50 protein-coding genes, 4 tRNA genes, 1 other RNA gene and 1 pseudogene (2 of these 56 only partly in view) are annotated in these 56229 nt (G+C 61.2%); 29 read left to right on the top strand and 27 right to left on the bottom strand.

Annotation, left to right across the window (positions count from 1 at the left end):
• Positions 1-635, bottom strand: the 5' portion of a protein-coding gene (locus HMPREF2757_RS12170) for an NlpC/P60 family protein (protein ID WP_083304042.1). 457 nt of this gene lie to the left of the window's left edge; only the first 635 of its 1092 coding nucleotides appear in the window; its start codon is at positions 633-635; the stop codon falls past the left edge of the window.
• A gap of 356 nt (positions 636-991) precedes the next feature.
• Between HMPREF2757_RS12170 and HMPREF2757_RS02130 the strand changes: the two genes are divergently transcribed.
• The 5 genes from HMPREF2757_RS02130 (at position 992) to HMPREF2757_RS02110 (ending at position 6123) form a co-directional block, all read left to right on the top strand.
• Positions 992-1064 (top strand) — tRNA-Asn (locus HMPREF2757_RS02130).
• 105 nt (positions 1065-1169) lie between these two features.
• Entirely contained in the window at positions 1170-2063 is an 894-nt protein-coding gene (locus HMPREF2757_RS02125) for a DUF2070 family protein (protein ID WP_226829155.1), read from the top strand.
• A 2-nt stretch (positions 2064-2065) separates the two neighbouring features.
• Positions 2066-3235, top strand: coding sequence for a glycosyltransferase (locus HMPREF2757_RS02120; protein WP_070572890.1), 1170 nt, complete (start codon positions 2066-2068; stop codon positions 3233-3235).
• A 63-nt stretch (positions 3236-3298) separates the two neighbouring features.
• Complete coding sequence (locus HMPREF2757_RS02115; RefSeq protein WP_070572889.1) at positions 3299-4777, top strand: MFS transporter; 1479 nt, start codon at positions 3299-3301, stop codon at positions 4775-4777.
• Between the two features lie 101 nt (positions 4778-4878).
• On the top strand, positions 4879-6123 hold the full coding sequence (locus HMPREF2757_RS02110) for an EAL domain-containing protein (protein WP_070572887.1): 1245 nt from the start codon (positions 4879-4881) through the stop codon (positions 6121-6123).
• A gap of 84 nt (positions 6124-6207) precedes the next feature.
• Here the strand turns inward: HMPREF2757_RS02110 and HMPREF2757_RS02105 are convergent, their stop codons facing one another.
• Positions 6208-6705 carry a DUF3145 domain-containing protein gene (locus HMPREF2757_RS02105; protein ID WP_070572885.1) on the bottom strand — a complete coding sequence of 166 codons (498 nt, stop codon included), beginning with the start codon at positions 6703-6705 and terminating at the stop codon, positions 6208-6210.
• Positions 6706-6842: 137 nt separating this feature from the next.
• Between HMPREF2757_RS02105 and HMPREF2757_RS02100 the strand changes: the two genes are divergently transcribed.
• Positions 6843-6916: transfer RNA gene (locus HMPREF2757_RS02100), tRNA-Ile, on the top strand.
• Positions 6917-7027: 111 nt separating this feature from the next.
• On the opposite strand, the gene fabF is transcribed toward HMPREF2757_RS02100, so the two are convergent.
• From fabF to aceE, 6 genes are all read right to left on the bottom strand, one after another.
• On the bottom strand, positions 7028-8281 hold the full coding sequence (gene fabF / locus HMPREF2757_RS02095) for a beta-ketoacyl-ACP synthase II (protein WP_070572883.1): 1254 nt from the start codon (positions 8279-8281) through the stop codon (positions 7028-7030).
• 65 nt (positions 8282-8346) lie between these two features.
• Complete coding sequence (locus tag HMPREF2757_RS02090) at positions 8347-8598, bottom strand: acyl carrier protein (RefSeq protein ID WP_019175348.1); 252 nt, start codon at positions 8596-8598, stop codon at positions 8347-8349.
• Positions 8599-8715: 117 nt separating this feature from the next.
• Positions 8716-9723, bottom strand: a complete 1008-nt coding sequence (locus HMPREF2757_RS02085; protein ID WP_070572881.1) for a beta-ketoacyl-ACP synthase III — start codon at positions 9721-9723, stop codon at positions 8716-8718.
• Positions 9724-9730: 7 nt separating this feature from the next.
• Complete coding sequence (locus tag HMPREF2757_RS02080; protein WP_070572879.1) at positions 9731-10642, bottom strand: ACP S-malonyltransferase; 912 nt, start codon at positions 10640-10642, stop codon at positions 9731-9733.
• Between the two features lie 53 nt (positions 10643-10695).
• On the bottom strand, positions 10696-11904 hold the full coding sequence (locus HMPREF2757_RS02075) for a PucR family transcriptional regulator (protein WP_226829157.1): 1209 nt from the start codon (positions 11902-11904) through the stop codon (positions 10696-10698).
• 120 nt (positions 11905-12024) lie between these two features.
• The gene (aceE, locus tag HMPREF2757_RS02070; protein ID WP_070572875.1) at positions 12025-14784 is read right to left on the bottom strand and encodes a pyruvate dehydrogenase (acetyl-transferring), homodimeric type; all 2760 of its coding nucleotides are present in this window, start codon (positions 14782-14784) and stop codon (positions 12025-12027) included.
• Between the two features lie 197 nt (positions 14785-14981).
• Between aceE and HMPREF2757_RS02065 the strand changes: the two genes are divergently transcribed.
• From HMPREF2757_RS02065 to HMPREF2757_RS02050, 4 genes are all read left to right on the top strand, one after another.
• Complete coding sequence (locus HMPREF2757_RS02065; RefSeq protein WP_070572873.1) at positions 14982-15422, top strand: DUF3052 domain-containing protein; 441 nt, start codon at positions 14982-14984, stop codon at positions 15420-15422.
• Entirely contained in the window at positions 15422-15910 is a 489-nt protein-coding gene (locus HMPREF2757_RS02060; RefSeq protein ID WP_070572871.1) for a redoxin domain-containing protein, read from the top strand. The genes HMPREF2757_RS02065 and HMPREF2757_RS02060 overlap by 1 nt, the downstream gene beginning before the upstream one ends.
• A 66-nt stretch (positions 15911-15976) precedes the next feature.
• Positions 15977-16372 carry an HIT family protein gene (locus HMPREF2757_RS02055; protein ID WP_070572869.1) on the top strand — a complete coding sequence of 132 codons (396 nt, stop codon included), beginning with the start codon at positions 15977-15979 and terminating at the stop codon, positions 16370-16372.
• Positions 16365-17276 (top strand): Fpg/Nei family DNA glycosylase, encoded by a 912-nt coding sequence (locus HMPREF2757_RS02050; RefSeq protein ID WP_070572868.1) that lies wholly within the window; start codon positions 16365-16367, stop codon positions 17274-17276. The genes HMPREF2757_RS02055 and HMPREF2757_RS02050 overlap by 8 nt, the downstream gene beginning before the upstream one ends.
• A 54-nt stretch (positions 17277-17330) precedes the next feature.
• On the opposite strand, the gene HMPREF2757_RS02045 is transcribed toward HMPREF2757_RS02050, so the two are convergent.
• From HMPREF2757_RS02045 to HMPREF2757_RS02035, 3 genes are all read right to left on the bottom strand, one after another.
• Entirely contained in the window at positions 17331-18584 is a 1254-nt protein-coding gene (locus tag HMPREF2757_RS02045) for an Nramp family divalent metal transporter (protein ID WP_070572866.1), read from the bottom strand.
• Between the two features lie 212 nt (positions 18585-18796).
• A tRNA-Val gene (locus HMPREF2757_RS02040) sits at positions 18797-18873 on the bottom strand.
• Positions 18874-18893: 20 nt separating this feature from the next.
• Positions 18894-19469 (bottom strand): TetR family transcriptional regulator, encoded by a 576-nt coding sequence (locus tag HMPREF2757_RS02035; protein WP_083304041.1) that lies wholly within the window; start codon positions 19467-19469, stop codon positions 18894-18896.
• Between the two features lie 3 nt (positions 19470-19472).
• Between HMPREF2757_RS02035 and HMPREF2757_RS02030 the strand changes: the two genes are divergently transcribed.
• From HMPREF2757_RS02030 to HMPREF2757_RS02015, 4 genes are all read left to right on the top strand, one after another.
• A tRNA-Pro gene (locus tag HMPREF2757_RS02030) sits at positions 19473-19546 on the top strand.
• Between the two features lie 51 nt (positions 19547-19597).
• Positions 19598-20551 carry an ABC transporter substrate-binding protein gene (locus tag HMPREF2757_RS02025; protein WP_070572864.1) on the top strand — a complete coding sequence of 318 codons (954 nt, stop codon included), beginning with the start codon at positions 19598-19600 and terminating at the stop codon, positions 20549-20551.
• Positions 20551-21528 carry an amino acid ABC transporter permease gene (locus HMPREF2757_RS02020; RefSeq protein WP_070572862.1) on the top strand — a complete coding sequence of 326 codons (978 nt, stop codon included), beginning with the start codon at positions 20551-20553 and terminating at the stop codon, positions 21526-21528. The genes HMPREF2757_RS02025 and HMPREF2757_RS02020 overlap by 1 nt, the downstream gene beginning before the upstream one ends.
• Positions 21518-22294, top strand: coding sequence for an amino acid ABC transporter ATP-binding protein (locus HMPREF2757_RS02015; RefSeq protein WP_305366932.1), 777 nt, complete (start codon positions 21518-21520; stop codon positions 22292-22294). The genes HMPREF2757_RS02020 and HMPREF2757_RS02015 overlap by 11 nt, the downstream gene beginning before the upstream one ends.
• Positions 22295-22407: 113 nt before the next feature.
• On the opposite strand, the gene HMPREF2757_RS02010 is transcribed toward HMPREF2757_RS02015, so the two are convergent.
• Positions 22408-23937, bottom strand: a complete 1530-nt coding sequence (locus HMPREF2757_RS02010; RefSeq protein ID WP_070572860.1) for a fatty acyl-CoA synthetase — start codon at positions 23935-23937, stop codon at positions 22408-22410.
• Between the two features lie 83 nt (positions 23938-24020).
• Here HMPREF2757_RS02010 and HMPREF2757_RS02005 point away from each other — a divergent pair, with 83 nt between their 5' ends.
• The gene (locus tag HMPREF2757_RS02005) at positions 24021-24878 is read left to right on the top strand and encodes a Nif3-like dinuclear metal center hexameric protein (protein WP_070572858.1); all 858 of its coding nucleotides are present in this window, start codon (positions 24021-24023) and stop codon (positions 24876-24878) included.
• Positions 24869-25576, top strand: coding sequence for a CT398-like coiled coil hairpin domain-containing protein (locus HMPREF2757_RS02000; protein WP_070572856.1), 708 nt, complete (start codon positions 24869-24871; stop codon positions 25574-25576). The genes HMPREF2757_RS02005 and HMPREF2757_RS02000 overlap by 10 nt, the downstream gene beginning before the upstream one ends.
• 48 nt (positions 25577-25624) lie before the next feature.
• On the opposite strand, the gene HMPREF2757_RS01995 is transcribed toward HMPREF2757_RS02000, so the two are convergent.
• Complete coding sequence (locus HMPREF2757_RS01995; RefSeq protein ID WP_070572854.1) at positions 25625-26389, bottom strand: YaaA family protein; 765 nt, start codon at positions 26387-26389, stop codon at positions 25625-25627.
• Positions 26390-26431: 42 nt separating this feature from the next.
• Here HMPREF2757_RS01995 and rnpB point away from each other — a divergent pair.
• Positions 26432-26791: RNase P RNA component class A (gene rnpB / locus HMPREF2757_RS01990), an RNA gene on the top strand.
• Between the two features lie 20 nt (positions 26792-26811).
• Here rnpB and ppgK read toward each other — a convergent pair.
• Both ppgK and map read right to left on the bottom strand, forming a co-directional pair.
• Positions 26812-27666, bottom strand: coding sequence for a polyphosphate--glucose phosphotransferase (gene ppgK / locus HMPREF2757_RS01985; protein ID WP_256278246.1), 855 nt, complete (start codon positions 27664-27666; stop codon positions 26812-26814).
• Positions 27659-28555, bottom strand: coding sequence for a type I methionyl aminopeptidase (gene map, locus HMPREF2757_RS01980; protein ID WP_070572852.1), 897 nt, complete (start codon positions 28553-28555; stop codon positions 27659-27661). Before map ends, ppgK begins: the two co-directional genes overlap by 8 nt.
• A gap of 47 nt (positions 28556-28602) precedes the next feature.
• Here map and HMPREF2757_RS01975 point away from each other — a divergent pair, with 47 nt between their 5' ends.
• Genes HMPREF2757_RS01975 through HMPREF2757_RS01965 form a run of 3 tightly spaced genes read left to right on the top strand, consistent with a single transcriptional unit; the run spans position 28603 to position 33136 of the window.
• On the top strand, positions 28603-28785 hold the full coding sequence (locus HMPREF2757_RS01975; RefSeq protein WP_070572850.1) for a hypothetical protein: 183 nt from the start codon (positions 28603-28605) through the stop codon (positions 28783-28785).
• Positions 28785-30125, top strand: coding sequence for a glutamine synthetase family protein (locus HMPREF2757_RS01970; RefSeq protein WP_070572848.1), 1341 nt, complete (start codon positions 28785-28787; stop codon positions 30123-30125). The genes HMPREF2757_RS01975 and HMPREF2757_RS01970 overlap by 1 nt, the downstream gene beginning before the upstream one ends.
• On the top strand, positions 30122-33136 hold the full coding sequence (locus tag HMPREF2757_RS01965) for a bifunctional [glutamine synthetase] adenylyltransferase/[glutamine synthetase]-adenylyl-L-tyrosine phosphorylase (protein WP_070572846.1): 3015 nt from the start codon (positions 30122-30124) through the stop codon (positions 33134-33136). Before HMPREF2757_RS01970 ends, HMPREF2757_RS01965 begins: the two co-directional genes overlap by 4 nt.
• 69 nt (positions 33137-33205) lie before the next feature.
• On the opposite strand, the gene glnA is transcribed toward HMPREF2757_RS01965, so the two are convergent.
• A complete protein-coding gene (gene glnA, locus HMPREF2757_RS01960) occupies positions 33206-34630 on the bottom strand; it encodes a type I glutamate--ammonia ligase (protein ID WP_070572845.1) in 1425 nt (474 codons plus the stop codon).
• A gap of 205 nt (positions 34631-34835) precedes the next feature.
• Between glnA and HMPREF2757_RS01955 the strand changes: the two genes are divergently transcribed.
• Positions 34836-35144, top strand: coding sequence for an RDD family protein (locus tag HMPREF2757_RS01955; protein ID WP_226829162.1), 309 nt, complete (start codon positions 34836-34838; stop codon positions 35142-35144).
• A 159-nt stretch (positions 35145-35303) separates the two neighbouring features.
• Here HMPREF2757_RS01955 and HMPREF2757_RS01950 read toward each other — a convergent pair whose 3' ends face one another.
• From HMPREF2757_RS01950 to lipB, 3 genes are read right to left on the bottom strand one after another with little or no spacing between them, the layout of a single operon-like run.
• Positions 35304-36044 (bottom strand): DUF4191 domain-containing protein, encoded by a 741-nt coding sequence (locus tag HMPREF2757_RS01950; RefSeq protein WP_070572843.1) that lies wholly within the window; start codon positions 36042-36044, stop codon positions 35304-35306.
• Positions 36045-36089: 45 nt separating this feature from the next.
• Entirely contained in the window at positions 36090-37133 is a 1044-nt protein-coding gene (gene lipA / locus HMPREF2757_RS01945; RefSeq protein ID WP_070572841.1) for a lipoyl synthase, read from the bottom strand.
• A gap of 20 nt (positions 37134-37153) precedes the next feature.
• Entirely contained in the window at positions 37154-37789 is a 636-nt protein-coding gene (gene lipB, locus HMPREF2757_RS01940; protein WP_070572839.1) for a lipoyl(octanoyl) transferase LipB, read from the bottom strand.
• Between the two features lie 94 nt (positions 37790-37883).
• On the opposite strand from lipB, the gene HMPREF2757_RS01935 reads away from it, so the two are divergent.
• Entirely contained in the window at positions 37884-39371 is a 1488-nt protein-coding gene (locus HMPREF2757_RS01935; protein WP_141750126.1) for a hypothetical protein, read from the top strand.
• Between the two features lie 85 nt (positions 39372-39456).
• Here the strand turns inward: HMPREF2757_RS01935 and sucB are convergent, their stop codons facing one another.
• From sucB to HMPREF2757_RS01920, 3 genes are all read right to left on the bottom strand, one after another.
• Complete coding sequence (gene sucB, locus HMPREF2757_RS01930) at positions 39457-41319, bottom strand: 2-oxoglutarate dehydrogenase, E2 component, dihydrolipoamide succinyltransferase (protein ID WP_070572835.1); 1863 nt, start codon at positions 41317-41319, stop codon at positions 39457-39459.
• 24 nt (positions 41320-41343) lie between these two features.
• A complete protein-coding gene (gene lpdA / locus HMPREF2757_RS01925) occupies positions 41344-42732 on the bottom strand; it encodes a dihydrolipoyl dehydrogenase (RefSeq protein ID WP_070572833.1) in 1389 nt (462 codons plus the stop codon).
• A 130-nt stretch (positions 42733-42862) separates the two neighbouring features.
• Positions 42863-44356 carry a leucyl aminopeptidase gene (locus HMPREF2757_RS01920; RefSeq protein ID WP_070572831.1) on the bottom strand — a complete coding sequence of 498 codons (1494 nt, stop codon included), beginning with the start codon at positions 44354-44356 and terminating at the stop codon, positions 42863-42865.
• A gap of 60 nt (positions 44357-44416) precedes the next feature.
• Between HMPREF2757_RS01920 and HMPREF2757_RS01915 the strand changes: the two genes are divergently transcribed.
• Complete coding sequence (locus HMPREF2757_RS01915; protein WP_070572829.1) at positions 44417-45481, top strand: quinone-dependent dihydroorotate dehydrogenase; 1065 nt, start codon at positions 44417-44419, stop codon at positions 45479-45481.
• Positions 45482-45530: 49 nt separating this feature from the next.
• Here HMPREF2757_RS01915 and HMPREF2757_RS01910 read toward each other — a convergent pair whose 3' ends face one another.
• The gene (locus HMPREF2757_RS01910; protein WP_070572827.1) at positions 45531-46094 is read right to left on the bottom strand and encodes a DUF3043 domain-containing protein; all 564 of its coding nucleotides are present in this window, start codon (positions 46092-46094) and stop codon (positions 45531-45533) included.
• A gap of 87 nt (positions 46095-46181) precedes the next feature.
• Between HMPREF2757_RS01910 and HMPREF2757_RS01905 the strand changes: the two genes are divergently transcribed.
• The 6 genes from HMPREF2757_RS01905 (at position 46182) to HMPREF2757_RS01880 (ending at position 51803) form a co-directional block, all read left to right on the top strand.
• Positions 46182-47573, top strand: coding sequence for a dipeptidase (locus tag HMPREF2757_RS01905; RefSeq protein ID WP_070572825.1), 1392 nt, complete (start codon positions 46182-46184; stop codon positions 47571-47573).
• Positions 47574-47663: 90 nt separating this feature from the next.
• Positions 47664-48011, top strand: a complete 348-nt coding sequence (locus HMPREF2757_RS01900; RefSeq protein ID WP_070572824.1) for a HesB/IscA family protein — start codon at positions 47664-47666, stop codon at positions 48009-48011.
• Positions 48012-48030: 19 nt separating this feature from the next.
• Positions 48031-48633 carry a leucyl/phenylalanyl-tRNA--protein transferase gene (gene aat / locus HMPREF2757_RS01895; protein WP_070573030.1) on the top strand — a complete coding sequence of 201 codons (603 nt, stop codon included), beginning with the start codon at positions 48031-48033 and terminating at the stop codon, positions 48631-48633.
• A 178-nt stretch (positions 48634-48811) separates the two neighbouring features.
• Complete coding sequence (gene coxB / locus HMPREF2757_RS01890) at positions 48812-49705, top strand: aa3-type cytochrome oxidase subunit II (RefSeq protein ID WP_070572822.1); 894 nt, start codon at positions 48812-48814, stop codon at positions 49703-49705.
• The gene (gene ctaD, locus HMPREF2757_RS01885; RefSeq protein WP_070572820.1) at positions 49702-51405 is read left to right on the top strand and encodes an aa3-type cytochrome oxidase subunit I; all 1704 of its coding nucleotides are present in this window, start codon (positions 49702-49704) and stop codon (positions 51403-51405) included. Before coxB ends, ctaD begins: the two co-directional genes overlap by 4 nt.
• Complete coding sequence (locus HMPREF2757_RS01880) at positions 51402-51803, top strand: cytochrome c oxidase subunit 4 (RefSeq protein ID WP_070572819.1); 402 nt, start codon at positions 51402-51404, stop codon at positions 51801-51803. Before ctaD ends, HMPREF2757_RS01880 begins: the two co-directional genes overlap by 4 nt.
• Before the next feature lie 613 nt (positions 51804-52416).
• On the opposite strand, the pseudogene HMPREF2757_RS01875 reads toward HMPREF2757_RS01880, so the two are convergent.
• The 4 genes and pseudogenes from HMPREF2757_RS01875 to HMPREF2757_RS01860 form a co-directional block, all read right to left on the bottom strand.
• Positions 52417-52785 (bottom strand): annotated as a pseudogene (locus HMPREF2757_RS01875) (IS110 family transposase); the annotation flags it as partial.
• 315 nt (positions 52786-53100) lie between these two features.
• Positions 53101-54726 carry a cytochrome bc1 complex cytochrome b subunit gene (locus HMPREF2757_RS01870; protein WP_070572815.1) on the bottom strand — a complete coding sequence of 542 codons (1626 nt, stop codon included), beginning with the start codon at positions 54724-54726 and terminating at the stop codon, positions 53101-53103.
• Complete coding sequence (locus HMPREF2757_RS01865; protein ID WP_070572813.1) at positions 54726-55781, bottom strand: cytochrome bc1 complex Rieske iron-sulfur subunit; 1056 nt, start codon at positions 55779-55781, stop codon at positions 54726-54728. Before HMPREF2757_RS01865 ends, HMPREF2757_RS01870 begins: the two co-directional genes overlap by 1 nt.
• 41 nt (positions 55782-55822) lie before the next feature.
• On the bottom strand, positions 55823-56229 hold the 3' portion of the coding sequence (locus tag HMPREF2757_RS01860) for a cytochrome bc1 complex diheme cytochrome c subunit (protein ID WP_070572811.1). 376 nt of this gene lie beyond the right edge of the window; the window shows 407 of its 783 coding nt (coding positions 377-783); its start codon lies beyond the right edge, outside the window — the gene reads right to left on this strand; the stop codon is at positions 55823-55825.

Here is a 56229-nt window from a genome sequence, read left to right as displayed (position 1 = left end):
GAGGGCGCCTGCGTCGACGGCGAGGGAGCCTGTGTTGACGGTTTCGGCCGCGGAGCTTGCTTTGATGGTGATTCCGAAGGTGCCTGTGAAGTGCTGGGCTTCGGTGAGGGTTCAGAGCTCTGTTCCGGCGCGCTTTCGGCGGTGCCGCCGGGAGCGGGCTTCGGTGCGGGCGCTGCGGTCTCCTTGCGGCCGCCCTGGAAGTCTTGGGTGACGGAGCCGTCTTCGTGAACGACGGGAGCGTCGACCGGGTAGCCCCAGGAGCTGTCCTCGAAGCCGTTGGCGCGGTACTGCTTCCACATCTCGTCAACAACCGGCTGGGCACCCGTCACCGGCGAGAAGAACAGTGCACCTTTTGCAAAGGCCTGATAGCAGCCGTTGTGCTTGATAGTGCACTTGACTTCGCTGGTTGGCTTGCCGAGCAGCCGAGCGTGCTGCTTGGCTGCGGCACTCATCTGCGCCGGTCCGGCTTCTTCTGATTCAGTTTCTATCTGCGTACCACCCAGGCTGCTGGCCTTGCCAGTGTCTCCCTGGGAAGTAGCGGGGGCAGCGCTGACCGCGGGAGCGGATGCGATGCCCGTGCCGAATAGCATGACGGCCGCTGTTGCGGCGACCGTCACTTTATTCAAAAGAGACATGTTTCCCCGTATAAAACTAACGGCCCGACTCGAAGGAGGAAGAAGGTCGAAGCCTAGGCTGTTCAGTTCGAAAAACCATAATATGACAAAACTGCAACATTGTCACAATGACTTTATGAAACTGTCGGCGTGTCGACTTGAACTGTGCTGAGGGTTTGGAAGTTTTCGCTGGTCGTGGCGGGTTTGATCGTGTTGGGGTTTGCGGTGAAACCTCTTCGTAATCTTTTTGTGAACATGCTGCTGGCGGGTGTGTGGACCCTGCTGGGTTGGGCGGTCTGCGCTGGCCCCGCTGGAGCGATTTGCATACGCGCACAGGGTGCTCTAGAGTTATGACTCGTGCTCGTGATGAGCACTATTCCTCCGTAGCTCAGTTGGCAGAGCATTCGACTGTTAATCGAAGGGTCGCTGGTTCGAGCCCAGCCGGAGGAGCACATCAGCCCCGATCATCTGATCGGGGCTTTCTCGTCTTATCTTTTCCGTGCCGTCCTGCGGTTCTTTGTGCTGGCGAACGGCTTGACGCTGTACAGTGCTGGAGTGAACATTTGGGCAGCCTTGGGGTTTGCGCTGGTATCTGCGGTAGGACTTGCGATCGGAGCGGCTGTGCAGCACTCCGGAGTAACCACTTCGCATGAGTCGGAGCGCTTCGGCGTTCGCTCTTTTTTTCGGCTGTTCACATCGCCCAGGTGGCTGCTGGGCACTGCAGTCATGGGGATCGCCGTCACCGCCGGGGTGCTGTCGCTTGCTCTTGCTCCTGTGATGGTCGTTCAGCCGGTTGGCGCGATCTCTCTCGCCGTCTCCGTTCTCATAGCCCGCTTTGCTCGTGGCCTTATATTCAAGCGACGGGTCTACACCGCTGTTCTCCTCTGCTTTGTCGGCGTTGCCGGTTTTGTCGGCGTATCGTCGCTTTTTGCAGTGTCTCGGGTCAGGTACGGCACGGAGGCTCTTCCGATGGCGTGGGTGTCAGCTGCGCTTCTTGTGATCACTGTGATTGGTCGTCTTGTCCTGCGCCGACCACAGCAGCTTTTCAATGTGGTCAGCGCAGCCGTGCTGTTTGCCTGTGTGGCAAGCAACACGCATGTCTGTGCGGCCCAGTTTCTTGCCGGAGGACTGCCTGCCATCACCTGGGTCAACCTCGCAAGCGTGGCCGCATGCGGTGGAGTAGGGGCATGGTTCGTCCAGGCAGCGTATGCGTCGGGTCCGCCTGAAATAGTCATTGCAGGGCTTACGGTGATTGACCCGATCGTTGCGGTTATCCTCGGCGCTGCTGTCCTCGATGAGGCCGCTGCTGCACCTGCGTGGGTTCCTGTGATCATGGTTGCGGCGGGGCTGGTAGCGTGCTTGGGAGTTATCGTCCTAGCCCGGTTCCACCCTGATGTGCTGGAGCGCCGAGCGCGCGACGGCAACATCCCGTCCCCGACCACACAGTGAACATGAACCGTCCCCTCACAATCGTCATCCCCGCCGAAACGTACGCTCCGGAAGTCAACGGCGCTGCAACATTTGCCCAGCAGCTGGCTCAAGGGCTGGCCGGGCGCGGTCACAGCGTCCACGTCATCTGCCCCTCACCAAGCGGCATGGCCTACCATCAGGCGGATGAACGCGGGGTGGAAGTTCACTACATCAAATCTCGGCGCTGGCCGCTTCACCCCACGTGGAGGATCTGCATGCCGTGGAACGTCGCTCCTGCTTTTGACCGGCTCATCGATCAGATCCAGCCTGACATCATCCACACTCAGGCGCATTTCGTCATCGGTCGGCGAGCGTTCACTGCTGCCCGCCGGCGCCGGATTCCCATTGTCGGAACCAACCACTTCATGCCGCAGAACGTTGCGCCGTATGTCACCGCTCCCTCCGCAGTCGTTGCCGCGGCAGAGAAAGCGGCGTGGTGGGATCTGAAAAAGCAGTATCAGTCTGCCGACTACATCACGGTTCCCACTCAGCTGGCCGCGGACCTTCTCCACGAACACGGCTTTGACGCCCCTATTCGCGCCGTTTCATGCGGAATCGATTTGTCTCATTTTCATCCTGGCCAGCCGGCAGACGATGGCAGCAGCGCATCGCCGACCGTTCTCTTCGTCGGTCGGCTGTCGGCTGAGAAGCACATCGAGGACATTCTTGAGGCAATCGCCAAAACTGATCCGAAACTCGGCCTGTGCGCCGAGATCATCGGTTCTGGCGAACAGGAAAAGATTCTCGCGGACCTGTCTGATGAGCTCGGAATAGCCGACCGCGTGGTTCTGCGGGGAAAAGTGAGCGATGCCCAGCTTGTGGCCGCTTATCAGAGGGCTGATGTCTTCTGTATGCCCTCAACCGCTGAACTGCAGTCGATTGCGACGCTGGAGGCTTTGGCGACGGGTGTTCCCGTCGTTCTTGCCGACGCAGTGGCCCTTCCGCACCTGTGCGACGACGGTGTCAACGGCAGGCTTATTCCTCCGCGGGATACCGACGGCTACGCTCAGGCCTTTACGGAGATTGCAACGGCATCAGCTCAAGCGCGACAAAGAATGAGCGAAGCGGCCCAGGCGATTGCAGCTCGTCACGACATTTCAGCGACCCTCGACAGCTTTGAAGAGATCTACTTCGGTCTCCTCGGAAACTGAGTTCCACCTCGGCGGCTGAAGACCATTGATTTTGAAGCAGACGATAGAAAGGCAGCACACAGCGTGAAGCCCGGAAAGCTGACACAGCAGCAGAAGCAGATTCTGTCAGTTGTGCTCATCCCGGTTTTCATGTCTCTGCTGAGCGTATCGATCGTCAACGTCGTTCTGCCGGCCATCGGCCGGGATCTTAACGCCCCGTCATCGGCACTCCAGTGGGTGCTGTCGGGCTACACGCTGTCTTTCGGCGTGCTTCTGGTTGCGGCCGGGCGTGCCGGTGACGTCTACGGTCGCGGCAGGCTGTTCGTCATCGGCGCGATTCTCTTCGGTGCGGCGTCGCTCCTAGCGGGTTTAGCGCCCAATGAAGTCGTACTCAACATCGCCCGCATGTCTATGGGCTTCGGATCGGGTCTGCTCAATCCGCAGACCGTTGGCCTTATCCAACAGTACTTTTCCGGTGCTGAGCGCGGTCGCGCATTCGGCTATTTCGGTTCGACGGTGGGCATTTCAGTGGCGATCGGCCCTGTGCTCGGCGGTGTGTTCATGGCCGGGTTCGGAGACAGCTGGGGTTGGAGGGCCTCATTCCTCATCAATGTGCCCTTTGCCCTCATCGCCGCTGCTGCGGCGCTCCGGCTGTTTCCGGACAGCGCGTGGAAGGGCACCCCGGAGACTGGGCGGGCGGCTGATCGCAGACAGTCCCGAGCCGATATGGACCCCGTCGGCACAGTCCTCTTTGCTCTGGCGATCCTGCTGGTCATGCTTCCCTTCATGGAAAGGGAGCTCGGAGCGTGGGTCTTCTCCCTTGTGGTCGTCGGCGTCGCGCTCATCGTGGTGTGGGCTTTCTGGGAGAAGCGATACAAGGCCAGGGGCCGCGAGCCGATGGTTGATCTCAGCCTGTTCAAAATCCCAAGCTTCGCCAACGGCTCGCTGCTCATCGGTCTGTACTTCATGGGGACGACCAGCGTGTGGGTGGTGTCGGCCGTCTTCCTCCAGGGCGGCCATGACTTCTCGCCCCTCCACGCTGGACTCATCGGACTGCCTGGTGCGCTTGGAACCATCTGGACTTCCGCCTGGGCGGGCCGCAGGGTTCTCGCCTACGGCCGGAGCTTGGTTCTTTGGGGCATGGTGATCGCCATTGCCTCGATTGCCGGTTCGATCGGTGTTGTGCTGCTGGCCGATGCGGGTGGGCTGAGCATCTGGTGGCTCATGCTCCCTCTGTCCGTCCTGGGTGCAGCACAGGGCTGCATTGTCAGCCCGAATCAGACTCTGACCCTGCTCGAGGTGCCGGTGCGGGATTCCGGTGCCGCCGGCGGGGTTCTGCAGACCGGTCAGCGGGTGGGCACGGCGGTCGGCATTGCGGCTATCACCGGAATACTGTTCACGGTCGAAGCAGCTTCGGGCTGGAATACCGCCTTCATCACTGCTTTCACGGTCATCGGAATCGTCATGAGTGCTGCTGCCGCAGTGGCTGTGTGGGACGTGGTCGTGTCTGGCCGAAACGGCGGCAATCAGACCCCCGGTCGGCAGACGGTGCCCTCCAGCTGAACCCTGCATGAGGACTCCGCCCGCATAAGATTTGTCTGATTGCGGCAGCGTGAATATGAGACACTTGCAGCGCCCGCAAAAGGAAAAGGGGAGTAACCTCAGTGTCAAACGACGTCAGCGCCGGCGAACGACCGGATCTTGAGGAGCTTGTGCGCTCCGGGGGAGTGCGCTCGCTCTTTTCACCCGTCGTTGATGTCATCACAGGCACCGATGCCGGGTACCGCGTAAGCCACTGCGCACAGACAGATGGCAAGCCGATCAGCTCCCAGGAACTGCGCCGAGCGGTTCGTGCCTCGCACATGGTCGGTGACATCGATTCCTCAATTCGCGAGCAGACTCTCCGAGACGCAGAAACCGCGGGGCTTGCTTCTCACACACGGCTGTTCGTCAATTCCGAGCCCGAATCGCTCGTCACTCTTGAGGACCGCAGTGACCGCGATGCGCGGATCATTCTGCAGCTTGGACCTTCGAGCATTGCGGCTCAGCCCGGAACGGTGCTGCGCTCTGTGCGATCTGCGCGCCAGCTGGGCTGGTCAATCGGAATATCGGGTGTCGGCCTCGATTTGGCGACGACCGCGTATCTGCCTCTGGTCAATCCCGCTGTTGTCGCTCTCCACCCAGACGTGCTCAGAATCGAAGACAAAGAGCACTTGGCGAAGCTCAACGTTCTCCTTCGCGCGCACGCCGAACGCACCGGAGCTGTTGTTGTGGCAGAAGGCGTTGATTCAGACGACGACCTCATGATGGTCAATGCGCTCGGTGCACGATTCGCTACGGGGGAGCTGTATGCGTCTCCCACAGAGCGGCCGAACCCGGTGAACATTCCGCCCGAAGATGCGATGTCGGTCCACAGCACCCGCAATAAGCAGATTCAGGGCACCCCGTACTCGATTGCGCTGGGCCTGCAGGCTGATCCGCTGCTTGTCGACTATGACTTCATGATCGAACACATGGTGCAGCTGCTGGAGCGCGCTTCGGCGGTGGGTTCGTCTGCGATCGTCGTGGGTGTCTTCGGGGAAGAGGATCAGCTGCCCGAGAAGGTTGACAGCGCCTACCGCACTGTAGGCAGGACAGCGGGGCTGGCCGCTGTCCTGTCGGGTGGCTTCGATGAAGCGCCCATGCCAACCGTTCGGTCCGGCCCGGTGGATCATTCCGATGCTCTGCGTGACGAGTACGCGGTGATCGTCATCGGGCCCGACTGGTCGAGTATGGTCAGCGCACACCGTCGCAATGAACTCGGTGCTGACGGTCGGCGTGAATTCGACCTGTTCATCACTACAGAGCGCTACGCCAGCGTTGATGCTGCGCGCTCGGTGCTTTCGCGCATTCGCCTGCAGAAACGCTAGAAGAGCACACGGCCGTCTGACCCCATCGGCCAAGAGGCAGAACCGATGGAGTCAGACGGCAGAGTGCTCGGGTGAGCGCAGACCTCAGACGGCGCGGGACAGCCAGCGCACAGGGGCGCCTTCGCCGGCCAGCCGGAAGGCTTCGAGTTCGTCGTCCCACGCCTGACCCAGCGCAAGAGACATTTCTGCCTGCATGCGCTCGGAATCGCCTCCGGAACGGGCCATGACAGCGCGAATGATGTCTTCGCCTACGACGATGTTGCCGTGGACGTCTGTCAGGGCATGAAAAATGCCGAGATCAGGGGTGTGGCTCCAACGTGCGCCGTCGAAGCCCGGGGATGCTTCCTCGGTAACTTCGTAGCGAACATTGGCCCACCCCTTGAGGGCAGACGCAATCTTCGCGCCGGAGCCTGCCGGTGCAGCCCAGCAGACCTCAGCGCGCAGCAAACCAGGCGCCGCCGGCTGCGGCGACCAATCGAACTTGGCTTGGGCACCAATCGCACCGCCTGCAGCCCATTCAATATGAGGGCACAGCGCACGCGGTGCGGAGTGGACGAACAGTACGCCCTGGGTGTTATTCACTTTGCCTCCTTGATCGTTCCGAAAACGTCTTCCCCACGAATCGAAACACCAAAGAGGTTCTCAGCCATAATAGTGCAAAACGCGCAGAAGAGAAATACCGCCACAGTGCGCGCACTGCTATGCTGACCATGTTCTGACCCCCTGTAGCTCAGCTGGTTAGAGCAGGGGACTCATAATCCCTTGGTCGCCGGTTCAAGTCCGGCCGGGGGGACTCTCATTCACATGGCCCATCACTGTGCAGCTCAACAGCAGGGCTGATGGCCAAAAGCTTCGGGGTGGGTATCGCAGCGATACCCACCCCGAAGCTTTCTGCAGCTGAAAGTCAGACGCTCTTGAATACGACGACGGCGTTGTGGCCGCCGAAGCCGAACGAGTTTGACAGTGCGGCAATCGGCCCGTCAGGAAGTTTGGCCGGCGTGTCGCGGACGATGTTGAGGTCGATCTTCGGGTCGACGTTTTCGATGTTGATCGTCGGCGGCGCCATGCGATTGTGCAGGGCGAGAACCGTGAAGATCGCTTCTACGGCGCCCGCGCCGCCCAGCAGGTGTCCCGTCATGGACTTCGTGCCAGTCACGAGAGCATCGTGCGTGTGTTCGCCGAGCAGAGCGTTGATTGCCAGCGATTCCGGCACATCGCCGACCGGGGTCGACGTTGCGTGGGCGTTGATGTGCTTGACCGCCTCGGGCTGGAGTCCTGCACATTCAAGAGCCTGGCGCATGGCGCGCAGGGCGTATTTGCCTTCGGGCTCGTTAGCGGTGATGTGGTGAGCATCGTTGGTGACGCCCCAGCCGCCGAGCTCTGCATAGATCTTTGCTCCCCGAGCTTCGGCGTGTTCTTTGGTTTCCAATACCAGAGCACCGGCGCCTTCGCCCATGACGAAGCCGTCGCGGTCGACGTCATAGGGGCGCGAAGCGGTTTCGGGCGAATCGGTGCGGCGTGAAAGGGCGCGCATCGATGAGAAGGCAGACATCGTGAACGGGTGAATAGCGCTTTCAGAACCGCCCGCAATCACAACGTCCGCACGGCCGGACCTGAGCACGTCAAAGGCGTGGCCGATGCTCTCGGTAGATGAAGCACAGGCAGATACGACCGTCTGCACGCCCGCGTGAGCGTGGTACTCCATGCCGATGGCGGCCGCGGGGCCGTTGGGCATGAGCATGGGGACGGTCAAAGGCATAACGCGGCGGGAGCCTTCTTCGCGCAGGGTGTCCCAGCCATTGAGCAGGCTCCAGACGCCTCCGATGCCCGTGGCCCACGAAACGGCGAGCCGATCAGCATCGACTTCGGCTCCTTCTTCGCTAAAGCCGGCGTCATCCATTGCCTCTTTGGCGGAGATCAGTGCGAACTGGCTGGAAGGGTCGAGGCGCTTGGCCTGCACCCGTGTGAGTTTGTCTTCGACAACTGCCGGGTCAACGGCAGCTGCGAAGTTGACAGGGATGTCGTACTTGTCCTGCCAGTCGTTGTCGAGTGCTTTGACACCGGAGGTGCCAGCGAGAGCTGATTCCCATGTTTCTTCAGCGGTGCCGCCCAACGGGGAGACAGCGCCGATGCCGGTGACGACAACTGTGGAAGTCATGTGGTTACCTCGTCGAATCTTGGGGTAAGCCGCCGGGCTCGTGTAAGCCCGGCGGCTTAGGGAGATCAGGCCTGCTGAGCCTTCACGATGTAGTCAACAGCGTTCTGGACGGTTTCGAGGTCCTTGACGTCGTCGTCGGGGATCTTGACGTCGAACTTCTTTTCTGCGTTGACGACGATGGTCATCATCGAAATCGAGTCGATGTCGAGGTCATCGGTGAACGACTTCTGCGGTTCAACAGCGTCGACAGCGAGGCCGGTTTCTTCGTTGACGATTTCTGCGAGTCCTGCAAGGACTTCTGCTTCGGTGTTAGCCATAGTTTCCTCTTTCTCTTTGACTGCTTACAGTCGTGTGACATTGATTCGACGAATGCCCGAATCGATATTACGTCAGGAGGCGAGCCGTGTCGTGTGACTCAGCGTCCTCCAAGTCAATCAGGGGAGCTGAACGACCTGTGCGCCGTAGACCAGACCGGCGCCGAAGCCGATCTGCAGGCATAGGCCGCCGGACAGCTCCGGATTCTCCTTCAGCAGGCGGTGGGTTGCCAGCGGAATGGATGCCGCCGATGTGTTTCCGTTTTCTGCGATGTCTCGGCCGATCACGACGGAATCGGGAACGCCCAGCTGCTGTGCGAGGTTGTCGATGATCCGCATGTTCGCCTGGTGCGGGACGAATGCGGCAAGGTCGGAAGCCTTAACGCCGGCTGCGTCGAGCGCCTGCTTTGCTATTTCGACCATGTCGTAGACGGCCCAGCGGAAAACCGACGGTCCGTCCTGGCGCAGGGTGGGGAAACCGACTTCGGGGTTGTCGCGGTAGTCGAAGAACGACGCGTGCATTCTGATCGTGTCCCACTTCTGGGGGTTCGACCCGATAACAGACTGTGAAATGCCGGGCGTGTCGGACGACTGCACGACCGCGGCACCTGCCCCGTCTCCGAGGATGAAGGAAATCGACCTGTCTGTCGGATCGATCCAGTCGGAGAGCTTCTCGGCGCCGACAACGAGGACATTGTCGGCCATGCCCGAGCGCACGACAGCGTCGGCCTGCGCGATGGCGTAGCAGTATCCGGCGCAGGCTGCCGAAATGTCCCAGGCGGGTATCGGTCCGGTGCCCAGTTCGGCGGCCAGTTTGGCCGCGGCTGACGGCGTCGGATAGGGGAAGGTCACTGTTGCGATGATGATCGCGCCGATTTCCTCCGGCTTCAGCCCGGCGTTCGCGATTGCCTCCTTGGACGCCTCCAGGCACATGTCGATGAGGCTGGTGTCTTTGTCTGCCCGGCGTCGCGTGATGATCCCAGTGCGCTGTTGGATCCATTCATCAGATGAATTGATGGGCCCGACGATGTCGTTGTTGTGCACAACAACGTTTGAGCGCCCGGCGCCGATGCCGGCGATGCGGGAGAATCCCTGCGAGGTCGCGGTCTTGAGAGTTGCCACGTTCATCCCTTTCTTAGGCGTGGGAGGCGACGAAAGCGCGTGCTTCGTCCAGCTGATCGGCCGATGTGAGCGCGAAGGTTTCCACACCCTTCATGCCGCGGCGGGCGATCCCGGCCAGCGTGCCGCCGGGCAGCAGCTCGAGCAGTCCGGTGACCCCGGCTTCCACGAGAGTCGACTGACACAGGTCCCAGCGGACCGGCGAGGTGACCTGATTGACCAGTGACTGTACGTAGTCACGGCCGTTCTCAACGGGGAGTCCGTCGCGGTTGGACAGAATTGACACGGTCGGATCGTTCGGGTTGAGCGAGTCGGCCAGTTCCTGCAGTTCGGGCTGTGCCGAGGCCATGAAGTCCGTATGGAAGGCCCCGGCCACCTGCAGCGGGATGACCCGCGTGCGCTCCGGAGGGTTGTCTTTGAGCTTGCCGATGTTCTCAAGAGCGCCGGCGGCGACGATCTGCCCACCGCCGTTGACGTTGGCCGGCTGCAGGCCGGCAGCTTCAATGGCGTTGAGAACATCGTCCTGTACTCCGCCGATGACGGCGGCCATGCCGGTGGGCACGGCCTTTGAAGCCTGGGCCATGCCACGGGAGCGAACGCCGACGAAGTTCATGGCATCAGCGTCGGTGAGGACCCCAGCGAGCGCGGCAGCCCCGACTTCGCCCACCGAGTGGCCGGCGTAGTAGCTGGGGGCGGTTTCGCCGAGCACCTCTCGGGCCGACGCGATTGCGGACGCGACAAGCAGAGGCTGCGCAATGGCGGTGTCCTTGATGGTTTCGTCATCCGATGTGGTGCCGTGGGCGATGAGGTCAAGGCCCACCGCTTCGGACGCGCTGGCGATCGTCTGCTTGAAGCTGTCGATCTCAATAAAAGGCGTGAGGAATCCGGACTTCTGGGCGCCCTGACCCGGGCAGGCAACTACTAGCAAAGCTCTCCAACTTTCTCGACTGCGCAACGACGATAGTGTATTTGGCTGAAACCTCAGCGTGAATTGTCGTAGGTGTACAACTGTCCTGCGCTGTGCAGGTGGCCGTATACCAAAGCGATCCGAATGACGAACCCTGAGCGCGCCTCGGTCGGATCTATCCCAAGGGCCTCGGTAAGTTTCTTGAGTCGATAGCGCACGGTGTTCGGATGGACGTCGAGGGCGCGTGCGGTCGTTTCCAGCGCGCCGCCGTATTCGAGGTAGGCGGCGGCAGTGGCCAGAAGCTGACCAGAGCCGGTGGCCAGGGGTTCGTAGTAGGAGGACACGAGGGCATCGACTGCGCTGCGGTCACCGGCTATGGCCCGTTCGGGAAGAAGATCGTCAGCAAAGACCGGGCGCGGGGTGTCGGGTCGGGCGCGCGCGGTGCGCAGACCCCACACGGCGGCGGAAGCGCTTATCCCAGCCTGTGCGAAGGAACTGACCTCCGGGCCGATGACAATGTCGGACGGACCGAAGAACGGCGAAAGGTCCTCAGCGGCTGCTTCGACGTCAGATACTCCGCCGAGCACAATGAGAAGGCGGTCGGAGTGGATGCCGACAAGCGCGTCTTCTGCCCACTTCTTAGCTGTTGAGCGCACTTGCTCTATAGATGCGCGGTCTTTGCGACGGGGTGCCCGCCCCATGATCACGCGAATTGAGCCCTCCGAGTCCCAGCCGTAGGCAGCTGTTCGACTGGCAAGTTCGTCTACGGAGTCGCCCCGCACAAGCGCGTCGATGACCATCGCCTCGAGTCGGGCGTCCCAGCTGCCCCTGGCCTCAGCTGCTCGTGCATAGATATCGGCGGCAGCGAAGGCGATCTCGCGTGAATAGATGAGCACCGCCTCGCGAAGCTCAGCCTGTTCGCCGGCGCGGGCAAGGTCGCTCACCCGCTCCTCGACTACTTCGACGACAACGCGCAGAAGCTGCAGCGTCTGCTGCAGTGAAACAGAACGGACAAGCTCCTTAGGTGCAGATTTGAAGATGTCGTTGATCACCCGAAGGTGGCGGGTGGGGTTTCGGTACCACTCGATAAACGACGAAATTCCCGAGTTCGCCAGCACAACCACCCAGCCCTTGTCGGCAGAGGACAGCTGTGAGAACCAGCGCAGGCGCCCTTCAATGCGCTTGAGGGTCAGGTTCGACAGTGTGCGCTGACCAGCCTCGAGGCGGCGGATGGTGTCAGCGCGAGCAGCGTTCTTCGCGCTGGGCTTGTCATGGTCGGGCATGAGACCAACCATAGCGGTTGAATAACAAAAACCTTGTATCGGGAAAACAAAAGGGGGCCAGGGTGAGCACCCCGACCCCCTTCTATGTGCGGCCGAATCACCGCCGGGCGACTGTATTCGTCATGCGTCTCCGCCGGCAGTGCCGGATAGGCCCTTCCGGGGATCGTCAAGACCGTACTTCTTCGCAGCCTCCGCCGCCTTCGACATGTCGATCTCGCCGGTGTCGGCCAGGCTGATGAGAGCCTGAACGACAACGGAATGAGCGTCGATGAGGAAGTAGCGGCGAGCGGCTGGACGAGTGTCGGAGATGGCGTAGCCGTCCGCGCCGAGGCTCGTGAAGTGGTTCGGCACGTACTGGCGGATCATGTCCGGAACAGTCCGGGTGAAGTCGCTCGTGGCGATGACCGGTCCCTGGGAGTCCAGCAGCCTCTGCGTGACGTAGGGGACCCGGGGCTCTGCCTGCGGGTCGAGCAGACGGGCATCGTCAGCGGTCAGACCGTCGCGGCGCAGTTCCTGCCACGAGGTGACAGACCACACATCAGCACTGACGCCCCAGTCTTTCTCGAGGATTTCCTGGGCTTCGAGGATCCACGGAACACCAACACCGGAGGCCATGAGCTGAACCTTCGGGCCGTCCGTCTTATTGCCGTCTTTGAGCTTGTAGAGGCCCTTGATGATGCCGTCAGTGTCGAGGTTCTCCGGTGCCTTCGGCTGGACCATCGGCTCGTTGTACATGGTGATGTAGTACATGACGTCCGGGTCCTGGCGCGGATCTTCGGGATCGTACATCCGGTGCAGGCCGTCGCGAACGATGGTTGCGATTTCGTAGGCGTAGGCCGGGTCGTAGGACACGATCGAAGGGAAGGTCGAGGACAGAACGTGGGAGTGGCCGTCCCCGTGCTGCAGACCCTCGCCGGTCAGGGTGGTGCGTCCGGCCGTGGCCCCCAGAATGAATCCGCGCGTCATCTGGTCGCTGGCCGCCCAGAACTGGTCTCCCGAACGCTGGAAGCCGAACATCGAGTAGAAGATGTAGAACGGAATCATCGGCTCGCCGTGCGTGGCGTAGCTGGTGCCCGCAGCGGTCAGCGCGGTTGTCGAACCGGACTCGTTGATGCCCATGTGCAGCAGCTGACCGTCGCTTGCTTCCTTGTAGGACAGGAACAGGTCACGGTCGACAGAAATATAGTTCTGGCCGTGCGGGTTGTAGATCTTCTTCGTTGGGAAGAAGGAGTCCATGCCGAAGGTGCGGGCTTCGTCCGGGATGATGGGCACAACCCGCTTGCCGAACTCCTTGTCCCGCATGAGGTCCTTGAGAATGCGGACGAACGCCATGGTTGTGGCGATCTCCTGCTTGCCTGAACCGCGCATGCCCGGTTCGAAGGCCTTGTCGTCGGGAAGTTTGATGTCGACGTACTTCGAGCGGCGTTCGGGAGTGAAGCCGCCGAGTTCATGACGTCGGTCGAGCAGGTATTTGATTTCCGGAGCGTCGTCGCCGGGGTGGTAGTACGGCGGGAGCTCTGGATTCTCTTCGAGCTGCTTGTCGGAGATCGGGATGGAGAAGTGGTCGCGGGCTGCTTTGAGGTCTTCCAGCGCCATCGTCTTCATCTGGTGGGTTGCGTTGCGGGCCTCGAAGTGCGGCCCGAGCGAATAGCCCTTGACGGTCTTGACGAGGATGACGGTCGGCTGACCGGTGTGCTCAAGTGCAGCCTTGTAGGCCGCGTACACCTTGCGGTAGTCGTGGCCGCCGCGCTTGAGGTTCCAGATCTGCTGGTCGGTGTAGTGCTCGACCATGGCCTTCGTGCGCGGGTCTCGTCCGAAGAAGTTGTCGCGGACGAAGCCGCCGGACTCGCCCTTGTACGTCTGGTAGTCGCCGTCGGGAGTGGCGTTCATCAGGTTGACGAGAGCGCCGTCGCGGTCTTTGGCCAGCAGCGGGTCCCACTCGCGGCCCCAGATGACCTTGATGACGTTCCAGCCGGCACCTCGGAACCAGGATTCGAGTTCCTGGATGATCTTGCCGTTGCCGCGGACCGGACCGTCGAGGCGCTGCAGGTTGCAGTTGATGACGAAAGTCAGGTTGTCGAGCTCTTCGTAGGCGGCGTACTGGAGCATGCCGCGTGCTTCCGGTTCGTCCATTTCACCGTCGCCGAGGAAGGCCCAGGTGTGCTGCTGGCTGGTGTCCTTGATGCCGCGGTTGTGCAGGTAACGGTCAAACTGTGCCTGAGAGATGGCGGCCTGGGGGCCGATGCCCATGGACACCGTCGGGTGCTCCCAGAAGTCGGGCATCTGGCGCGGGTGCGGGTAGGAGGGCAGCCCGAAGGGTTTGCCGTTGACGTAGTGGGAGGACTGCTGGCGGAAGCCGTCCATCTGTTCAGCGTTGAGGCGGCCCTCGAGGAAGGCGCGTGCATACATGCCCGGTGACGCGTGGCCCTGGTAGAAGATGTGGTCGCCGCCGCCGGGGTGATCCTTGCCGCGGAAGAAGTGGTTGAGCCCGACCTCGTAGAGAGTTGCGGCCGAAGCGTAGGTCGAAATGTGGCCGCCGACTCCAATGCCCTCGCGCTGTGCACGCTGGACCTGCACGGCGGCGTTCCAGCGGATCCACCTGCGATAGCGGCGTTCTACTTCTTCGTCACCCGGGAACCACGGTTCGTCTTCAGCGCCGATGGTGTTGACGTAGTCGGTGGCTGTGAGGCTGGGGACGCCGATTCGCTGCTGGCGCGCACGCTGGATGAGGTTGAGCATGATGTAGCGTGCGCGGGCGGTGCCGGCCTCTTCGACCAGCGCGTCAAGGGAGTCGATCCAGTCCTGGGTCTCCTGCGGGTCGATGTCGGGGACATTCGCGGGGAGACCATTGAGGATGGGGCCCTTGTTCTTGTTGTCCAAAGCAATTCCTCTCGCGTTTAAGGGACTTCGGATATGTGTCTAGGCTATTGCACTTCGGGCCTGGGTGTCGCCGAACTGGGTGTGAAATGGTCCACCCTGTCGGCCGCTGATTGTCCGAACCGGCCAAATTCTATGTATTTCCCGGAGTATCGGCCCTGTGATTGGCGAAACGCGGCTTTTCTGGTGAGAATAAAGCCATGAGTACAACTCCCTCAGGAAGGACGCTCGATTCCGCGCAGGCAGCGCAGGCGGCAAACCCCCTGTCTCTGTCGAGCGGCCAGTATGTTCAGGAGATCGGCTTTGACGACGACGTCGATTTCCAGCTGCGCGATGACATCGCGGCAGTAACCGGCGAAGAGATGATTGACGGCGACGTCGACGATGTTTTCGACGTGATCGTCATGTGGTGGCGCAGCGATGACGACGACCTGACCGACGGCATCGTCGACGCTCAGACAACTTTGAAGGACGGCGGTGTTGTGTGGCTTCTGACCCCGAAGGCCGGCCGCCCCGGGCACATTGATCCGGTCGACATCAACGATGCCGCGCCCGTTGCCGGTATGCACGTGACGAAGACGGTTCGTGCGGCGGCTGATTGGTCGGCCGTGTGCCTGATGAGCAAAAAGAACTTCGACTGATGACTTTGGAAACCGGTGCCGTCGGACCCCAGGTGGGTGCGGCGGCACCTTCACTTTGTCTGCCTTCCCACTTCGGTGAAGCACTGTCTTTTGGCGAATGCAGGCTGCGTGCCGGTGCCGAGCAGATCCTTGCGGTGTTCTTTCCCTTTGCGTATTCACCCGTCTGCACTGCCGAAATGGAGCAGCTTGCGCAGCTGTACGATGATCTGCTGGCCGGCGGCACAGAGGTAGCCGCGGTGTCATGCGATCCGAAGTACACTCTGGCCGCGTGGGCGCAGGACCTCCGGCTGCCGTTTGTCCTTCTGTCTGACTTCTGGCCCCACGGTGCTGCCTCAAAGGCCTTTGGCGCTTTCGATGAGCGGCGCGGCTTTGCGCAGCGCCTGACCTTCCTTCTGGACGGGTCGGGTGTTGTGGTCGACACGGAGCACTCCTTGGCTGGAAGCAAGCGCGACTTCACTCGCTTCCTTAATCGCTCTGGGAGCTTCTGAGCCTCCTTCGCTGCCGTGTGAGCAGTTAGGGTGGGAGTGACCTGTCGTTCTTCCCAAGGAGGGGTTATGGCGTCCATCTTCACTAAGATCCTCGACGGAGAGATTCCCGGCGCGTTCGTCTATCAAGACGACCGCTGCGCAGCTTTTATGGACATCAGTCCGCTGACCGATGGGCACGTGCTCGTCATCCCGCGTGAAGAGATTGACCACTGGCTCGACCTGCCTGAAGACCTCACAGCTCATCTCATGTCGGTCGCTCAGAAGATCGGGCGGGCACAGAAGAAGGCGTTCTCCTGTGAGCGCATTGGGGTCTTGATTCAGGGATATGAAGTGCCCCACGTGCATATCCACGTGTGGCCCACGAACTCGGTTGAGGACTTCCGTCTGGAAAACACCCGCGGATCGACTGAGGCCGAAGACATCGCAGCAGCTGCGGAGAAGATCAAGGCCGAGCTTGCCTGAAGGCCATTCGATTCACCGCATTGCCCGCCGGTTCAACGCTGATTTCGCCGGGCGCGCGGTGACCGCCTCATCACCCCAGGAGCGCTTTTCTGACGGTGCCGCGCTCATCAGCGGCAGTGAGCTGGGGGAGTGCTATGCCGTCGGCAAGCACCTGTTCCTTCCGTTCGAGGGCGAGCGCACGGTGCGGGTCCACCTGGGCATCTACGGCGCCTGGGATTTTCTCTACGCTGCCGGAATGCCCGAACGCGCTGGGCAGACGGGGGAGTATGCCGGATCGCTTGGGGCGCCTCGTCGGGTGCGCGCCGGTGAGGTCGAGAAGGCAGAGGAACTCGAATCGGTTTGGCCGCCGGAACCGGTGGGGCAGGTGCGTCTGCGCCTGCTGACCGAGGGCGTGTGCGCTGACCTGCGCGGCCCTATGGTGTGTGAGGTCCTCACCCCTCACGAGGTGGAAGCTCAGCTGGCGGCACTCGGTCCTGATCCGCTGGTCGACGGAAATGCTCGCGGCGGTCGCAGATTTGCTGAGAATGTGCGCAGGCGCCGTCCGATCGGCAGTCTGCTCATGGATCAGTCTGTTGTCGCAGGCATCGGCAATGTGTACAGAGCCGAAATGCTGTTCCGTGCCGGGCTCAGTCCGTTCAAACCGGGAACCGAGTTGACCGATGGCGAAGTTTCCGCGCTGTGGCGCGATTGGGTGCGGCTGCTGCCCGTGGGAGTCGAAACAGGAGTTATGCTCACCCGCACGCGTCTGCGGGGCGCAAGCCGTCAGCGGGCAGCAGAAGACAGTGAGTTCCGCCATTTTGTGTATGGGCGCACGGGCCTGCCGTGTCGCGTGTGCAGAAATCCTGTGGCGATGACGGAAATGGAAGGGCGCAAACTGTACTGGTGCCCCGAATGCCAGAAGTGACGAAGGCGAGTCCGGCATATGCTGGGCTCGCCTCCGCCTCACGCCGCAGGCTGTCTATGACGGCAGGAGACCGAGGAGGTCGGCCAATTGGTAGCAGCCGAGCCCTATGACGACCAGAGTGATGGCACCGCCGAAGACATTGGCCCAGAGGCCGTTGGCGTTATCACCTACTACCTTTTTGCTGTTCATCGTAACGAGCAGGAAGATCGCAATGATCGGCAGAAGCAGGCCGTTGGCAGCCTGAGCTATGACGATGAGCTGAATCGGCTCGATGCCGGTCAGGGCAATGATCGCCCCGACGGCGAGGACTGAAATCCATATCCCGCGAAACAGCGGGCTCTTCATGTCGGTGCTTTTGCCGAGTATTCCGGTGATTGCATAGGCCGCGCCGAGTGGGCCGGCAAGAGCGGAGGTGAAGCCCGCCGCGAACAGTCCGAGTGCGAACACCCATGTCGAGGCATCTCCCAGCAGCGGTTGAAGCGATGTGGAGAGGTCTTCCGCAGTTTCGGCGCTCATACCGTGCAGGAAAAGTGCGCCGAAAGACGTCGCCATGACCGCCAGTGTGATGAGTCCGCCAAGTGAGATCGAGGCGGCGGTGTCGAGACGAGCTTCCTTCATAGCCTGCGTCTTCGGCACACCCTCCCAGTTTTCCTGCACGAGGCTTGCGTGGAGGAAGACATTGTATGGGACGACTGTCGTGCCGATCAGCGCGATTGCTGTCAGCGCAGATCCCGGCGGCATCGATGGTGCGAAGATCCCTTTGAAGATCTCGCCGACTGGAGGCTGCACAACGAAGGCGGTGATGACGAACAGGATTGTGAGGATGCCGACCATGACCATGAGCACACGCTCGATGGTTTTGTAGCTGCCGGTGATGAGCAGACTGAAGATCGCGACGACTATGAGCGCGACGATGATTCTCATGTCGATGGGTGCGACCGCCGATACGGCTAACGATGTTCCCGTCGTGTCGCCCCCGGCGTAGGCCGCACCGCCGATGCCGATCGCGGCTACCACGAGGATGATCATGAGCGTGCGCAGAATGGGATTGTCAAGCGCGCGGCGTATGGCCTCACCGAGGCCGAGGCCCGCGCCGATGCCGAGTCTGACCGCCATTTCCTGCAGGACGAGAGTGGCGATGATCGAGAAGACAACAGACCATGCCAGTGTGAAGCCGTAGTCTGCGCCGGTTACGATAGCGGTCGTGATCGTGCCGGGGCCGATGAACGAGGCCGCAATGATAAGTCCGGGACCAAACAGTGATCCCTGGCGCTTCTTTTCTGCTGTGTTTGGTGAAGAGGGGTTCACGCGAGCTCCTCTAGGCCGGGGAGTTTCCCCGATTATGTGACCGTCAGCACAACGATAGTGAGTGAAACGACAGTCGCGGGGATGTTTTCCTGTGTATCGCCTGAGTGCCTTAGCGGGAATGAACGAGCTCGCAGCATATGACGGACGGGCTCTCCGGCCCGGAGCCCGAACGCAAAAATCCCGGGACATCGAGTGAACGATGTCCCGGGACTTGGTGGGCCCAGAGGGACTCGAACCCCCGACCCTCTCGGTGTAAACGAGATGCTCTAGCCAACTGAGCTATAGGCCCTAACCGTGATAAGAATACAGTCAGTCGGCGATCCTGCCAATTCGGCTCAGCGTGCTGGCAAGAGCGGCTCTGCTGTCAGCTGGTCCAGCAGTGGAGTCAAACAGGGCTCGATTCTGTTCAAACGCGACTGCCGCGCAGGTGAGCACCACCGAGCAGTGACGCTCCGCCTCGTCGGAAATCTGGGCGCGCACCGCAGCGGGCAGGACAGGGCCACCCGAATGAGCGTAGGCGAGCGAAAAGATGTCCGCACCGTCGCGGTAGCGCAGCAGGACATCGTGCATACGCAGCAGAATGTCAGCCCCAGTCATGCCTTCGCCGTATCCAATAGCCTCATCCACTTCAGCGGCGATGCGCCGGGCTACAAGGACGAAGATCTCCTGCTTGTTCTTCACGTGCCAGTACAATGCGGATGGGCCGACACCCAGGTCGCGAGCCAATCTGCGCATAGAAAGGTCACCCATGCCGTAGTCGGTGAGGATGGCTACCGCAGCATCGGCAATGCGGTGAACAGACAGGCTCATGGAGTCAATCATGGCAGGTCGGAAGCCGGATTTCGCAATCAGTCCGCGGTGGGCTATAGTTGTCCCCGTTGCCATTCACGGGATATGGCGCAGTTTGGTAGCGCGCCTCGTTCGGGACGAGGAGGTCGTGGGTTCAAATCCCGCTATCCCGACGAGTCCTCGGGTCCATCCGAGGACTTTTGCTTTAGAGGAAGGCAACCACAATGAAGTGGACCGCAGTACTCGCTGCCGCCGCTGTCTTGACGCTCACCGCATGCGGTGCCCGCCCCCTGTCTGAACTTGAAGATGTGCAGGGCACAGTCTCTGAAACATCGGTGCCGGAAGAAGAAAAAGCAAAAGACGCCCTCGATTCGATCCAAGAAGACGCTGAGCTCAAAGCCCTGCTTCCTGACGATGTTCGCCAGCGCGGTCTGAAATGGGCTACGTCCGTCGGCTATCCGCCCATGGAACTGTGGACATCCGATAACTCTGAAATCATCGGGGTCGATCCGGCGATAGCGCACGCAGTATCAAAGAAGCTCGGTGTGCCGATGTCTTTGGAGAACCAGGAGTTCGCATCGCTCATCCCCGGCTTGATCTCCAAGCGCTATGACGTGATGATCAGTTCGACAACAGACAACGAAGAGCGCCGCAAGACCACAACCTTCGTCGACTACGTCCAAGCCGGAAACGCTTTCCTCGTCTACGAAGGAAACCCCGAAGGGATTGCCCGTCCCGATGACCTCTGCGGCAAATCGGTGGCCCTGGTCGCCAACGGATCATCGTTCGAAAAGGCCAAAGAGTTCTCCAAGAAGTGCGAAGACGACGGGGAACAGCCCTATAAGATCCTCAGCTTCGAAGACGACAACAACGCCAACCTCGCTGTTCAAAGCCGACGGGCCACTGCCACGGTTACTGATTTTCCAGTCGCTGCATACCGGGCAGCCGATAAGAAGAACAAGATGGCAGTCGTGCCGATCGACGGCGACGAAGCCGTGTGGGGCATCGGCATCGACAATTCCCGCACAGAGCTGGTTGACCCCATCTACGGGGCGCTGAGCGAGCTGATAGAAGACGGCACCTACGGGGAGATCCTCAAGGCGTGGGACGTCGAGCGCATGGCTGTGGATAAGGTCACAGTCAACTTGGAGGAGCACACGATCGGCGGTGACGACTGATGCGCACAGAGCCATTTGTCGACGCGGACGGCACACAGTGCAGAATCATTGCGCCTGTCCCGTGGGGCAGGATTTCTGTGGGGGCTCTCGCCATCCTGTTCGTGGTGTGGGTGCTGTCGCTGTTCGTCTTCAACGAAAGAATCCTCTGGTCTGAAGTTGCCCACTACTTCTTCTATTCGACAATCCTCAGCGGGATTGCCAATACGCTCTGGATTTCTGTCATCGCTACGCTGGTGGGCCTCGTCCTGGGCGTGCTGCTGGCCATTATGAAGCTGTCCCACAACCCGGTGCTGCGGGCCATTTCCGAGGTCTATCTGTGGATCTTCCGCGGAACGCCGGTTCTTGTGCAGCTGGTCTTCTGGTTCAATCTGGCTTTTCTGCTGCCGTACCTGATTGTCAAGATCCCGTTCACCATGATCGGCGTGTTCTGGGAAACCAATGCGCTTATAGGCCCAACCGAAGCCGCAATCCTCGGGCTTGGCCTCAATATGGCGGCGTATTTCGCTGAAACCGTGCGGGCGGGCATTCAGGCAGTGGATGTCGGGCAGACCGAGGCAGCACTTGCCGGCGGACTTACACGCCGTCAGACCATGCGCTTAGTGGTCCTGCCCCAAGCCCTGCGGATCATCATTCCGCCGACGGCCAATGAGTTCATCTCGATGCTCAAAACCACTTCACTGGTGATGATCGTCGCCGGACACGACCTCATGACAAATGCGGCAATCATCTACAAGCAGAACAACCTCATCATCGAACTGCTCATTGTGGTGAGCATCTGGTACATGATTATGACCGCGATAGCCACCTTCCTCCAGAGTCTGCTGGAGAAGCGGTTCGGCAAGGATCGCGTGCGCAGCACCCGGGGTGCTACGTGGGCGCAGAATCTTGTCGGGCGGATGAGCCGCTCTTCTTCCGAGAGCAGCCCCAGTTCGCAGGCAGTGCGCCGCACAGCGGAAGGAGCCGACCGTGCCAGCTGAAGACGTCATCGTCCATGCGGAGGGTGTCAAGAAGTCCTACGGCGAACACGAGGTTCTGCGGGGCGTGGATTTCCAGGTTCGATCGGGCGAAGTCGCCTGCATCATCGGACCTTCTGGTTCTGGAAAGTCGACGTTTCTGCGCACCCTCAACGGTTTGGAGTCGGTTGATTCCGGCAGTCTTACAGTGATGGGGGAGCAGGTGGGCTTCAGCCGGCGCGGCGAAGACTACCTGCGCTGGTCCGACAGGCGCTACGCGCAGTTCCGACAGCACATCGGCATGGTGTTTCAGCGATTCAACCTGTACGGACACCTTGATGCAGAAGAAAACGTCATGCTCAGCATGCGCCACGTCAAGGGGCTTTCTAAGTCGAAGGCCGAAAAGCGGGCAATTGAGGAACTTGAACGTGTTGGACTTGCGCAGCATCGCCACAAGAAGCCACACCAGCTCTCGGGTGGTCAGCAGCAGCGGGTTGCGATTGCGCGCAGCCTCGCGATGGATCCCGCGCTCATGCTCTTTGACGAACCGACCAGTGCACTGGACCCGGAGCTCGTTGACGAGGTGCTCTCGACCATGCAGCGGCTCGCACTGGAGGGTATGACTATGGTCGTGGTCACGCATGAGCTCGGCTTTGCTCGAGAGGTCGGCGACACGTTGGCGTTCTTCGACCAGGGAGTCGTCGTTGAAAAAGGAGCGCCGGAAGCGCTCTTGGACAATGCCGACAGCGACCGGGTCCGCGCGTTCATCGAGCGCGTCCGCCACGCGTAGTCTGCCGTCTTCGGCGCGCTGATCCGGAATCCGAAAGCGCGGCGGCAGACAGAAAGCCGCATACAGAAAGCGGGGGTGACCCAATCAGGGGCACCCCCGCTTGTCGCCTCAGATCAGGCCTGCGAGCCTTCGCGCAGTGAGCGCTTGAGAATCTTGCCCGCCGAGTTCTTCGGCAGGGCGTCTACGAAGTGCACAGCCTTGGGGACTTTGAACCCTGCGAGCTTGCCCTTGACGTGCTCGATGACAGCGTCTTCGGTCAGACTTTCGCGGCCGGCGTCGGTGAGCACGACGTAGGCGGTGATGGCCTCGATCCACTTTTCGTCGGGCATGCCGACCACCGAGACTTCTTCCACACCGTCCATGGCGAAGATGGCGTCTTCAACTTCGCGGCTTGCCACAAGAACACCGCCGGTGTTGATGACGTCCTTCACGCGGTCAACAACCGTGATGTAGCCCTCTTCGTCGGCGACCACAAGGTCTCCGGAATGGAACCAGCCGTCAACGAACGCTTCGGCGGTCTTCTCCGGCTTGTTCCAGTAGCCTTCGGCCAGCTGTGGGGAGCGGTAGAGGATTTCTCCGCGCTGTCCGACCTCGACGTCGTTGCCGTCGAGGTCGACAATCCTGGTTTCGACGAACAGCGCTGGGCGGCCGGCCGATGCCGGACGGTCTGCGTGCTCTTCGGGGCGCAGCACGGTGCACAGCGGTCCCATTTCGGACTGTCCGAAGCAGTTGTAGAGGCCGAGTTCCGGCAGCTGCTTCTGCAGGCGCTCAACAATCGGGCCGGGCATGATGGATGCCCCGTAGTAGGCCTTCTTGAGCGACGAAAGGTCGCGCGTGGTGAAGCTCGGGTTGTTGGTCAGCGCAACCCACACGGTCGGAGCAGCGAAGAACGCGGTGATGCGCTCCTTTTCGATGAGTTCGAGAAGCTCCTGCGGAACCGGGGTGGGCACGATGATGCTGTATGCGCCGCGCATGAGGGCGGGAATGAGCAGCACGTGCATCTGAGCCGAGTGGTACAGCGGCAGGGCGTGGACAAAGCGGTCCGAGCTTGTGAAATCCAGAGACGTCAGTGCGGACAGGTACTGGTGCATGAGGCTGCGGTGCGTCATCACGGCACCCTTGGGCGACGAGGTGGTTCCCGAGGTGTAGAGCAGCTGCACACGATCGGTGTCGACGGGAGAGAATTCGCCGTCGCGGGCCGGGCCGTCGACTTTGAGGGCCGGTTCCACGAGGTCTTCCATGAGCATGCGCTCACGCTTCTGGCCGGCTTCAGTTTCCTCAATGAACGGCATCAGGGCTTCTTCGGCCAAAACCAGCTTGGGGTCCGAGTCTGACAGGATGTAGTCGAGTTCGTCCTTCGTCAGCTGATAGTTGACGGGCACGTGGATGAGTCCTGCGCGAGCACAGGCTAAGAACACAATGGCGAAAATGTCAGAGTTTTTGCTGTAGGCGGCAACGCGGTCGCCCTTTTCCAGGCCCCGTTCGGTGAACAGTCGGGCGATATTCGTCACTGCCTGGTCGAGCTGACTGTAGGTCCAAGTCCGGTCCTGGAAGACGATGGCGGTGGCTCCGGGAGTGCGCGCAGCGCTGCGCTTGACGATATCTCCGATGGTGGAGCGATTCTCTTCTGTGAGTTGTGTCATAGCAGAATCGTGGCACAGTTCAAACGATCATTCAATTTTCGGGCGCTGTCTTATATTCCCCGTTGATGCGTTAGTTTGAAGACATGACGAATGTGCGCGACGTAATGGGCGTCTGTGAACAGCTGTGGCCGAAAAACCTCGCCGAGGACTGGGATTCCGTTGGCTTGGCAGTAGGTGATCCTGAATCTGCCGTGACCCACGTTCACTGCGCCCTGGATCCATCTGACGACGTCATCGCAGAAGCGGTTGAACTCGGCGCGGACTTCCTCTTCACGCACCATCCGCTGCTGCTTCGCGGCGTGACCTCAGTTGCCGCCGACACCTTAAAAGGAGGTGCTGTTCATACTCTGATCCGGTCTGGCATCGCACAGTTCAACGCGCACACGAACGCAGACTCCGTGCTCGGCGGCGTATCCGACGTTCTGGCCGACATCCTCCAGCTGCAGGAAGTCCAACCGCTTGTCCAGCACCCGGAAGCCGACGAGGGGGTAGGCCTGGGCCGGGTCGGGACCGTTGAGCCGACCAGCGTTGAAGACATCGCCGTGCGCTTAGCTCAGGGAGTTGATCTGTCTGTCCGGGGTATCGCCATCGGCGGTGACCCCAGTGCTGAAGTCACCCGCATTGCCGTTCTCGGAGGGGCCGGCGACTCGATGTTCGGTGCTGCGCGAAAGGCGGGGGCTCAGCTCTACGTCACATCGGATCTGCGTCATCACCCCGCATCGGAAGCCCTCGATACGGGTGCTCGCGGCGGCCCTCTCGAACACCTCATCGACATTTCCCACTACTCAGCGGAGTCGGCGTGGATTCCACGCGCTGCCGAACAGCTCGACGAAGCCCTGCGCTCCGGCGGCCACAGCGTCACGGTGACAGTGTCAGATGTCTGTTCGGACCCGTGGAGCGCGGTCGTTCTTCCTGATTCAGAGGAGTGGCAGTGGAACTGACTGAACAGCAGCACGCGGCCGCGCTGGAGTATGCGTCGCTGAGCGCGCAGATTCGCCGCAATCGCGCCGCGGCGCAGCAGAAAGAGCGCGTGGCACGTCTGCAGGAACTGGCAGAGGACCACCGCACCCTTGCCGCACAAGCCAAAGACGTGCGCGCCGAAATTGAAAGTCACCAGAAGGAAGCCCGCGCGGCCGGAGCACAAGCCGCCGACGGTCGGACGAAGGCTGAGAGCATGGAGAGCAAGCTCAATGCCGGGGTAGGACTCACAAGCCGGGATCTCGTGGCGCTGCAGGCAGACATCGAATCTGTGCGCGCTGCTGTCGGCCAGGCGGAAGACAGGGAACTGCAAGCTCTCGAGAGTGCTGAATCGGCCGAGGCCCAGCTGGAACAGCTGCGTAGGCGTGCTGAGGAAATCGCGTCGGAGGGAAAAGCCGAGGGGCAGCGCCGACAAGAAGAAGCTGCCCGTCTGGACGGTGAACACGCCCAGCTGGTCGAACAGATTCAGGCGAAGCTTTCTGAGCTTCCCGCCGGAGCAGCCTCGATTATCCGCTCTTCCGGCATCGGAGTGCTGGCGGCGGGCGCCTGCGGAGCGTGCGGGGCCGCGCTTTCCGGTGTGCAGGCGGATGCAGTCCGCAACGCGAAGCGCACCTGGGCGTTTCAGTGCGAAGACTGCGAGAGCCTTGTCGTTCAGGCCTGATCGAACGGGCTGCCAGCGATAGGCCGGTGCGCTGTCCCGTTGCTGCGGTCAGGCGTCAGGCAGAACAACAGTGAGGACCGCAGACTGTTTTCCGCTTGAGGGCCCAAACTCGACTTCGAACCGTTCTGCAACAGCTTCCGCAATGGCTTCGGGCGACGTCGGCAGCGGGCCGCGGCGCTGCAGAAGGTGCGCCGCCACCAGGCCGCGCGTGTGCTTAGCCCAGTGCGACACGACTTTGCGCTGTCCGGCTGTCTCCTTGACGACATTGACAGCAACCGTGTTCTCCGGGATGCCGGGCCAGGGCCTGCGATAGTCGCCCGAACGACAGTCGAGGACCGGCGCATCGCCGAAGTGCTCGGCGAGAGGTTCCTGCAGAGCCTGCTTCCACAGTTTCGCCAGCGGACCCAGATCGCCCAGTGAGGTCTTCATCGACAGACGGTAAGCGGGGATCCGATCGAGCGCGCCGACAATGCCGAAGAGAGCCGACGCAATGAACACTCGCTCGACCTTTTCGCGCGGAGCCTGCAGAACAGAAGGAACATCGAGGGCTTCGAACAGGACGCCGGTGTAGACCGTCAGCGCGTGCGCGGCAGGCTCAGTATCGAGGTCGATATTGCGGGCGACTTCACCGGCAATCCGTTCACCGACGCCCAACTGCTCCAGTGCATCCGGCGCGGCGCTGACCTTCTGCAGCTCGGCAAGCACCTCACGCCTCGTTTCATTGAGTTCCGGCAGCGACAGAGACGACAGGTCGAGAGGCGCTCCGTCTTGCGCCGGTGTTTTGCCTTCGGACGGCGGCAGAAGAATGAACATGATGCTCATTCTAAAAGCCCGCACATATACACTTGGCCGAGGACAGGCCACCAGACGGTCGCGTTCGGACCGCGTGTCCGGCCGAGGAAAGTCCGGGCTCCGCAGAGCACGGTGGTGGCTAACAGCCACCCGGGGAAACCCGCGGGAAAGTGCCGCAGAAAGCTAAACCGCCAGCCTGCTGGTAAGGGTGAAAAGGTGGTGTAAGAGACCACCAGGGCCCGCGGTGACGCGGGCCGCTGGGTAAACCCCACCGGGAGCAAGATCGTGCAGACGGCCACACGGCTGCTCGTCGTGCCGTCGGGTGGATTGCTTGAGGCCTGCAGCAATGCAGGTCCTAGACAGATGACCGTCGCTCAGGCTTCGGCCTGAGAACAGAACCCGGCTTATCGGTGGCCTGTCCCCACCACGGTTTTCGCCTGCTGTCAGCGCTGCGCGCCGGTGGGGACAGAAGCACCGTGCACTGCCGCGCCGATGATTCCGGCATCATTTTGCATCTTCGCCGGGGCAGCGGGCGTGCTGATATCGAGCAGGTGCAGCCAGTCGGCATGATCCTGCGAAATGCCTCCGCCGAAGACAAATGCATCCGGGTTGATGAGCTTTTCGATTTCCCTGCAGTAGCGGCTGAGCTTGGCCGCCCACGTGGGATAGTCCAGGCCGAGCCGCACTTTGGCACTGGCAGAGGCGCTCAGCTCCGCATCTTCGCCGCCTATCTCAACGTGGCCCAGTTCGGTAAACGGCACCAGCCTGCCGCGCGTGAACAGCGCGGTTCCAATGCCAGTGCCCAGGGTCAGCATCATGACGGTCCGGTCGTGCCAGCCTCGGCCAGCGCCGAAGGTCATTTCGGCAATGCCGGCTGCGTCCGCGTCGTTGAGAAACACACACGGCCGACCGAGAGCAGCGCCCATGGTCTGCTCGATGTTCGTGCCCAACCACGAATCATCGAGGTTGAAAGCGAACGTGACAAGACCCCTCTTGACTACCCCGGGGAACGCGATGCCGACCGGGACAGGGAGTGTCGTCGACGCCTCGTCCGCAGATTCGGCTGCCGAGGCGCCGACGGGACTCTCTGTCAGCACTTCGGCTGCCGCACCGCAGACTGCATTCGTGAGGGCTTCTGGGGTGGCGGGCTGTGGCGTCGGCACGACGACACGTTCGCCGATGACTCGCCCGCGTTCGAGGTCGACCAGTCCCGCCTTGATCGACGAGCCGCCGATGTCAATGCCCAAAGCACAGGAGCGTGCTCCAGCCGAATCGTGCAGCTCGCCGCGGTCAGTCACGGCCGGCCACGAGTTCGACATCGGGGAGCGTGAGGATTTCCGCGCCGTCTTCGGTGACCACGAGAGTGTGTTCGAACTGTGCGGAGCGGCGACGATCGGCTGTCACGATCGTCCAGCCGTCATCCCACTGTTCCCAATTGATGGTGCCCAGGTTGAGCATCGGCTCGATCGTGAAGATCATGCCCGGCTGGATTTCGTCCGCGTAGTTCGGCGCGGCGTCGTAGTGGGGGATGATGAGCCCGGAGTGGAATTCGCGTCCGACGCCGTGGCCGGTGTAGTCCCGGACAACTCCGTAGCCGAATCGCTTGGCGTATTTCTCAATGACGCGGCCGATGATGTTGAGCGACCGTCCGGGTTTGACGGTTTTTATGCCGCGCATGAGCGATTCGTGGGTTCTTTCGACCAACAGGCGAGACTCTTCGTCGACGTTGCCGGCCACAAAGGTGAAATTCGTGTCGCCGTGCATGCCGTTCTTGTACGCGGTGACATCGAGGTTCACAATGTCACCGTCTTGAATCACGGTGGTGTCGGGGATGCCGTGGCAGATGACCTCATTGATCGAGGTGCACACCGACTTGGTGAAGCCCCTGTAGTCAAGAGTCGACGGGTAGGCGCCGTGGTCCAGAAGGTATTCGTGAACCACGACGTCGATTTCGTCAGTTGTGCGGCCGGGCTCAACGAGTTTGCCGCCCTCGGCCATCGCATTGGCCGCGATGCGACCGGATTCGCGTACGAGCTCGATTTCTTCGGCCGTGTAGAAGTTGCTGCCGTTGCCCTCGTTCGGTTCGGCTTTTCCAACGTATTCGGGACGTTCAATGTGAGGCGGAACGGCGCGCATGGGCGCTACGGTTCCTTTTGTGAGAGTTCCAAGGGGCGCAGAATTCGTCATGATGACATCATTGTAGACAGCTAGAGTTGTACCCAGGGAGGTGCGCTATGTCGTACGAAGAAGATAAGTACTGGTTCAACACCAAGACCGGCCAGGTTGAAAAGGGACGCAAGAGCCCCTTTTGGAACCGCCTGGGACCCTATGACAGCGAAGCCGAGGCCCAGGCTGCCCTTGCCACTGCCAGCGAGCGCAACCGCAAATGGGAAGAAGACGACGAGGCCTGGCGCTGATGGGCCTAACAAGGCAGCAGGAAGCGGTTCTTCGCGATGTCGACGACCGTGATGTCCGGTTTGTGCGCTTGTGGTTTCCGGACATTCTGGGCGGTTTGAAGTCCGTTGCGATCGTTCCCGACGAACTCGAGGGGGCGTTCACCGAAGGCATAGGCTTTGACGGTTCGGCACTCGAGGGCTTTTCGCGGGTCATTGAAGACGACATGGTTCTTCGCCCCGACCCGTCAACCTATTCGCTGCTGCCGTGGCGCGGCGAAGCGGAGCCGACGGGCCGGATGTTCTGTGACGTGCTCACTCCCGACGGAGAACCGGCTGCTTCCTATCCGCGCAATGTGCTGGCCCGCACTCTGGAGAAGGCTCGCGAGCGCGGCTTCACCTTTGTTGTGCATCCCGAAATGGAGTTCTACCTCTTCCGTTCGGCTGAACTGAGCGGCAAGGCCCCCGTGCCGGTCGACAGCGCCGGATATTTTGACCACGTCAACGGAGGCACCGCCAACGACTTCCGGCGCAGTGCAGTGCAGATGCTCGAATCCATGGGCATTTCTGTGGAGTTCTCACATCACGAAGCCGGCCCCGGACAGAACGAGATCGACCTGCGCTACGCGGATGCGATGACCATGGCCGACAACGTCATGACGTTTAAGGCTGTTGTGAAAGAGGTCGCGATCTCCCAGGGCGTGCACGCGACGTTCATGCCCAAGCCGCTGGCTGATCAGCCCGGCAATGGGATGCACACGCATTTGTCGCTGTTCGAAGGCGAAGACAACGCATTCTTCGAAGCCGGCGCTGAATATCAGCTGTCGGCCACCGGCCGCCAGTTTGCGGCCGGCCTGCTGCACTACGCCCGTGATATCGCGGCGGTGACCAACCAGTACGTCAACTCCTACAAACGGCTGTGGACCGGACACGAAGCCCCCTCCTACATCAGCTGGGGCAAAACCGGGACAGCCCTTGTGAGGGTTCCGCAGTACAAGTCCGGCAAGGAATCGTCTGCGCGCATCGAATACCGCGGCATGGATTCCTGCGCCAACCCCTATCTGGCCTATTCGGTGCTGTTGGCAGCGGGGCTCAAGGGCATTGAAGAGGGCATGGAGCTGCCACCGGAAGTTGAAGACGACGTGTGGGATCTCAGCGGGCGCGAACGCAGCGCTATGGGCATTGAGCCTCTTCCGGCGAGCCTGTCGGAAGCCCTCCAGACCATGGAGAACAGCGAACTTGTCGCCGACACCCTCGGCGAAGAGGTGTTCGACTTCTATCTGCGCGACAAAGCACGGGAATGGACGGAGTACCGCGCTCAGGTGACGGCCTACGAACTCGATGAGCTCTACACGAGAACATGATCCGGCGGTTCGATCTGGGCAGGCGGCAGGACCCCACTCGCACGCAGCGCGGAAAGTTCGACGCTCGCTTTGAGCGCTTTCTCTCCCAGTTCTGTGAACTGACCGGGCTCGAAGGGCGCGAATCCGCGGTGCGGGAGTTCGCCCGGTTCACGGGTGACCCCGGTTCGGTTTCACTGGGTTTGGTGCGGGTTGCCGAAGCGGCAGCTGACAATGAGGTCGATCTCGGTGCGCTCCTGCGAGAGTCTCAACACCTTCTTGACAGGCTCGTTCGCCTTGCGGGGAGTTCTGAAGCCTGTATTGACCACATTGTCCGGTGGCCCGACTCGCTGCGCCTGCTGGCCCGTGACGAAGACTTCCTGCGTTCGAAGCGCCGACGCGAGGTGCGCGGGCGCATTGCCCGTTCGGTGTATGACGCCGATGGCCAACTGCTCTTAGGCGAAGACGGCAGAACAGCGCTGCGCCGAGCCTACCGGGACGAACTGATTCAGCTGACAGCCGCTGACCTCGGCAATCCGGAGCCGACCGCGGTCTACGACGCCGTCAGCAGGACGCTTACGGAAATGGCCGAAGGAGCGCTCATAGCCGCCCACGACATCGCCGCGGCGGAGTCAATGCCCGACGGATGCGCTGAACTGTCCGTCATCGCCATGGGCAAATGCGGTGCCCGTGAACTCAACTACGTGTCCGACGTCGACGTAGTCTTCGCCTTCAGCCCCGGGCCCACAGCGGCAGACGAAGAGGCCGAGCGCGCCCGCAGCTGCGCCTCGTCAGCGGCCCTGCGGATCATTGACCTCATATCAGCCGCCGCCGCAGAGCCGGCCCTATGGGAAGTCGACGCAGCGCTGCGCCCGGAGGGCAAAGCGGGGGCCCTTGTGCGCACCGTTGACGAGTTCGAGAACTACTACAGCGAAATTGCCGAAAACTGGGAGTTTCAGGCGCTGTTCAAAGCCCGCCCGGTCGCCGGTTCGGAACAGCTGGGCCAGCAGTGGGCCGAGGCGTGTCTGCCGCAGGTGTGGAGTGCTGCCCATCGCGACGACTTCATCCCGGAAGTTCGCGCTATGCGCCGCAGAGTTGTCGACCTCATTGATCGGTCCGAAGCTGACCGGCAGCTCAAGCTGGGGCCCGGCGGGCTGCGCGATGTTGAGTTCTCCGCCCAGCTGCTCCAGTTGGTGCACGGCACAGAAGACCACGACATTCGAGAACCGAACACGCTCGAAGCGCTGCGCAGCCTAGAGCGCGGCGGCTACCTATCAGGTGAAGACGCCGCTGTGCTGGAAGAGGCGTACTCGTTCATGCGGGTGGTTGAACATCGTCTGCAGATTCCGCGCATGCGACGGGCCGCTGTTCTTCCAGATAGTCCAGAGGATCTGCGGGAACTGGCTCGCATGGTCTACCCGACGGGAGACCGTTCCGAGCTTCGGCTCAAACGCGAGCGCGACGACTACTCCAGACGAGTGCGGGCTCTGCACGAACAGGTCTTCTACCGCCCGATTCTCGATGCGGCGGTTGGCAGCGGCGCCGTGAGATTGCTGCCGGAGAAGGCTGCGGAAAGCCGCCTGCGCGCTTTCGGCTTTGTCGATCCGCGGTCGGCTATGCGCCACATTCACGACCTCTCCGCCGGAGTCAGCCGGGCCTCCCGCGTGCACCGGCAGGTTCTGCCGGCCATGCTCAGCTGGCTGTCAGAAGGTGTGGATCCGGATTCGGGTCTGCTCGCCTACCGCAGGCTGTCAGAACAGCTCGGCACATCTACGTGGTACCTCAAGCTGCTGCGCGATTCCGGTCAGGGCGCAGAAGCTCTTGCCCGGGTGCTGTCGCTGTCGCAGTACGCCACATCACACATCATGCACTACCACGGCTCCGTGCGGTGGCTTGCCGACCAGGACATGCTTCAGCCGACTCCACTTGAATCGCTGCGCCAGGAGATGTCGGAACTCGTCGGCCGGGGCAGGGGAGTGCCGGGCGTGCGCGCCGTCCACGGGCGAGAAAAGCTCAGAATCATCCTCGCGGACATTCTCGAGGTGATCCCCCGCAGTTCAGTTCCGCAGGCTCTGTCTGATGTGATGAGTGCAGCTGTAGAAGCTGCCCTGCTGTCGGTGCGGCGTGAGCTCGACACTGAACACCGGCTGTACGACTATGATTTCGCGATAATCGCAATGGGTCGACTGGGAGGCAGGGAGATCGGCGTGTTCTCCGATGCCGACGTGTGCTTTGTCTACCGCCCGGCAAACACAATGGGCGACGACGACCGCGAGGCACTGGCCAAGCACGCCCGGCGGGTGGCACTCGGACTGACCTCCGCTCTCAAAAGCCCACAGCAAGACCCCGCCATCGAACTCGATGCCGACTTGCGGCCCGAGGGGCGCAGCGGCCCCTATGTGCGAACCCTCGAGTCCTACCGGCGCTACTACAGTGCGTGGAGTGAACCGTGGGAGGCCCAGGCTCTGCTGCGAGCCCGCCCGATTGCCGGCGACGAAGAGCTCATGAACGACTACGTCGACATGATCAACCCCCTGCGCTATCCGGAGAGTCTGCCGCAGCGATCTGTTATGCAGGTGCGTCGGCTCAAAGCGCGCATGGAAGACGAACGACTGCCGCGGGGAGCTGACCGGCGTCAGCACGTCAAACTGGGAACCGGGGGACTGAGCGACGTCGAATGGACCGTGCAGCTCCTGCAGCTGCAGCACGGGGCTGAGTTCTCAGGACTGCGCACGACTTCGACCCTGCCGGCTCTGCGCACTGCCCGGGATGAAGGTCTCATCGGCGCTTCCGAGCACGAAATACTGAGAACCGCTTGGCTTATGGCAACGGAAGTGCGCAACGCCGTCACGCTGCACCGAGGCAAACCCAGCGACAGTCTGCCCAGCGACATTCGCGAACTCGAAGCTGCGGCCAGGCTCATGGGATATCCGCAGGGCAGCGCACAGCAGCTCGTCGATGACTATCTGCGGGTGACGCGTTGGGCGCGCTCGACGATGGAAGTCATCTTCTACGGCGACGATCCGGCAGACTAGCAGCCGGATCGGCCAGCTGAACGTCAAGGGCCCGGTTTCTGCCGGGCCCTTGACGTTCAGCGATGAAGATCAGAGATCAAAGTAGAGTTCGAATTCCGTCGGCGTCGGACGAAGACGCGCAACCTCGATTTCGTTTTCATACTTGTAGTCGATCCAGGTCTCGATGAGGTCGTGGGTGAAGACATCGCCTTCCATGAGGAACTCGTGGTCTTCTGCGAGAGCTTCGAGGGCGCTTTCGAGCGAGTTCGGCACCATCTTGATGTTCTCGGTTTCCTCCGGAGGAAGCTCGTAGAGATCCTTGTCAATCGGCTCCGGCGGTTCGATCCGGTTCTTGATCCCGTCGAGCCCTGCCATCAACTGAGCGGAGAATGACAGGTACGGGTTCGCCGATGGGTCGGGAGCTCGGAACTCGAGGCGCTTGGCCTTCGGCGAGGAACCGGTGATCGGAATGCGGATGGCCGCAGAGCGGTTGCGGGCAGAGTACACCAGGTTGATCGGCGCCTCGAAACCGCGGACCAGACGGCGGTAGGAGTTCATGGTCGGGTTGGTGAACGCGAGAACAGCGCCGGCGTGCTCAATGAGTCCGCCGATGTACCAGCGGGCAAGATCCGACAGCCCAGCGTAGCCGGTTTCGTCGTAGAACAGCGGCTTGCCGTCCTTCCACAGCGACTGGTGGCAGTGCATACCAGCACCGGCGTCGCCCAGCAGCGGACGGGGCATGAACGTGGCGGTTTTGTTGTTTGCCGCGGCAACGTTCTTGATGACGTACTTGAAGTCCAGCAGCTGATCCCCGGCCTTCTTCAGCGTGTCGAACTTGTAGTTGATCTCCTGCTGACCCGCTGTCGCGGTTTCGTGGTGAGCCCGCTCCATTTCGAAACCGATCTGCTCCAGCGTCAACGACATTTCGTCGCGGATGTCTGCGAACTTATCGCGCGGGGGAACGGGGAAGTAGCCGCTGGTGTGCGGGGTTTTGTAGCCGAGGTTGTGGCCGTCTTCCTTAGCTCCGGTGTTCCAAGCGGCTTCGAGCGAGTCGATTTCGTAGAAGCTGGTGCGCGTCGAGTTTTCGTATCGGATCGAGTCAAAGAGGTAGAACTCCGCTTCGGCCCCAATGAAAGCCGTGTCGGCAATGCCCGTCGACTTCAGGTAGGCCTCGGCCTTTGCAGCAACCTGGCGGGGATCGCGCGAATAGGGCTCGTTCGTGAACGGGTCGACGATCGAGTGGATGACCACGAGGGTTTTGGCTTTGCGAAACGGATCGATGTAGGCGCTCGTCACGTCCGGAATGAGCTTCATGTCGGATTCGTGAATCGACTGGAAGCCGCGGATAGAAGAACCGTCGAAGAGCAGACCCTCCTCAATCACATCTTCCGTGTACGCCTTGCCGGGAAGATTGAAGTGCTGTACTACGCCGGGAAGATCGCAGAATCGGATGTCGACGAAATCGATCTCGTTGTCGCGGATATACGAAACGAGCTCGCTTGCGGTGGAAAACAACTTTTCTCCTGTATTGAGTCGTCGCGACGGTGCGGTGCTGGCCGCCGGTGTCTTCATTTTAGCGGCTACACTCGTTTCCGTGTTCGACAGAGACAGTTTAGGTTCTTGGCTTCAGGGCCCGAAGCTCGAAGAGGGGACATACGCCGGGCAGCGTCTCGGGCTTCCCAAAACCGGGCCGGGATCAACCGCATCTTTGATTCGCAGGGTGGGAAGTCTCCTCATCGACTGGGCCCTGTGTGTTCTCATCGCGCAATGGCTTGCGCCTGATTTCATGTTTGCACCGCACTTGATCTTCGTGATCGAATCGCTGCTGCTGCAGTCTCTGCTGGGATACACGGTCGGCCAGCGGATCTGCGGTGTGCGCATCATCAACCGCACAGGACGGCGCCCGAACCCGCTGCGTCTGCTCGTCCGGATCGCACTGCAGCTGCTCATCATTCCCGGTCTTCTGTACAACCCTGACAATCGGGGACTGCATGACCTTGCAGCGGACACAGCGGTCGTGCGCATCTGACCAACAGAAAACACAGAGCCCTGCTGCGTCGGTCGTGGTCGCATGCCCACCCGTCCGCTTCTCGGACGAGCAATGCATTCGGTCGGCTGCGACCGCTGCGAAACGTGCGGGCATACAAAAGCGCCGACCTTCCGGTCGGCGCTTTCAATGTGTTCAGAATCAGCGTCCCCGCAGCGCTCGGCGGTTCGGCCGTGCCCGGTTGGGGTCCATGCCCTTGGGAATCGGCTGGTTCGTCGTCATGGTGCCCAGCGCTGCCAGACGCTTGCGCACCTGCAGCACTTCGGCCTTCGTCAAGGTCTTCGGCAGCTTGTACACGCTCGAAACCAGCCGGTTCATGGGAACCTGATTCTTGCCCTCGCCGCCCTGGATGACATGGACGGGAACGGAAGGCAGAATGCGCTCGTGTCGCTTCTGCTCCTTGGCAAGCAGCTTGGCAACACGGCCAGTCGGCCCTTCAGATACCAAGACGACTCCGCCTCGGCCGGTGGCGCGGAATACCAGGTCCTTGGTGCGCGGGTCTCCGGCGACCGGCTGGTCGTCAGCCAGCCAGCTGCGTCGTACGGTATTGAGCACCGCGCCATAGGCGCCGGGCTGGTCTTTCATTTCGGCAAAAGCCGCAGTTTCGGCGTAACGGCCGAGAATGAAGATTGCGAGAGTCAAACCGCCCAGCAGACCGATGATGGTCCACAGCCACACCGGCGGCAACAGGAAGAAGCCCACCAGGAAGCCAACGCCGCCCAACCCCAGAATCGCGGCGAGCATGAGCCACGGCACAGCGGGGAAGTGTTTGCGGGCAAGTTTGAAGACCTGACGCATCTGGCCGATGCGGCCGGGCTTCGAGGGGTCCTTGGGACGCCGACGGAACAGTCCGCGGCGGCGGGGTTCTTCAGTCTGAGACATTCTGCTTTTCTGCTTGTTTTCGGTCAGTGATCGCTCAATGGCGGGTCAGGAGAATTTTACCTCGTCGCCTGGACCAAAAGTATCCACCACCGCCTGTGCTTCCTGCCTGGCGGGAGCTTCGCTGTCCAGGTGGGCAAGATGCGCGGGGATCTCATCACCTCGGCGACGCATTGCCTGGGCCCACAGGCGACCCGCGCGGTAGGACGAACGGACGAGGGGCCCGGACATCACACCGGCGAAGCCGATTTCTTCGCCGATATCTCGCAGTTCGACAAAGTCCTGCGGCTTGACCCACCGGTCGATGGGGTGATGCAGGGCGCTGGGGCGCAGGTACTGAGTGATAGTCAGCAGGTCACACCCGGCTTCGTGCAGGTCCTTCATGGCTTCGACAACCTCGTCGTTTGTTTCGCCCATTCCCAGGATGAGGTTTGACTTCGTCACCAGACCGGCTTCGCGGGCCTTTGTGATGACCGACAGCGAACGTTCGTAGCGGAAACCGGGGCGAATGCGCTTGAAGATGCGCGGAACGGTCTCAATGTTGTGGGCAAGTACTTCCGGACGGGACGAGAAGACCTCCGCCAGCTGATCATCATCGGAGTTGAAGTCCGGGATGAGCAGTTCAACACCGGTGCCGTTTCCGTCACCGTGGTCGATTTCGTGGATGAGCCGAACCGTCTCAGCGTACAGCCAAGCACCGCCGTCATCCAGGTCATCGCGCGCAACACCGGTGATCGTCGAATAGCGCAAGCCCATGGTCGCAACGGAGTCGGCAACGCGGCGCGGCTCGTCGGCGTCGAAGTCTGCCGGTTTGCCGGTGTCGATCTGGCAGAAGTCGCAGCGGCGCGTACACTGCTCGCCCCCGATGAGGAACGTGGCTTCGCGGTCCTCCCAACACTCGAAGATGTTGGGGCAGCCCGCTTCTTCGCACACGGTGTTCAGTCCGGCAGTGCGGACGAGCGACTTCAGCTGTGAGAACTCGGGACCGATCTTGGCCTTCGCCTTGATCCACTTCGGCTTGTCTTCAATGGGAGTCTGCGAGTTGCGAGCTTCCACTCGCAGCAGCTTGCGTCCTTCCGGGGCGATTGTCATGTCCTGGCCTTTCGTGGGGATCAGGCAGTGATGTGCTTATCCAGCAGCTCCAGCAGGCGCGGGGCCGCTTGCTCAGGAGTCGTCTGGCTGCCGGTTTCGATGGAAATGCTAGTGGCTGCAGCATCCGGAATGCCGCAGGGGACGATGTTTTCGAAGCCCGCAAGTTCGTTTGAGCAGTTCAGCGCCAGCCCGTGCATCGCCACGCCGTTGTGGATGCGGATGCCGATGGCGAGGATCTTCCTGTCCGGTCCCGAACCGTCGGTGATCCACACACCGGAACGCCCCTCTACCTGCCGTGCGTTGATTCCGTATTCTGCGAGCAGTTCGATGCCGGCTCTTTCGATCTGATCGACGAACAGCCGTACTTCCTTCTGGTCATTGAGTCGGTAGATGGGGTAGACGACAAGCTGACCGGGACCGTGCCAGGTGATCTTTCCACCTCGGTCGATGTCGATGACTTCAGTGCCATCGCGGGGACGTTCGTGGTCTTGTGTGCGCTTGCCCGCGGTGTAGACGGGGGAGTGTTCCAGCACGAGGAAAGTCGAGCTCTTCTTGCCGTCGACAACATCAGCGTGAGTCCGGCGTTGGATTTCCAACGCTTCGGTGTAGTCGACGAAGTTGGGTGCGAAACCCAGATGTTCGATTTTCCAAGCCATCCTATGACCATAAGCCCAGTGAGGGCGAAGCGGCAAAAGCGCTTCAAGAGTTATCCACAGATTGTGATTTGGGGGTTTCGCTAAGCCTGCCCACATGGTCGAATTCTTGGCTAAGGAGGCTGATATGCAGGACTGCGAGTGGATCTACGATGCTGAAGTTCGTCCCGGACTGTGGCGCGTGTTCAATGCGCGGGAAGTCAAATGGTTTGTTCCGTCAGCAAAGACATCCAACGGTGGCGGACTGCCGGTGTCGGTCCTTGGCCCGGATATGCACAGCGTTGACGGCCTGCTGATCCCCAGATACCGCGGCGGGATGCTCGAAGACGCAGTGCTCGGCCTGGCACCCCTGAAGGCTGAGGAGCTGGTCTGTCTGCTGCGGGGTGCGATCGAGGCCGCCGGCGGACAGTTGGGCAATGTGCCCATCTCGAGGTCGAACCTGGCACTTGACGACGACGGTACGGTAGCCGTGCTGCCGGGCATCGACATTGCCGAAGGTGAATCAGAAGCGCGAGAACTGGGCGAACTGCTCTACGCAGCTGCGCAGGGTGCGGAATTCGAAGAGACCGCGGTGCCGTTGAAGAATCGCGAAAGCGGTCTTCCCGCCGACCTTGTTGAACTCATTGATCTGCTGTTGTTGGACAGCGATTCCAGAAACCCCTCCCGTGCCGACATGCTGGCGGCGGTCAATGAGCACACTGCCTCTGACAGGCTGCCTTTCTATCCGGGCGAACCGGGTGTTCCCCTCAACGACGCGCCAACTGCTGGCCTGCGGCCCATCACAGCAGCTGCGCACAATCAGCACAATCCGCCCGGAGCAGGAAAAGCGGCGAAGTCTGGACAAGCCCTCGGAGACAGTGCAATAGCGACTCTCCGTGGGAGCAAGGCGAACACGCGCGAAAGAAGCAGAGGTGCTGGTGCTGAGCGCCGTGGCCGAGAAGTCGACAGGGGAAAGCGCAAGAGCGGCAGCAGACACAGGGACCGACCCATGGCTGTGTTTGCCACGATGACCAGCCGACAACTGCGGGTTGCCGCTGTCGGCGCGGCTGCAGTCGTGGCGCTTGGCACCGGCATCGTGTTCATCGTCGGCGGCTCCCAGCCTGAGACGACGCAGCCGACAGCCGTGGGTGAGCACAAAGCAGAAGGTGACGAACCCCGCAGTCCCAATGCTGCGGAAAACGCACCAGAAGAGCCAGCCGCACACGAAGAGAACGCGAATAAGACCCCCGAAGCTCAGGCAGACGGTCCTTGCGAAGGCTTCGAAGCGTTGACCCAGGCACGAGCGGCTGCGTTTGCTGCAGGAAAACCATCCGACCTGACAGGCCTGACAGTTCCCGGCTCGAAGGCTGCGAAAGCAGATGCGGCATCCGCACAGCAGCCAACACAGCCCATGGAGGTGACAATGAACGTCACCGAGTGTGAAGTTGAGCACGGCAGCACCGAAGCTGCAACAGTTCGCGCAGTCGTCACTGCAGAAGCCGACGGCTCCGCGGTCCCCGAAGCCCGCATCCGCGTGAGCCTGGAAAAGCACGATGGTAAGTGGAAAGTCAGCCGCACAGAAGAAGCGTCGGACGGGCACGACTGATCTGCAGCCTCCACCCTTTGTCGCCGACGGCCAAAGCAAACAGCGCCCGCGGACGAATCCGCGGGCGCTGTTTGATCAGAGTCGATCAGAGGTCGAGATCAGCCTCAAACGAACCCTGCTCAAGGCGGTTCTTAATCGCCTTGAGGAAACGACCGGCATCTGCGCCGTCAACCAGTTCGTGGTTGTAGGTCAGCGGCAGGTACACCATGTCGCGGATTGCAACTGCCTCGGCACCGTCTTCGGTCGTGATGACTTCCGGACGGCGCTTGATGGCACCGGTGCCGAGAATGCCGACCTCGGGGTGGTTGATGATCGGCGTGTCGAACAGCGCACCGAACGAACCGATGTTCGTGATCGTAAACGTGCCGCCGGACAGCAGCTCGGGGCTGATCTTACCGTCCCGAGTCTTCGATGCGACATCGTCGATAGCCTTAGCCAGACCGGCAATCGACAGGTCACCGGCGTTCTTGACGACAGGAACCAGCAGGCCTCGTTCAGTGTCGACCGCGATGCCGAGGTTCTCTGAGTCGGGGTACGAGATTTCTCCTGCTTCGACATCGAACGTGGCATTGACGCGCGGGTATGCCTGCAGGGCCTCTGCGACAGCCTTGGCGAAGAACGGCAGGAAGGTGAGCTTAACGCCGTGCTTCTGCTGGAATTCGTCCTTCTTGGCCTTGCGGAGGGCAGCCACGGCAGTCATATCGACTTCCGTCACCTGCGTGAGCTGAGCGGAGTTCTGCAGCGATTCGCGCATGCGCTGTGCAATCGTACGGCGAATGCGCGATGCCTTCTGCGTGGTTCCGCGCAGCTTCTTGGCTTCTTCGGAAACCTCGATGACAAACGGCTCGCGGTTGGCAGGAGCGCTCGAAGCGGGAGCAGGCGCACTGCTGGTGCTCTGCGCAGCGAGGACGTCCTGCTTGCGGATGCGGCCGCCGACTCCCGAACCGCGCACGGCGGACAGGTCAACGGCGTTTTCGCGTGCGAGCTTGCGCACAAGCGGGGTGACGTAGGGCGCCTGGCCCGACGTCACAGTCTGTGCGGCCGAAGAAGCGGACTCACCCGAGCGGCTTGGTGCGCTGCTGGACTCTCCAGCGGCCTGCTTGGCTGCGGCAGCCTGAGCCTCTTCGTCGGAAGAAGATGATTCTGCAGCGGCGGAATCCTTCTTGGGCTCTTCCTTCGAAAGGTCCTTTTCGGATTCTTCGATGGCTTCTTCTTCAACATCGGCTTCAGCTTCGGCAGCCTGGTCGGCGTCCTCAGAGTCGTCCTTCTTCTCAGCAGGAGCCGGGGCGTCGCCGTCGCCGATGCGTGCCAGGGGCGCGCCAACTTCAACGTCTTCATCCTCTTCTGCAAGAAGCTCCAGCACAGTTCCCGCAATCGGGCTGGGGATTTCAGTGTCAACCTTGTCAGTCGACACCTCGAGAAGCGGTTCGTCGACCTCGACGGTGTCGCCGACTTCCTTCAGCCAGCGGGTGACGGTGCCTTCCGTCACCGATTCGCCGAGAGCCGGCATGGTGACTTCCTGTGAGTCGCCGGAGCTTCCGGAGGGAGCGTCATCCGACTTCGCGGCAGGAGCTTCCTCATCTTCTTCGGCAGCGTCGCCTTCGGGCTCTTCGTCTGCTTCCGGCTCTTCGGATTCTTCGGTGTCGGCAGAGTCTTGTTCGGCATCCGCAGCGTCAGCAGAATCTTCTGCGTCGCTGCTGCCAGAACCTTCTCCGTCGCCGATGACAGCGAGGTCGCCGCCGACCTCGACATCGTCGTCTTCCTCGGCCAGGATCTCCTGCAGAACGCCGGAGTACGGGCTGGGGATTTCAGTGTCAACCTTGTCAGTCGACACCTCGAGAAGCGGTTCGTCGACCTCGACGGTGTCGCCGACTTCCTTCAGCCAGCGGGTGACGGTGCCTTCCGTCACCGATTCGCCGAGAGCGGGCATCTTTACGGTGTTGGCCATTGTGTCAGTCTCCCTATGGCTCGATCAGCGGAAGTGCAGCGGTTTGCCGGCGAGTGCCAGCGCTGCTTCGCCGATGGCTTCGTTCTGGGTTGGGTGTCCGTGGATGAGTGATGCGACCTCTTCGGGGAAGGCCTCCCAGTTCACAATGAGCTGGGCTTCGCCGGCCTGCTCGGACAGGCGAGCGCCAAGTCCGTGAACGCCGACGATGGGGCCGTCCTTTTCGCGGATGATCTTGATGAATCCCTGCGTGTTGAGGATGGCCGACTTCGCGTTGCCCGCAAGCGGGAACTCGACCTTTTCGATCTGGTCTTCTCCGTACTTTTCAGCGGCCTTCTTTTCGGTCAGCCCGACAGAGAAGATTTCGGGGTCGCAGTAGGTGATGCGCGGAACGCCGGTTTCATCCAGCGGTGCTGGGCTCTTGCCGGCGATCTCTTCGGCGATGAAGATGCCGTGTGCAAAGGAGCGGTGGGCAAGCTGCAGGCCGGGAACGATGTCGCCGGCGGCGTAGATGTTGCCGACACCGGTGTGCAGGCGGTCGTCGGTGATGACGAAGCCCCTGTCGAGCTTGACACCCTGATCTTCAAAGCCGAAGCCTTCGGTCACGGGGCCGCGGCCAACAGCCACCAGAAGCACTTCGGCTTCCAGCTCAGTGCCGTCTTCGAGAGAGACCTTGACACCGTCGGCGGTCTGTTCGACCTCCTTGAAGAAGACACCGAGCTTCTGCTTGATCTTGCGCTTCTTGAATGCGCGTTCAAGACCCTTCGACACGGAGGCGTCTTCGTTGGCGACGAGGTTCGGAAGTCCTTCGACGATCGTGACGTCGGACCCGAAAGAGTTCCAGATGCTTGCGAACTCAACGCCGATCACGCCGCCGCCGAGCACGATTGCGGACTTGGGAACGCGGTCAAGGTTGAGAGCTTCGGTGCTGGTGAGGACATTTCCGCCGATTTCGATGCCAAGCGTGCGCGATGTCGAACCGGTGGCCAGAACGATGTTCTTGCCCTTGAGTTCGACGTCGCCGTCGTCGGTTGAGACGGTGACCGTGTCCTTGCCGGTCAGCTTGCCTTCGCCGATGACGGTGTCGATTCCGGCCATTTTGATCAGGCCCTGAAGGCCCTTGTGGTTTTTGTCGGTGATGCCGCTCTTGAACTTCAGAACGTCGTCGACGTTGATGTTGTTGAGAGTGGCATCGATGCCGAACACGCTTGCTTCGCGCGTGGCGTCTGCGACTTCGGCAACGTGGAGGAGGGCCTTGGTGGGGACGCAGCCGCGGTGAAGGCAGGTGCCTCCGACCTTGTCGCGCTCAATGAGAGCGACCTTCATGTCAAGCTGCGTCGCGCGGAGAGCCGCGGCGTAGCCGGCTGTGCCACCGCCGAGAACGATGAGGTCGTAGTTGTTTTGCGAATCGCTCACGAAATGTGCTCCTAGCAAAATGGTCGGTTGAGGACCGCTGTGGCGGCTGGTCCTATCTTTTCACTTAATTCCCATAAAGTCCCGCAGCGCTCAGACAGTGTGATCACCGTCAAACCGGGGACCGCTGTGTTCAGGTGAGGTTTTCAGCTACCTGGACCAGGGTGCGCACGGGTACGCCGGTGCCTTCGGCCGGGGTGTAGCCCCACGGGGATTCCGAGTTGAACGACGGGCCTGCGATGTCGATGTGCGCCCAGTCTTGTTCTTCCGCGATGAACTCCTGAAGGAACACCCCGGCGCTGAGCATCCCGCCGGGGCGCTTGCCGGCGTTTTTGATGTCGGCGGTCTCGGAATCGAAATAGCTCAGGAGCTCTTCCGGGAACGGCATGGGCCACATGGCTTCGCCGGTCTTCTCAGATGCCAGGACAACGGCGTTGCGGGCCTGTGCCCGGCCCATGACGCCGGAGGTGCGGTTGCCCAGAGCGACGATCTGTGCGCCGGTGAGGGTTGCGATGTCGATGATGAGGTCGGGGTTTTCATTGCCTGCGGCTACGAGAGCGTCAGCCAGGACCAGGCGGCCTTCCGCGTCGGTGTTGGTCACTTCAACGGTCTTGCCGCCGTAGATGGTGATGACGTCGCTGGGGCGCTGTGCTTGCGAGCCCGGCATGTTCTCGGCCATTGCAAGCCACGCGGTGACTTTGACCGGCAGCTGCAGACGCGCAATCGTGATGATCGCCTGCGCTGCCGCGGCGGCTCCGCCCATGTCTGACTTCATGTCTTCCATACTCGCGGCCGGCTTGAGTGAAATGCCGCCGGAATCGAAGGTGATTCCCTTCCCGACGAGCGCGAGGTGCTTCGACGCACGGCGCGGTAGGTACTCGAGCTTGACAAGGCGGGGGCCGCGCTTGGATCCGCGGCCGACACCGATGAGCCCGCCGAAGCCCTCGGCCTCAAGCTTTGCGGGGTCCCACACGGTTGCCTTGATCTTTTCGGCCTTTGCCTGTTTCACGACCTCCGCGGCGAATGTTTCGGGGTAGAGGTCCAGGGGAGGCTGATTGACAAAATCACGGGCACCGCAGGTGCCGCGGGCAATGACTGTTCCCCGTTCAACAGCCTTCAGATTGGACTTCGCCGTGAGCACCTCGATGCCGGCAACGAGAGTCTTGGCCTTGTCTTCGGAGCGGTAGGCGCTGTAGCGGTAGGCGCCGAGTACGGCGCCCGTGGCAACCGTCTCGGCGGCTGCGGCATCCGGGCTCGGCAGGGCGACGGCGACAGAGCGCGCCTTCGTGATGCTGCGCAGAGCCGAACCGGCAGCACGACGCAGAGAATCGAGAGCAGCGTCGGCCTTGGCCGAATCGGTCAGGTCGGCGGGGGAGAAAGAGCCGAGCCCAGCGAACACGACAGAGTCTGCAGTGAAGCCGGCAGGTGCGGGTACGCGCTCCGTCGAGTCGAGGCGACCGGAGGCGTCGACGCTGACTGCGGCCTTTTCGAGGTCCTTGGCGAGTGCGGGCTTGAGGTCTTCTGCCAGGATCGTGCCTTCGGCAGTCAGTCCGACAACCAGCACATCGGCTTTGGCCTTGTGGGCGGCCGCGGCGCGTCCGACTGCGGATGGAATCGACTGGGTCATGCGAAACCTTTCTTCTGCTGTCACTTGTTCCCACGCGTGCCAGGCGGTAAAGATGGCTCTATGTACAAAGCCCTCTACCGCTCAGTTCTTGTCCGCTCTGATGCGGAGCTGGCGCACAGCGCGAGCTTCTCACTTCTAAACCTACTTGATTCTCTCCCCGGGGGCGGAGACCTCATCGGCTCCCTGTTCGGTGCGAGGCCCCAGCCGACCACCGTGATGGGGCTGAGCTTCCCCAACCGTTTGGGGTTGGCAGCCGGGTTCGACAAGAACGGCGTCGGAGTTCGGGCGATGTCTCGTCTGGGCTTCGGCCACATAGAGGTGGGCACCGTCACCGCGGAAAGCCAGCCGGGAAATCCGAAGAAGCGCCTGTTCCGTCTGGCGGAGTCTGAGGGCGTGCTCAACCGCATGGGCTTCAACAACGACGGATCAGAACAGGCGCAGCGCAATCTGCAGCGTGCTCGCCGACAGATTGCGGAGCTTCCCGAAAATCGCCGTCCCATCATCGGGGTCAACATCGGCAAGACGAAAACTGTTCCCCTGGAGCAGGCCGCTGAAGACTATCGGGTGTCTGCATCGCGGCTTGCGAAGTATGCCGACTACCTCGTGGTCAATGTCTCGTCGCCCAATACACCGGGCCTGCGGGACCTGCAGACGGTTGAGGCGCTGCGTCCGATCCTCACCGCGGTGCTTAACGAAACAGCGGCTGTTGATTCTTCTGACGTGCGGTCGAAGCTCGGACACGTTCCGGTCCTCGTCAAGATCGCACCTGACCTAGCCGATGACGATGTCCTGGCAGTGTGCGATCTCGCCTCAGGTATCGGTCTCGATGGGATCATCTGCACCAACACGGTTCTGGACCGCACGGTTCTGACCGGATCTGACCTGGAATTCGCCGAATCGGAAGCCGGCGGGATCTCGGGCGCTCCCGCTGCTGTGCGATCGTTTGAGGTTCTGCGCTTGGTTCGTTCGCGGGTGCCCGAGGGCATGACTGTCATCTCCGTCGGGGGAGTGCAGTCTCGGGCTGACTATCTCGCCAGAATTGCGGCAGGCGCCGACCTGGTTCAGGTGTACACGGGGCTCATTTACGAAGGGCCGCGTCTAGCTCAGATGATCCTCGGCCGCTGAAGACGGTTGCCTGAGTGCCCTGCCCAGCACAGTCAGGGCCCGAAGACGGTCAGTTGGGGTACTCGCGTCGGCCGACGAGCGCGCGAGGAGTGCGGAGCATGCGCAGCTGAATGCTTCGCATCACCGCATAGAAAGTGTTGCCGCGCTGCAGGTTTTCGGCTCCGAACTTAGCCGACATCTTCTTCTTCAATGTGAAGTGCATGATGAAACCGTCCAGCACTACAAGGCCCAGAAGGACGTAGATGATGTAGGTCGAATAAGCCTGCACCTGCACGTTCTGAATGAACAGGCTCACCAGCAGGATGACTAGTGCAATCGGAATGAGCAGCTCTCCGAACGAGTAGCGAGCATCCACATAATCCCGGATATAGCGGCGCTGCGGGCCTGAATCACGTGCTGGCAGGTAGCGTTCATCGCCCTCCATCATCCGTTCGCGGATGTAGTTGCGCTCACGGCGCATTTCGGCGCGTGCCTCGGCTTTCGCCGCTTTGCGGTCTCCCGGTACGAGGGGTCGTCGGCGGGCCTGCTCCTGCTGGCGCCGGGACGGGGTGGGGCGGTTCTTCTTCGCCTCGGGGTCCCTGTGCTGCTCGTGGGCTTCTGGCTTGTCCGACATGACCTGGTTCGTCTCCTGACAGTGCTTGCCGCACGTGTGCTCCGTGCGGTGCTTTCGAGGGCTGTACGGCGCTAATAGTATCGGAGCATGACCATTTCTGAATCTTCACAGCGCGAATCCGCTGGACCCGAAGCTCTGCACGAGCGTCTGGACGCCATCTACTCGGATGTTCTCGAAGACCTCACCCGGCTGGTTGCAGTGCCGTCTGTTGCGTGGCCGAACGCCGATCCGCGGCACGTCGCCGATTCTGCTGCACTCACGGCTGAGCTTGCTGAGGAAGTCGGCTTCGACACGGTGGAAATCCTGCACGGTGCCAACTCTGATGGCAGCGAGGGCTACCCTGCCGTAGTAGCCCGCCGCGCGGCACCGGAAGGACAGCCCACGGTTCTGCTCTATGCCCACCACGACGTTCAGCCCGCAGGCGACAGGGACGACTGGGACACGAGCCCGTTCGAGCTGACCGTGAAGGGCGACCGCGCCTACGGGCGGGGCTCAGCAGATGACAAGGCGGGAATCCTCGTTCACCTGACTGCGCTGAGGCTGCTGGCCGATGAACTCAACATCGGTGTGACGCTGTTTGTTGAAGGAGAAGAGGAAGCGGGATCACCAAGCTTCCGAGACTTCATTGAGCGCTACCGGGACCGTCTGGCTGCCGATGTCATCATCGTTGCCGATTCCGGCAACTGGGCGGAAGGCACACCTGCGCTGACCACGAGCCTGCGCGGCATGGCGTCGCTGGAATTCACGGTCAGAACAATGAAGCACTCCGTGCACTCGGGCATGTACGGGGGAGTGGCGCCGGATGCCCCGGTCGCTCTCATTCGCCTGCTCTCCAGCCTGCACCGCGAAGACGGTTCGCCTGCCGTTGAGGGGCTGGTCGCTTCCGAAGAAGTCGCAGTTGACTACAACGAGGACGACCTGCGTCGTGACTGTGGGGTTCTGCCCGACACACGGTTCATCGGCAAGGGCCCACTTGCTTCGCGTCTGTGGGCGCAGCCGGCCCTGACGATCATCGGCATTGACATGCCGAGTGTTGCAGACTCTTCGAACACTCTGCACGCCCGTGCAGGAGCAAAGGTCTCCATGCGGCTGGCGCCGGGCCAGGACCCCGAAGACGCTTTGAACAGGCTTCGCGAACATCTTGAAGCTCATGCGCCCTTCGGCGCGCAGATCGAATTCGGCGCCTCTGAATACGGCAGCCCGTGGCGGGCAGACGAATCGGATCCGATTCTCGGAAAGGCACTGGAAGCGCTGACCGACGGGTTTGGGACAGATGCCGTGAAGATGGGCTTGGGCGGGTCGATTCCGTTCATTGCTGACCTCCTCGATGTGTTTCCCAAAGCCTCGATCCTCGTCACCGGGATTGAGGATCCCGACACGCGAGCCCACAGCGCCAACGAGAGTCTCTATCTGCCCGATTTCAAACGGGCCATTGTGGCCGAAGCTCTTCTGCTCAGGCGTCTGGGGGAACAGGTCTGACTCTCCCGCCCCAGCGGCTCGGGGGAATACTATGCTTGCCTCAGCCGTTTTCACACGTACCGTAGGCTCTACCGACTAATTGGAGTGAATATGACTGTTGCAGAACAGGCGTCGCACGGAGTTGACCTTTCCACTGCGGCGGCAGACAAGGTGCGCAGCCTCCTCGAACAGGAAGGTCGCGACGATCTTCGCCTGCGTGTTGCTGTTCAGCCCGGGGGATGCTCCGGCCTGATTTATCAGCTGTACTTTGACGAACGCGTCCTCGACGGCGACGCCGTGCGCAGTTTCGACGGGGTCGAAGTCATCGTCGACCGTATGAGCGTTCCCTACCTCGACGGGTCCACCATCGACTTTTCAGACACCATCGAAAAGCAGGGCTTCACGATCGACAACCCCAACGCCGCAGGCTCGTGCGCCTGCGGTGACTCCTTCCACTGAAGCTTCGCAGCCAATGGGAATGGAACCGGCCGACCTCGCAGCTGTCTCGCCGCAGCTGGAGGTCGGCCAGATCATTTCTGCCTACCGAGCCGGGCTCTTTCCCATGGAGCTTGGACTGGAGGGCACGACCGGCTTCGGCTGGTGGTCTCCCAAACGGCGCGGCGTTCTTCTGCCCGGAAACCTCAAGATTTCCAAAAGCCTGCGCAAGTCAATGCGCCGTATGCGAATCACGTGGAACACCGCCTTCTGTGAAGTCCTGGAAGCCTGTGCCGACCCTACGCGCCCGGGGGCGTGGATCACCGATGAAATCAAAGCCGTCTATACGGAGCTGGCAGTCGCAGGTTGGATGAAGTCCGTCGATGTCTGGAACGGTGACGGCCGGCTCATCGGGGGTCTCTTCGGTCTGGATCTGGGCAGTGTTTTTGCTGGAGAATCGATGTTTCACAGGCAGACCGACGCGTCGAAAGCCGCGCTTGTCGGCCTCGTGGAGCACCTGGACCGCAGGTGCGCGGACGGGCAATGGCTTATCGATACGCAATGGTCGACGCCGCACTTGGAGACGCTCGGCGTGTCGGAAATTTCCGAGTCAGAGTATGCGCAAGCCCTAGAAATGCGGCTTTGAAGGATCGGCACACAGGATTTTCTCATGCAACGAGCAGGCGAGTATGAAATTCCACCCCCGTTAGCGGTAGGGTAGATGAGACAAAGTCAGAGTTGGGTGTCTCCCGGTGGCGGGCTGCGGATGTGAATAGGCAGTCAAACCGCTGGGAAGCATCCGTTAGGTATCCGAAAGGCTGCACGTGGATTCTCCGAACCAGTCAGCACGCAGGTCTCCGAAGGCCTGGGCGAAGAAAGTGGGCGTCGCAGGGGCGCTTGCCTCTTCCGCACTTCTGGCCGGCTGCTCCAACGGCGCTCCGGAGCTGGGCTTTCTGCCCGCCGCTTCTAAAGGCGCCACGTCACACACAGACGCGTACACCGCTCTGTGGACCGGAGGCTGGATTGCTGCTCTTGCCGTAGGCGCCATCACTTGGGGCCTGATGCTCTTCTGCATCATCGCGTACCGCCGTCGTAAGAACGACCGCGGACTGCCGGTGCAGCTGCAGTACAACATGCCCGTCGAAATCATGTACACGGTCATCCCGATCATGCTCGTTGTGGGCTTCTTCTTCCACAACATGGCGCTGTTCGACCAGACCACGAACGACAAGACGCCGGGCGAAGAAAAGATCGAAGTTGTCGGCAAGCAGTGGGCCTGGGACTTCAACTACACATCCCAGGACGTCCACTACGCAGGTGTTCAGGCAAACCTGGACGGTACGGAGAAGCCCGGCGAAGAAGCGCCGACGCTGTACCTGCCTGCGGACACGGATCTCGAAATCCAGCTCCGCTCGCGCGATGTCATTCACTCTTTCTGGGTTCCCGCGTTCCTTGAGAAGCGCGACATGACCCCGGGCCGTGTGGAGACCCTCCACCTCAAGGCTCTGAAAGAAGGCGAATACCTCGGCAAGTGTGCAGAGCTCTGCGGCGAATTCCACTCCGAGATGCTCTTCAACGTCAAGGTTGTGTCCAAGGACGAATACCTTGCCTACACCAAGGAGCTTCGTGAACAGGGCAACACCGGTGTGCTCGGCGAAGAATACGACCGTACGCACTGGTACTCCAACCCATACCAGAAAGAAGGTGCTGACAAATGACGGCGGTAGCTGATCGCCCCGTCGACCTCGGTGCTGCACCGAAGGTTCCGGTGAGTAAGGGCAAGGTCATAGTCAACTGGCTGACCTCCACCGACCACAAGACGATCGGGTACATGTACCTGATTGCGTCGTTCCTCTTCTTCTGCGTCGCCGGTGTTATGGCTGTGCTCATCCGTCTTGAGCTCTTCGCCCCCGGCATGCAGATCATCGAAACGAAGGAACAGTACAACCAGCTGTTCACCATGCACGGCACGCTCATGCTGCTGATGTTTGCTACGCCTCTGTTTGCAGGCTTCTCGAACGTCATCATGCCGCTGCAGATCGGTGCTCCCGACGTTGCGTTCCCACGACTCAACGCCTTCGCGTTCTGGGTATTCCTCTTCGGTTCGCTTATCGCCTGCTCCGGGTTCCTCACCCCGCAGGGTGCCGCATCGTTCGGCTGGACGGCGTACGCGCCGCTGAGCAACACGACCTATACGCCCGGCTTGGGCGGTCACCTGTGGACTCTCGGCATTGCTTTCCAGGGCTTCGGCACGATCCTCGGCGCCGTGAACTTCATCACGACCGTGATCACGATGCGCGCACCGGGCATGACGATGTTCCGCCTGTCGGTGTTCTCCTGGAACGTTCTGATCACCGGTATCCTCGTTCTGATGGCGTTCCCGCCGCTGGCTGCTGCTCTGTTCGCAGTTGCCGCAGACCGCGTGCTCGGCGCACACGTCTTCAGCCCCGAGAACGGCGGACCGATTCTGTACCAGCACCTGTTCTGGTTCTTCGGCCACCCCGAGGTCTACGTGATTGCACTGCCGTTCTTCGGCATCGTGTCTGAGATCTTCCCGACCTTCAGCCGCAAGCCGATCTTCGGCTACAAGATGCTGGTCTACGCAACAATCGCAATTGCCGCTCTGTCGGTGACCGTTTGGGCACACCACATGTACGTGACCGGTGCTGTGATGCTCCCGTTCTTCGCGTTCATGACGATGCTTATCGCTGTCCCGACCGGTGTGAAGATCTTCAACTGGATCTTCACGATGTTCCGCGGTTCGCTCACCTTCGAAACTCCGATGCTGTGGTCGATCGGCTTCCTCGTCAGCTTCGTCTTCGGTGGTCTCACCGGCGTCGTTCTGGCAAGCCCGATCATGGACCAGCAGGTGTCTGACACCTACTTCGTTGTGGCTCACTTCCACTACGTGATCTTCGGTACCGTCGTCTTCGCGATGTTCGCCGGATTCTACTTCTGGTGGCCGAAGTTCACCGGCAAGATGCTCAACGAAACCCTCGGCAAGATCCACTTCTGGATTCTGTTCATCGGCTTCCACGGCACCTTCCTCATTCAGCACTGGCTTGGTGTTGAAGGCATGCCGCGTCGTTACGCCGACTACCTGCCGCAGGACAACATCACGTGGCAGAACCAGCTCTCGACCGTTGGCACGATTATTCTTGCGCTGTCGATGATCCCGTGGTTCTGGAACGTGTGGATCACTGCTCGTAAGGCACCGAAGGTGACGGTGAACGACCCGTGGGGCTACGGCGGTTCGCTCGAGTGGGCCACCTCGTGCCCGCCCCCGCGTCACAACTTCACATCGCTGCCGCGTATCCGCTCGGAGCGTCCTGCTTTTGATGCGAACCACCCGGAACTGCTTGAACTGGCAGGTCACCCGGCTGACGCCTACTCGCTGCCCGAAAGGAGCACCAAGTGAGAACCTCGGGTCTGATTATCGGAGCGGGAATCTTCTTCTTCATTCCCATTGCGTTTGTCTACGGCTACCTGACGGACTTTCAGGAACTGGTCGGTTTTCCCGCCATTGCACTTGTTGGTCTCATGTCGCTCATGATCGGCGGCTATGTGTACCTGCAGGATAAGCAGATGGGAAAGCACCCCCAGGATATTGATTCCGCTGAGATCAGCGACGAAGCCTACGAATACGGCTTCTACAGCCCCTGGAGCTGGTGGCCGCTGGCACTTGCTGCAGGCATCGGTCTCTGCTTCCTTGGAGTCGCTGTCGGCTGGTGGATTATTCCGTTCGGCGGTGTTCTTTGCCTGGTGGCTCTGATCGGACTTGTCTACGAGTACGACCGCGGCGATCACGCGCACTGATTAACTCTGACTGAAGCGCCCCCGTGCAATACGCACGGGGGCGCTTTGCTGTGTTCAGCTGCAATAGGTACGCCGTCAACACCGCAGACAGTCTCAATTCTGATCCGCGGGCACTTCGAGACGACTGAAGCCAATATGCAACCCAAAAGGTGGCAGCACAGCACCTATAGGTCGCTTGAATCGGCTGAGCAGCGTCATTGTCCAGGTGGTGGGTGTGCATGTTCGCCCACGAGGCGTGTCCCGGACCGAGTAAGGCCAATGATGCAGCTCTGGCGAGTGGGTAGCAATCGGCGGCGGGGGAGCACACAAACGGAACGTTCAAGCTTGAAGTCCGGGAACTCGTTTCACCTTCGCCGGCGAGGGTCCTCGCAGCTGGCCCCCTCGCCGGGTCTTGTGGTCACATGTGCTGCTTCGCGTCAGGTTAAGCAACTGGCCCTACCGGGAGGGGCAATGGGAGGGTGCTCCTATGGTTTTCGTCAAGCTGCTGGGGCTTGTTGCGTGGAGCGGGCTTTGCGGATATGAGGCTTTGCCGACGACTTCTGTGACGATACGCGCGGCTGTCCTGACCCCGATGCCTGGCATAGTAGAGGTCAGGACTTCGCTAAGAGGGTGGCAGGCGCGGTCCCAGTACCCGCTGGAGGGCAGGATGTATCTGTGTGAGCAGGACTGGCAGCCGATAGCGTACCCCGGTCAGCTGGGCTGCCAGATCGTCATCGAAGCCACACAGCATTGACAATTCGGCGATGTGTTCGTCCGCGACAGTGATCCCACGCAGTGTGTGGGGCATGGTGCGGGCTGCATCAGCGATGATGTAAGCATCCCGGGCATCCGTCTTCGCCTGGCCTGGATGAAGATCAGCGACACGGCGCTTGGTCAGCCCCGGCAGGTAGGCAACGGCAATCCCCATTTGTTGGCCTACCACAATGACTAACGCGCCAATGGTTGCAGGCTGGTCCACCACGACCAGCAGCTGATCATGCTTAGCTGCATCCGAACGAACCAGACTGGTCCCAGTGACAACACCCCCGGATCAAGAGCAACTGGGGCCAGACATCACGCCGGAACCAGCCGGTTCCCAGCACTGCCCTTCCTGACGGAAAGCAGTGATACCTAAAAGGTGGCGGGGGAGAGTAGCTTTCACTAGCTATGTCGACACGGGATGAGCTTCTGAAAGCATGGAAACTGGGTGTACTACCGGAGGTTAACCTGTCTGGCAGGAGCCGCGTGCACACGGATCGACACCGGCAAAGCAGAAGCCCCGCAGCCAACGTGGCTGCGGGGCTTCAAGCGCCTAGTGTCAGTTCAGCTTCTTGTTGTCGTCTGCCTTGACCTCTTCGTGGTCGTCGTGCGCGGCGTCAAGCTCAGCCTTCGTAACAGGGGCGACTCGGTCTTCGTAGAAGAACCGTGCAACACGTGCGCGGCGCTTCTCGGCCTTGGTGATAACACCGTCCTCGTTCGGCTGTGCGGGTACATAACCCGGAGCTTCGAAGGCGGTCAGCTTCCACAGCTTGTCTTCAGACAGCGGCTTGTGGCGTTCCTGGAACTCACCGTGCGGCAGGCGAATGATTTCACCGGACTCGAAACCGTGGAGAGCGATCTCGCGGTCCTTGCGCTGCAGGGCCAGGCAGATTCGCTTAGTCACGATGTAGCCGACAATCGGACCGAGGAAGAACAGTGCTCGGAAGATGTAGATCATGTCGTTGAGTGACATGTGGAAGAACACTGCGATGAGGTCACCCGAAGCGGCAGCCCAGAGATTCAGGTACCAGATGGCTGCTGCGACACCGAACGCGGTGCGCGTGGGGTTGTTGCGCGGGCGTTCGAGCACGTGGTGTTCGCGGGTGTCCTTGGTCAGCCATTGTTCGAAGAACGGCCAGATAATCATTCCAACGAACAGAACCCCGGTGGCAAGAAGCGCGGTGTTGATGTTGACGGAGATAGGGTAGCCGAAGACGTAGAACTCCATCCAACCTGGCATGATTCGGAGGAATCCGTCGAGCCAACCGATGTACCAGTCGGGCTGTGTACCAGCCGAAACGGGGGAGGGGTCGTACGGTCCGTAGTTCCAGATCGCGTTGATCGTGAACACACCGGAGATCAGGGCCAGCAGGCCGAAGATCATGAAGAAGAAGCCGCCGCCCTTCGCAGCGAAGGTGGGCAGAACGGGCTCGCCCACAACGTTGCGGTTGGTGTGGCCGGCTCCGGGCCACTGGGTGTGCTTGTGGATGACGACGAACATCAGGTGAGCGCCGATGAGTGCGATCAGCAGTGCGGGCACAACCATGATGTGCATCGAGTACAGACGCGAGACGATGTCTTCGCCCGGGAATTCGCCCCCGAACAGGAAGAACGAAATGTACGTTCCAACCAGCGGGATGGACTTCAGCAGACCGTCGATGATTCGCAGACCGTTACCGGACAGGAGGTCGTCCGGCAGCGAGTAGCCAGTGAAGCCGGCAGCCATGCCCATTGCAATCAGGCCGACACCGATGATCCAGTTGATTTCACGGGGCTTGCGGTAGGCGCCGGTGAAGAACACGCGCATAGCGTGGATCGAGAGAGCGGCCATGAACAGCAGAGCGGCCCAGTGGTGCATCTGGCGAATGAAGAGTCCGCCGCGGACCTCGAAGGAAATGTAGAGGGTCGAAGCGTAGGCCTCCGAGATCTGCACGCCCTTAAGAGGGACGAACGGACCTTCGTAGATCACGTGTCCCATAGCCGGGCGGAACCACAGCGTCAAGAATGTTCCTGTGAGGATCAGGATGATGAAGCTGTAGAGTGCGACCTCGCCGAGCATGAACGACCAGTGGCTCGGGAAGATCTTCCGGCCGAATTCTTTGACGGCCTTGGAAGCGCCGGTGCGGGACTCCACCCAGCGGCCACCGGCAATCAGTGCTTTGTTGTCAGTGAGTGTGTTGCTCATCAGGCGTCAGTCTCCCTCGTGTTGATCTCCCAGAAGGTCGGACCAACGGGCTCGCGGAAGTCGCTCTGGGCGACAAGGTAGCCTTCGCTGTCGACTTCGATCGGCAACTGCGGAAGCGGACGCTTAGCAGGGCCGAAGATGACCTTGCAGTGCTGAGTCACGTCGAACGTCGACTGGTGGCAGGGGCACAGCAGGTGGTGCGTCTGGTGCTCGTACAGAGCAACCGGGCAGCCGACGTGGGTGCAGATCTTGGAGTATGCAACTACTCCGTCAACGCCCCAGTCTTCCTTACCGGGTTCGGTGTTGAGCTCATCAGGGCTGATGCGCATAAGCAGAACCGCGGCCTTGGCCTTTTCGTTCAGCGGCTCTTCCGACTTGTGCATGCCTTCTGGCACAACGTGGTATGCAGAGCCGATGGTTACGTCAGCGAGCTTGATTGCGCGCTCTTCGCCCTCTCCGGGAACGCCGCCGGGGTCGAGGACCAGGCGGACACCCTTCTTCCACAGCGTGGTGAAGAGCTTGTCGCCGGGCAGCGGCCCAAGGTCGCGAAGGACGAGAACCGCGGGGAGGGGAGCGATCGCAACAGCTGCGATGAGCATGTTGCGCAGAAGCGGTCGGCGTGCAATGCCGGACTCTTCCTTCGCCTGATTGAGGATCTCCAGAGCGATGGCCTGGTCCTCTTCGGAACCGGCGATCGAGTGGCGCTCCTCAACGATTTCGGCGTCGGGCAGAAGCGTGCGTGCCCAGTGGACAATGCCGATGCCGAGGCCGAACAGTGCAGCCGCTGCGCCAAGTCCAAGCATGAGCGTTTGGAGACGCAGGCCTGCGTGTGTGGGTTCTTCTCCCTTGGGGCCGAAGAGGAAGAAGGAGACGATGAACCAGATGGTTCCGATCATCGACAGCAGGAACCACAGAGCGACCTGGCGCTCCGCTGCCTTCTCAGCCAGCGGTTCGGCATCGGTGATCCTGGGGTTGTGCTGCGGCAGGCCGGGGTTTTCAAACCCGTTCACCGGCTCAAGCTGGCCGGTGGTGCCGGTGTTGTGACTCGAGGTCATGTGCATCCTCGTCTAGTACTCGAAACGGATAAGGGCTTGGCTTACTTCGACCGGGCGGTGAGCCACACGGTGATGCCTATGACTGCGGACAGTCCGAAGAACCAGATGAAGAGACCTTCAGCAACCGGACCGAGAGCTCCGAGCTTGAAGCCTCCGGGAGAGGGCTTCTTGGTGTCTTCGATGTATGCGATGATGTCGCGCTTGTCTTCGGGGGTGAGGTTTGCGTCGTTGAAGATCGGCATGTTCTGCGGGCCGGTCTGCATTGCCTCGTAGAGGTGGCGCTCGGAAACCTCGCTGAGGTTCGGAGCGTACTTGCCTCGGGTCAGAGCGCCGCCCGCGCCGACGACGTTGTGGCACATAGCGCAATTGGTGCGGAAGAGACCGCCGCCGGCTGCAGCGTCGCCCTTGGAGGCATCGAGGTATTCAGCATCGGGAATTGCCGGGCCGG

It is taken from the genome of Brevibacterium sp. HMSC063G07, from assembly GCF_001810665.1.
In the GTDB taxonomy this organism is placed as follows: domain Bacteria; phylum Actinomycetota; class Actinomycetes; order Actinomycetales; family Brevibacteriaceae; genus Brevibacterium.
This window is presented reverse-complemented; position numbering and strand designations above follow the sequence as displayed.

What these genes read in the sequence shown, in the direction of transcription:
- HMPREF2757_RS02120 (WP_070572890.1), top strand. Translation starts at nt 2,066, where the DNA reads ATGAACCGTCCCCTCACAATCGTCATCCCCGCCGAAACGTACGCTCCG.
- fabF (WP_070572883.1), bottom strand. Translation starts at nt 8,281, where the DNA reads ATGACTTCCACAGTTGTCGTCACCGGCATCGGCGCTGTCTCCCCGTTG.
- HMPREF2757_RS02090 (WP_019175348.1), bottom strand. Translation starts at nt 8,598, where the DNA reads ATGGCTAACACCGAAGCAGAAGTCCTTGCAGGACTCGCAGAAATCGTC.
- HMPREF2757_RS02085 (WP_070572881.1), bottom strand. Translation starts at nt 9,723, where the DNA reads ATGAACGTGGCAACTCTCAAGACCGCGACCTCGCAGGGATTCTCCCGC.
- HMPREF2757_RS02075 (WP_226829157.1), bottom strand. Translation starts at nt 11,904, where the DNA reads ATGCCCGACCATGACAAGCCCAGCGCGAAGAACGCTGCTCGCGCTGAC.
- HMPREF2757_RS02065 (WP_070572873.1), top strand. Translation starts at nt 14,982, where the DNA reads ATGAGTACAACTCCCTCAGGAAGGACGCTCGATTCCGCGCAGGCAGCG.
- HMPREF2757_RS02060 (WP_070572871.1), top strand. Translation starts at nt 15,422, where the DNA reads ATGACTTTGGAAACCGGTGCCGTCGGACCCCAGGTGGGTGCGGCGGCA.
- HMPREF2757_RS02055 (WP_070572869.1), top strand. Translation starts at nt 15,977, where the DNA reads ATGGCGTCCATCTTCACTAAGATCCTCGACGGAGAGATTCCCGGCGCG.
- HMPREF2757_RS02035 (WP_083304041.1), bottom strand. Translation starts at nt 19,469, where the DNA reads ATGGCAACGGGGACAACTATAGCCCACCGCGGACTGATTGCGAAATCC.
- HMPREF2757_RS02025 (WP_070572864.1), top strand. Translation starts at nt 19,598, where the DNA reads ATGAAGTGGACCGCAGTACTCGCTGCCGCCGCTGTCTTGACGCTCACC.
- HMPREF2757_RS02020 (WP_070572862.1), top strand. Translation starts at nt 20,551, where the DNA reads ATGCGCACAGAGCCATTTGTCGACGCGGACGGCACACAGTGCAGAATC.
- HMPREF2757_RS02010 (WP_070572860.1), bottom strand. Translation starts at nt 23,937, where the DNA reads ATGACACAACTCACAGAAGAGAATCGCTCCACCATCGGAGATATCGTC.
- HMPREF2757_RS02005 (WP_070572858.1), top strand. Translation starts at nt 24,021, where the DNA reads ATGACGAATGTGCGCGACGTAATGGGCGTCTGTGAACAGCTGTGGCCG.
- HMPREF2757_RS01995 (WP_070572854.1), bottom strand. Translation starts at nt 26,389, where the DNA reads ATGTTCATTCTTCTGCCGCCGTCCGAAGGCAAAACACCGGCGCAAGAC.
- map (WP_070572852.1), bottom strand. Translation starts at nt 28,555, where the DNA reads ATGACGAATTCTGCGCCCCTTGGAACTCTCACAAAAGGAACCGTAGCG.
- HMPREF2757_RS01975 (WP_070572850.1), top strand. Translation starts at nt 28,603, where the DNA reads ATGTCGTACGAAGAAGATAAGTACTGGTTCAACACCAAGACCGGCCAG.
- HMPREF2757_RS01970 (WP_070572848.1), top strand. Translation starts at nt 28,785, where the DNA reads ATGGGCCTAACAAGGCAGCAGGAAGCGGTTCTTCGCGATGTCGACGAC.
- HMPREF2757_RS01965 (WP_070572846.1), top strand. Translation starts at nt 30,122, where the DNA reads ATGATCCGGCGGTTCGATCTGGGCAGGCGGCAGGACCCCACTCGCACG.
- HMPREF2757_RS01950 (WP_070572843.1), bottom strand. Translation starts at nt 36,044, where the DNA reads ATGTCTCAGACTGAAGAACCCCGCCGCCGCGGACTGTTCCGTCGGCGT.
- lipA (WP_070572841.1), bottom strand. Translation starts at nt 37,133, where the DNA reads ATGACAATCGCCCCGGAAGGACGCAAGCTGCTGCGAGTGGAAGCTCGC.
- lipB (WP_070572839.1), bottom strand. Translation starts at nt 37,789, where the DNA reads ATGGCTTGGAAAATCGAACATCTGGGTTTCGCACCCAACTTCGTCGAC.
- HMPREF2757_RS01935 (WP_141750126.1), top strand. Translation starts at nt 37,884, where the DNA reads ATGGTCGAATTCTTGGCTAAGGAGGCTGATATGCAGGACTGCGAGTGG.
- sucB (WP_070572835.1), bottom strand. Translation starts at nt 41,319, where the DNA reads ATGGCCAACACCGTAAAGATGCCCGCTCTCGGCGAATCGGTGACGGAA.
- HMPREF2757_RS01920 (WP_070572831.1), bottom strand. Translation starts at nt 44,356, where the DNA reads ATGACCCAGTCGATTCCATCCGCAGTCGGACGCGCCGCGGCCGCCCAC.
- HMPREF2757_RS01915 (WP_070572829.1), top strand. Translation starts at nt 44,417, where the DNA reads ATGTACAAAGCCCTCTACCGCTCAGTTCTTGTCCGCTCTGATGCGGAG.
- HMPREF2757_RS01910 (WP_070572827.1), bottom strand. Translation starts at nt 46,094, where the DNA reads ATGTCGGACAAGCCAGAAGCCCACGAGCAGCACAGGGACCCCGAGGCG.
- HMPREF2757_RS01905 (WP_070572825.1), top strand. Translation starts at nt 46,182, where the DNA reads ATGACCATTTCTGAATCTTCACAGCGCGAATCCGCTGGACCCGAAGCT.
- HMPREF2757_RS01900 (WP_070572824.1), top strand. Translation starts at nt 47,664, where the DNA reads ATGACTGTTGCAGAACAGGCGTCGCACGGAGTTGACCTTTCCACTGCG.
- aat (WP_070573030.1), top strand. Translation starts at nt 48,031, where the DNA reads ATGGAACCGGCCGACCTCGCAGCTGTCTCGCCGCAGCTGGAGGTCGGC.
- ctaD (WP_070572820.1), top strand. Translation starts at nt 49,702, where the DNA reads ATGACGGCGGTAGCTGATCGCCCCGTCGACCTCGGTGCTGCACCGAAG.
- HMPREF2757_RS01870 (WP_070572815.1), bottom strand. Translation starts at nt 54,726, where the DNA reads ATGAGCAACACACTCACTGACAACAAAGCACTGATTGCCGGTGGCCGC.
- HMPREF2757_RS01865 (WP_070572813.1), bottom strand. Translation starts at nt 55,781, where the DNA reads ATGACCTCGAGTCACAACACCGGCACCACCGGCCAGCTTGAGCCGGTG.